Source organism: Pseudoduganella sp. jia 9, assembly GCF_055502615.1.
Genome location: NZ_JBUPWE010000032.1, coordinates 1 through 45,375, shown reverse-complemented (window position 1 = coordinate 45,375; position 45,375 = coordinate 1). Strand labels below are relative to the sequence as shown.

Here is a 45,375-nt window from a genome sequence, read left to right as displayed (position 1 = left end):
GGTTCATCGCACTTTGCCGGGGAACGCATTCTTGATTTTCAAGAAGAAGTAGGATGCGTCCCGGAATCCGTAAGCCATGCGTTTGATCACTTTGATGCGATTGTTGACGCCTTCCAGGATGGATGAGTTCATCGGATAGATGGCCGAAGCCAAGATACCGCGCCGGTATTTGGCCAAGCGTTTAGCGAACTGGATCAGCGGTGCGATCTGGCTTTCCAGGGCGAGCTTGAGCCAGGTTTTCCATCGACGAGCACCTTCCCAGGCCGATGGCGCATACCAGATCTCTTTCAGTTCGGTCTTGAGCAGGTAGACCGTTGCCAAGGGCTGGTTGGCGGCGAGCAGTTCGTCAAGTTTGATCGCCTGGTCGGTTTTGAGATTGTCGCGATTACGCAGCAAAAGCCATCGGCTGCGCTTGATGACCTGACGGGCTTTTGGCTCTGCACGTAGTGCATTGGCTTGATCGACCCGTACCCGGTCAACGACTTCGCGGCCAAAACGGGCCACGACATGAAATAGGTCGTAGACCACCTCGGCATTGGGGCATTGCTGGCGCACTTCGAGATCCATAGCCGTGTTCATGTCCATCGCCACGGCTTCAATCCGCTGGCAGCCTTCCGGTCCCAGCATCTCGAAAAATGGCCGGATCGCTTCCCGGCTATTGCCTTCTCCAACCCACAATACGCGCATCCGTTCAGCATCGAGCGCGACAGTGGCATAGCGGTGTCCCTTGTGCAGGGCGAATTCGTCCATCACCAGGCGCCGTACACCCTCTGCTGAGAAGTCAGCATGCAAGTGCTTCAAGCGCCGATGATCGATCTCTTTGACGGTATGCCAGTGTAGGCCGGTCAGCCGGGCCACATGTGCTATCGGAAGCAGTTGCGCCAGCGCCTCGACCCACAGGCGCACACGATGCGTAATGCGTGAACGCCGGTCAAGCCAGACAATGTGCTCGGCAACCCGTGCATTACAGTGATGGCAGTCCAGTCGCCGCACTGGCACATCAAGCCAGACGCGTTTGTCCAGAATATCGCGGTCGCGCACCTTGCGTCTTCGGCGCTCATGCACCAAGGCGCAAGGCTGGCGGCACGACCCACACAAAGCATCACTTGTCGGACAGGGTTCGAGAACGATCAGCAGGGAACCGTCTTTCTGTTCTTGGACGGAGTCGAGAATATGGCCTTCCCAAAACGGGAGAGACGACATAGCATTGAGCATGGCGGTGGTTTGAAAGATTGACTTGTTTGGCGACTATCAATCTACCAACTTCAGACCCCCGCCACCACTTCCTGCTCAGATCGTCAATCCCGTCTTCCCCCATTCCCCGCGAAGAACCATAAAAAATAGGGACGGACCCTGTTTTTAAGGAAATTTCCTGAAAAACAGGGTCCGTCCCCATTTGTTGGGGGCCGTCCCCATTTTCGAGCAACTATTCGTCCGGATCGGGCTTCAGCTTCGCTTTTGCAATGGCGCGCCTGGCGGCCTGGCGTTCGGCCGATTTGCTGCGCTCGTGCGGGCCGGCCGCGCGCGCTTTCGCCAGCGCGGCGAAGGGATTGCGCGGCTTGGAGAACGATTGCGACGGCTCGATGCGGATGCGCATCTTCTGCCGGGTTGCCAGGGCCTTGTTTGCCATGATGGACGGTGCTTGGGTTACAGGACGTATCGCGACAGGTCTTCGTTGACGGACAGCGCTTCCAGCCGCCGGTTTACATAGTCTGCATCGATGACGATGTGCTTGTCGCCCGCTTCGGTGGCCGAGTACGAGATTTCTTCCAGCAGCTTTTCCATCACCGTGTACAGCCGGCGCGCGCCGATGTTTTCGGTGCGCTCGTTGACCTGGAACGAAATCTCGGCCAGCCGCGTGATGCCATCCGGGGCGAATTCCAGTGTCACGCCTTCGGTGGCCAGCAGCGCCGCATACTGCAGCGTCAGGCAGGCATCGGTACTGGTCAGGATGCGCTCGAAATCGGCGATCGACAGCGATTCCAGTTCCACGCGGATCGGGAAGCGGCCCTGCAGTTCCGGAATCAGGTCCGACGGCTTGGCAAGGTGGAACGCGCCGGAGGCGATGAACAGGATGTGATCGGTTTTGATCATGCCGTACTTGGTGTTCACCGTGGTGCCTTCCACCAGCGGCAGCAGGTCGCGCTGCACACCGGCGCGCGACACGTCGGCGCCACCGGTTTCGGAGCGCGATGCGATCTTGTCGATCTCGTCCAGGAACACGATGCCGTTCTGCTCCACGTTGTGGATCGCCTTCTGCTTCATCTCGTCTTCATTGACGAGCTTGGCGGCCTCCTCGTCGACCAGCAGCTTCAGCGCTTCGCGGATCTTGATCTTGCGCGCCTTCTTGCGGTTGCCGCCCACGCCGGCGAACATCGACTTGATCTGCTCGGTCATTTCTTCCATGCCGGGCGGTGCCATGATTTCCATCTGCGGCGCCTGGTCGGCCAGTTCGATCTCGATTTCCTTGTCGTCCAGTTCGCCCTGGCGCAGGCGCTTGCGGAACGTGTGGCGCGTCGAGTCCTTTTCCGGCGCTTCCACCGCGGCGTTGTCGCGGAAGCCGAAGTCACGCGGCGGCGGCACCAGGATATCGAGCACGCGGTCTTCCGCCGCATCTTCGGCACGGGCACGAACCTTGGCCATTTCCGCCTGGCGCGTCTGCTTGATGCCGATGTCGATCAGGTCGCGGATGATGGTTTCCACATCGCGACCGACATAGCCCACCTCGGTGAACTTGGTGGCTTCCACCTTGATGAATGGCGCATCGGCCAGCTTGGCCAGCCGGCGCGCGATCTCGGTCTTGCCGACACCGGTAGGGCCGATCATCAGGATGTTCTTCGGCGTGATCTCATGGCGCAGCGGCTCTTCGACCTGCTGCCGGCGCCAGCGGTTGCGCAGCGCGATCGCCACGGCCTTCTTTGCCTTGCCCTGGCCGACGACATGCTTGTCCAGTTCGCCGACGATTTCCTGCGGGGTCATGTTCATATGTATTCCTGCTGTTATCCGTAATGGTTATTCCAGCGTTTCGATGATGTGCGACAAGTTCGTGTAAATGCACAGTTCGCCCGCGATCGTCAGCGATTTTTTCACGATCTCGGCCGGCGACAGTTCCGTGTTCTCGAACAGTGCCTTGGCCGCTGATTGCGCGTACACGCCGCCCGAGCCGATCGCGCCGATACCGTCTTCCGGCTCCAGCACGTCGCCGTTGCCGGTGATGATCAGCGTCGATTGCGCATCGGCAACGAGCAGCATGGCTTCCAGCCGGCGCAGCACGCGGTCGGTGCGCCAGTCCTTCGCCATCTCGACCGAGGCGCGCAGCAGGTTGCCCTGGTGTTTCTCCAGTTTTGCTTCGAAGCGGTCGAGCAGCGTGAAGGCATCGGCGGTGCCGCCGGCAAAGCCGCACAGGACCTTGCCCTGATACAGCTTGCGGACCTTGCGGGCCGAGCCCTTCATGACGATATTGCCCAGCGTTACCTGGCCGTCGCCGCCCAGGGCGACCTGGTTGCCGCGCCGGACGGAGAGGATGGTGGTGCCGTGAAATTGTTCCATAATTGCCTCAAGTGATGACGCCAGCCGCGAAAATGGGGTTGGATCAAAAAATTGCAAGGCGGATAAAAAACCGGTCAGTAGTGGTGCGGCATCAGCCTTGCAACGGCGCCGTATCCCAGCAGCCGCGCCAGCGCGGCGACCATGTGGTTCAGCTCGCGAAACTCGATGCGCCGTTCCGTCTCCGTCAATTGCTGCAGCAGCGCCAGCAGGTGCCCGGCCGCGGCGTAGTCGATCCGTGCCAGCCGCGAACAGTCGAACACGAGCGAAGGAGAACGGTCGGCGTGGTCACGAATGGCGGTCCAGATTTCCATGGCGTTGCCCTCGATCGTGCGCGGCAGCAGGTAGCGGTTCGTGGCCGGCGCGGCGGCCTGCCGCGGCGTGCTTGCCACCTTGCCCGGCGGCGTGAACGGCGGTGGCGATACTTCAAAGGTCACGCAGTAATCCATGCTGGCTTCGTCGAATTCCTTCTCGCGGTTCAGCAGGCGCAGCAGTTCCAGCATCAGCAGCCACGGCGCCGTGCCGTCGTCGCGCCGGCCCACGTCGACGATGGCGCGTACCTGCAGCAAGAGTTCTTCCGCGCCGCCCAGTATCAAGTCGCGGCCGCGCTGCACGTCCCGCAGCGTGTCGTACAGCAGTGCGCAGCCCTCCGGTTCGACTGCGGTAACGCGCGAAAAATCCAGCCGCAGCACGGCAGCCCCTTCGGCCGCGGCGCGCAGGTGGGCAATCTGCGCGCTGGTGGCGGCATCGAGCACGCCGGCAAGTGTCGCGGTCGGGGTAACGCCGCTGCAGGGCGCGGCGTTGTCCGCCAACACCGGATTCCATGGGGGCGGCGACGTTTCAAAGGTGCTGGCGTAGTCGATCGACAGGCTGTCGAACGCTTCCCGCTGGCCCAGCACGCCGTACAGGTCGAACAGCATCCACCAGGCGGTACGGTCGCCCGCCGGAAGCGCGTGGACGGCATCGGCCAGCAGGCGGCGAGCTTCGTCCGTTTCGCCGTTGGCATACAGGATGGCCGCTTCCTCGACCGCGGGGGCGCTTTCGGCAGCGGCGGCTTCGAGCGGGATGTCGTCGTCGTCCAGCAATTCCGTGACCGCACCGTCGGGCGAAGGAGCGGAGCTGCCGGCAGGCGCGGCGCGCCGTGGCGGTCGGCGGAAAGCCGGTTCCTCGAACATGTCTGCCGCCATGGCGGCCTCGATTGCATCGATCTTCAGTACGGTGGCGCGGGCGATATCGCGCTGGCGGTCCAATTGCAGCTTCAACTGCAGGTTCGACTCTGATGCGTCGTCGCGGCGCTGCAGTTCGCTGTTGGCGGCCAGGCGGGCATAGGCCTCGTCCTCGTCGACGATCGGCTTGTCTTTGCGGAAGCGGGAAAAGAGTCCCATCGCGCTAGTGTAGCCCAGAGGCAAACATGAGCCCGGCACCGCAGAAAATAAAAAAGCATGCCGCGGCATGCTTTTTCATGGGAGGGTGACGGTTCAGTCGCCGTACAGTTTCTGTTTCAGTTCGCGGCGCTGCTGCGCTTCCAGCGACAGCGTGGCGGTCGGGCGGGCGATCAGGCGCGGAATGCCGATCGGTTCGCCGGTTTCTTCGCACCAGCCGTAGTCGCCGTTGTCGATCGCCACGATCGATTGCTGTACTTTCTTCAGCAGCTTGCGCTCGCGGTCGCGGGTGCGCAATTCCAGCGCATGCTCTTCCTCGATGGTGGCGCGGTCGGCCGGATCGGGCACCAGCACGGTTTCACGCAGGTGTTCGGTGGTTTCGCCGGCGTTTTTCAGCAGTTCTTTTTCCAGGGCCTGCAGCTTGGCCTTGAAGAACGCCTGTTGCGCCGGATTCATATAGTCCTTGTCGCTCATCGCGAGGATTTCTTCTTCGGTGAGGATAGGCGCTTCCGCGGGGGTCTTATTTGTTTTGGTCATGACTTCGCTTACCTTCGATACGACAGAGTTTTCAAATTCCAGCCGGGAGGCCGCATGGCCTGGACCGGACGCGGCCCCACAAAAACCGGGTTAGTTTATACCAGACATTGTTCCAAACCGCGAATAAAGATGTCTTTTGGTAGATTTTTGCCGATAAACACCATCTTGCTGCCGCGCACATCGTTTTCGCCCCATTTTGCCCCCAGATCGCTGCCCATCAACTGGTGCACGCCCTGGAATACGACCTTGCGCTCGGCGCCCTGCATCCACAATACGCCTTTGTAGCGCAACATGCGAGGGCCGTAGACGTTCACGAGCCCGCCCAGGAATTCGTCCAGTTTGGCTGAATCGAACGGCCGGTCGCTCTTGAATGCAAAGGCGGAAATGTCGTCCGTATGGTGCGCGTGATGGTGGCTCGGGTGATCGCAATGCTCGCCATGCTCATGGTCGTGATCGTGATGATGTTCGTGAACGTGCTCTTCGGCCGCCAGGAAGTCGGGGTCGATTTCCAGCTTCTCGTTCAGGTTGAACCCTTTCAGGTCCAGCACCTCGGTAATGGGCGCATTGCCGAAATCCGAGCGGCCGATCGGCGCACGCGGATTGATGCGCTTCAGGCGCGCCGTCAGTTCCTCGATCGCGGCGGCGTCGGCCAGGTCGGTCTTGGACAGCAGGATCTTGTCCGCGAACCCCACCTGGCGCTGTGCTTCCTCGTTGGCGTCGAGCTGTTGCATCGCGTGGCGGGCGTCGACCACGGTCACGATGGCATCGAGCAGGTAGTGGCTGCCCACTTCCTCGTCGATGAAGAAGGTTTGCGCGACGGGGCCGGGATTGGCCAGGCCCGTCGTTTCGATGACGACGCGGTCGAACGCAATTTCGCCGGCGGCGCGTTTCTTCGCCAGGTCTGACAGGCCAATGATCAGGTCGCCCCGCACCGTGCAGCAGATGCAGCCATTGTTCATCTCGACGATCTGTTCGCGGCTTTCCTGCACCAGGATTTCATTGTCGATGTTTTCCTGGCCGAATTCGTTCTCGATCACGGCGATGCGCATGCCATGCTGCTCGCGCAGGATACGGTTCAACAGCGTGGTTTTTCCGGCGCCGAGAAAGCCGGTCAGGATGGTGGTCGGAATCAATGCCATGTCAGTTGAAAGAAAGGGTTGCCAAAATCAGAATCGGTCGATTATGCCGGAATTCCAATTATGCTGTCCAATCGCACAATTGACCTCGTTCAGCCGCTGCCTTTACCGGTTTTTGCGCGCGGATGGGTCTTGTCGTACACCTCGGCCAGGTGCTGGAAATCGAGTGCCGTATAGACCTGGGTGGAGGTGATGCTGGCATGCCCCAGCATTTCCTGTACGGCCCGCAAGTCGCCGGACGACTGCAGCACATGCGATGCAAACGAATGCCGCAGCATGTGCGGATGTACGTGTACCGGTGCGCCGCTGGCGATCGCGTGCCGCTTCAGCCGCATCTGCACGACACGGGGCGACATCCTGCTGCCTCGCTCGCTGACGAACAGCGCGGCGCTGCCATCGGCCGGGGCAGGGCGCACCTGCAGCCAGGCGTCGATCGCGGCCAGCGCGGCCTTGCCGACCGGTACGCGGCGCATCTTGTTGCCCTTGCCGGTGACGACGACTTCGGCATTGTCCCGCTCGAGCCAGCCCGCCGATGCGGTGGTGGTGCCGTCAGCCTTGTGGAAGTGCACATCGAGCCCGCACAGTTCCGATACCCGCAGGCCACTGGAATAGAGCAGTTCGAACATTGCGCTGTTGCACGATTCGGCCGGGGTCGGCGTGGCGGCCGGGCGTGCCGGCGCCGCCACCAATTGCACGGCATGATCGACCGACAGTGCTTTTGGCAGCAATTTCGGCCGCTTCGGCGCGCGTACCCCGTCGACCGGGTTTGCTGCCAGGCTGGTGTGTTCGGCCAGCCAGCCGAAAAAGCTGCGCCAGCCGGACAGCTTGCGCGCGATCGAGCGCGGTTGCTGGCCGCCGGCGTGCAGTTTCGCGGTATAGCGGCGGATGTCGGCGTGGGTGATGGCGGTCCAGTCCTGCCCGCCGGCCAGGTCGGCCAAGGCGGCCAGTTCGGCCAGGTCGCGGCCATACGCATCGACGGTACGCGCCGACAGCTTGCGCTGCGTGGCAAGGTGCCTCAGCCATTCCGCGCTCCAGCCGGCATTGCCGCGCGGATCGCTCATGCTCAGGCCAGCAGCGGTGCCAGCGCGACGCTGGCCGTTTCGCCGATGTGCACCAGGAAATCGGTGGCCATCAGCGACGTGAAACGTTCCGGATCGGGCGAGCCCATGATCAGCAGGCCGAAGGCCGCGCCAGTGGCGCCGGGCTGGCGCAATGCCACGATGACGGCGGATGTGATCGAGCCGGCGTCGTCGAGCCAGCGCACCGCTTCGAAATCGTTGTTGCTGCCGCAATAGGGCGTGCGCAGGCCGTTGGCGAACAGGCGGGCATCGTCGGACACGCCGGCGGCGAACCATTCGTCCGCATATTCCGGCGCCACACCGAACAGGCGCAGCGTGGCTGCCGGCACATTGAATTGCGCCTTCAGGCCTTCGGTGACGGCACGCGGCATGGCGGCGACGTCGCGCTCGCGCAGCAGGGACTGGTTCCAGCCGTGGAAACGGTTGGCGATGGCCTGGTTTTCCTGCGCGTTGCGGTTCAGTTCGGACAGCCGCAGTTCCAGTGTCTTGTAGCGCTCGCGCATCACTTCCATCTGGCGTTCCTGCAGCGACACGGCGCGGCCGGTCAGGGGGCTGGACAGACGTACATCGCCCAGAAGGCTCGCATGTTCTTCAAAGAAATGAGGATGGTCTGCCAGGTATTGCGCGACAGCCGAGGAATCCAGGAGTGCGGTCATTGTTGTCACTTTAAAAAAAGCAAGCAACATTCTACCTGACTGGCCGCCAAAAAAAGAACGCTCCGGCAAACTGCGCCCGGAGCGCTTCTCCCTCGCACAGTGATAACCGATCAGAAGTTGTGATGCACGCCCAGCGCGTAATGCTTGCGGGTGTCGTCGTTGGTGGCGGTGGCGACGAACGGGGCCTTTTTCACCGACAGGTCGACATACAGGTACGTACGCGGCGAGATGCTGTACTCGTACCCGACGGACGCCTGCTTGGTCTTGATCACGCCGTCCGGATTCTTCTGGCCATAGCCGACGATGAACTTGTTCACGCCGACCGTGTAGTTGGCGCCCACCACCCAGGCGCGGATATCGTCGTTGATCCACTGCGTGTGGCTCTGATCCTGGCGCTGGTAGGACGCCATCAGCTTCAGGTCGGGGATCGGCTTGTACGATGCCGCCACCGACCAGAGCTCCGTTTCGATGGCGTTGCGTTCAGCGCCCAGCATTGCCGCGAACGGGCCATTGGTGTACGTGGCACTGACCGAGTAGGGGTTGGCCGATGCCGTCGAGTTGGCCGCGTACTGCGGCGCCGCGGCAGTACCCTTGCCGATCACGGCCGGGCCATTGTTGGCTTCTTTCGTGGCCACCGACACGTTGACCTGGAAGCCGCTCCACACCGGCGTGTTGTAGAACACGGCATTCGAGAAACGGTTCAGCGAGTTGCCCGCAACGCTCAGCGGGTCGCTGGTGTAACCGGCCACGTGCATGTCGGTCTGGTAGCCGGCCACGTTCGGCAGGCCGGACCACGGTTCGAAGGCTACCGACGATTCCTGGTAGGCGGTCAGGCCGCGGCCGATGCGCACGGTACCGAACGCACCCTGCAGGCCCACGCGGCTCTGGCCCTGGAACAATGGGCGCACGTTGTTTTCGAGGGCGCCCGTATCGGGATCGTAGCGGATTTCCAGCTGGAACAAAGCTTTCAGGCCATTGCCGAGGTCTTCGACACCGCGGAAGCCGAGCTTGTTGTTATCGCGCCGGGTCACCAGCGTGGCATCGTTGGCGGTGTGCGTGGTGCGCTGAATGCCCGCGTCGATCGTCCCGTAGATGGTCACGGAAGACTGGGCGGCGGCGCCGCCGAAAGCGGCCGTGAGGGCCAGGGCAACCAAGGATTTCTTCATTTGTCGTTCCCTCTGTTCTGAATTGATGGGTTCAAGAAGCCAGCGGTGAATGCTTGTGAAACTGCACAGGTGCACAGTAAATCGTGTTGCCGTCCAGTTCGGCCGATTGGTCGATTGGCGGCACGAGTCTTGGTTGAAAGAGTAAAAAAACTTGATTCTTGTTGTATTTATAAAACGGTAGTTTTACGGTGTCATTTGTTAACCCACGTCATTCAATCCTTTCATTGGTAAGGTATTCACGAGAAGCGTAGCTGGATCATCGGTAGACCTCGTTTGCGGTAAATCAAGCGAGGTCTACCTTGTATAAGGCGTGCAACAGTTCAAGGTCTAAACTGTTCAGTTGCGCCGCTATTTCTACAACGAAAAAAAGCGCAGCAGGCGGATACCGGTTTTGCCGGCCGCCGGCACAAAGCAGCTTTCTGGAGACCGACATGGCCAATCGTGAAGAGCTGGCAGTGATCCGGGGTGCGCGGTCGGGAGACCCTGGATGCCAACTGAAATTGGGAAAGCTGTACCTTGCCGGCGGTGCCGGCCTGCCGTGCAGCCCGCCAACCGCGCTGCACTGGCTGTCGCGCGCGGCAGCCGCCGGAATCGACGAGGCATGGCTGCTGATCGGCCGCCACATTCCCTGGCAATATGCCAGCCACCACCGCACCGAGTTGCTGGACTGGTATGCCCGTGCCAGCGAAGCCGGCATCGTCCAGGCCGCGCTGACGCTGGGCCAGCTCGTGCTGCAGGAGCCGGTCGTCACCCAGACCGCTTTGTGCCAGTGCGCGCGCCGTGCGCTGGATGGGGCGGCGTGCGCCGGCTCCGTCGAGGCCGGCGAATTGCTGGCGAAGTTGCGCCTTGCCGTCACCGAGCCGGAGGCGCTGCCCGTGGTCGTGCCGGCCCGCGATGCCGTGGAAGCGCCCGGCGAAGCAACCCTTCCCCTTGCCGAAGCACTACCGCTGGCGCGCGCGCTGCTTGCGCAGGCGCCGGCCGATTGCGCAGCATGGGCAGGGTCCGCCGCGGATGCGCGCCTGCTGGCACGCTGCGCGGAAGCATTGGCCCATGACGGCGACTCCGGCGGCGAAGCGCAGCGCATGCGTGAGCTGGCTGCCACCGCGGGCGACCGCCACGCGCAACTGGCGCTGGGTTTGCAACTGGCGCGCATCGATGCGGATGGCATGCGGTTGCCGCATGGCTGCCCCGCCAGCTTCAAGCGGGCGGTACGCTGGCTCACGCGGGCCGGCGAGCAGGGTCTGGCCGAAGCCTGGTTCGCACTGTCGCGCATCTATGTGAAACCGGAATTCTCGCAGCGCTGCGTGGGCGAGGCGCAAGCCTGCCTGGAGCGGGCGGCGGCACTGGGGCATGGCGCTGCGCAGCTGGAATGCGGCTTGCAGGCATGGCGCATGCGGCGCAGCAGCGACCGCAACGATGTGAAGGCCGCATACTGGCTGCAGAAAGCGGCGGCGCAGCACTGCGTTCAGGCTGCCGAAGTGCTGGCGCGGATCGCCCCGGCGCCGGATAGAACCGGATGGGCGGTGCCGCTCCTGCCGTTGTTGACGCGTGAGCTGGCCAGCAGCCAGCCGCTGCTGGCGGCGCGGATCGAACTTGCCGCGCTGTTCGGGCTGACGCGCGCCGAAGCGCTATTGCTCGACGTGAAGGCAGCCGACCAGGGGCACTGCCTGGTCGTCGATATCCGGTCCAGTTATGGCCGTGGGCGCCGCCGGCTGGTGCTGGTGCAAACCGCGCGCCAGCGCCAGGCACTGGACCGCATTGCGCGGCAATTCGAGCGGTTCGACGACAGCCTGGAAGGAAATTACCGGCAGCGCTTGTACCGCTTCAAGACATGGCTGCAACTGGTTGAAGCAGGAGAGGAAGGCGGCCGCGCGCGGCTGGCCGCCTAGTGCCGCTGATACCCATGGGTGCCAGCGGGATCGGTCAGATGGTGATTTCGCCTTCGAACACCGTCACGGCGGGGCCGGTCAGGTACACCGGCTCGCCTTCGCCGGCCCAGGCGATCGACAGCTCGCCGCCGCGCGCATCCACGCGCACCGGCGAATCGAGCAAGCCGCGGCGAATGCCGGCCACGACTGCCGCGCAGGCACCTGTGCCGCAAGCCAGTGTTTCGCCGGCGCCACGTTCGAACACGCGCAGCCGGATGTGCTTGCGGCTCACCAGTTGCATGAACCCGGCGTTGACGCGCTTCGGAAAGTGGGCGTGATGCTCGATCAGCGGGCCGGTCAGCTCGACGGGCGCCGTATCCACCTCCGGCACCACCTGCACCGCATGCGGGTTTCCCATCGACAGCACCGAGACCAGCACGGTTTCCTTTTCACCGGCCAGTTCCAGCACCAGCGGCCACAGCGTATCGCCGCCTTCAGGACGGCCTTCCAGCCCTTCCGTATCGAAGGGCACGAGTGCCGCATCGAATACCGGCGCGCCCATGTCCACCGTCACGCTGCCGTCTTCTTCCAGGCGCGGAGCAATGATGCCGGACATCGTTTCGACAGCGATGCTGCGGCGCTCGGTCAAGCCTTTTTCAGCCACGAATTTTGCAAAGGCACGTGCGCCGTTGCCGCACTGTTCCACTTCGCCGCCGTCGTTGTTGAAGATGCGGTAGCGGAAATCGCAGCTGGGGTTCGTCGATTTCTCCACGACGAGCAACTGGTCGGCACCGACGCCGAAGCGGCGGTCCGCCAGCGCTTTCCACTGTGCGGTGGTGAAGTCGATCTGCTGGTTGATGGCATCGATCACGACGAAGTCGTTGCCGGCGCCATGCATCTTGGTGAATTTGAGTTTCATCGCTTGTTCGAGTAGAAGGACGGTTCGCCGTTCGGGCGGGTCTTGTAGCGCTTGTGGGTCCAGAAATATTCCGCCGGCGCTTCGCGCACGCGCTCCTCGATGAACGCATTCATGCGGCGCGTGGCGGCAACCATGTCGGTACCAGGATAATTGTCCCACACCGGATAGAACTTGACGCGCCAGCCTTGATAATTTGGCAGGAAAGTCGCGATCACCGGCATTACCTGCGCGCCCGTGGTGGCAGCGATGCGGGCAGTGGCCGTCAGCGTGGCCGCCGGCACGCCGAAGAACGGTACGAACTCGGCATCCTTCTCGCCGAAATCCATGTCCGGCAGCATGAAATAGGGCAACCGGTCGCGCAGCGCGCGCAGGATCGGCTTGATACCGTCCTGCCGCGTGAACAGCTTGACCGGCTTGAAGCGGGCGCGTCCGGCACGCAATACCGCGTCGAACGTGGCGTTCTTCTGCGTCACGTACATCGACGACGCGGAAGCTTCCATCGCGATCGCGGCACCGCCGACGTCCAGGCACACGAAGTGCGGACACAGCAGGATCGTCGGCTTTTCCGTCATCGCGGCCACCGGGATCTGGCCCGGCGGCATGCCCTCGCTTGTCTCGATGCGGATCAGCCGGCGCAATCGCCGTTCGGATGCCCACCACAGCACCGCCCGTTCGAACACGCTGCGCGAATAGGCCTGGAAATGGCGGCGCGCCAGGTCGCGGCGCTGGTCTTCCGATAATTCCGGCATCGCCAGGCGCAGGTTGACCAGCGCGATCTCGCGGCGCGGGCCCATGACGATGAACAGCAGGCTGCCCACCGCCGTGCCGAAGCGGCCCAGCACCGGCAGCGGCAGCCAGTGCAGCAGCCACATGAAACCAAGCAGGATCTTCATGCGGCCTCCGCGGTGTTCGGCGCCGCCACGCCGGGCGGTACCTTGTAGCGGTTGTAGCTCCAGTAATACTGGGCCGGGCAGCCAGCGATCAGCTGTTCCATTGCCGCATTGATCGCCCGCGCCTGTTGCGCGTTGTCGCCTTCCAGCGAGCCGGGGAAGGGCACGAAGTGGATCAGGAAACCGCGGCCGCGCGGCAGCCGCTCGGCATAGGTCAGCACCACCGGCGCATCGCCCCCTAACTTGGCCATCTTGGCCGGCAGCGTCATCGTGTACGCCGGCCGGCCGAAGAATTCGGCCCACACGCCTTCGCCTTCCTGCGGCACCTGGTCGGGCAGGATGCCGACTGGCTTGCCGGACTTCAGGAATTTCGCCAGCATGCGCACGCCGGACAGGTTGGCCGGCGCCAGCAGCATCTGGCCGCGGGCACGCGCCACCTCCACCAGCGGTTTCATCGCCGCCTGCTTCGGCGGGCGGTACATCACCATGATCGGACTGTCATGCGACACGCGCTGCGCGGTGATCTCGAAGCAGCCCAGGTGTGGCGTCAGGAACACAATGCCACGGCCGGCGCGCAGGCTTTCTTCCACGAGTTCATAGTTTTTCAGGAAGACGCGGCGTGCGATCCGCTCGTCGGATGCCAGCCAGACGAATGGCAATTCGGCCACTGCCTTGCCGCCCTCGGCGATGGCCGCGCGCAACTGCCCGCCATAGCCGGCACGCACCATGTTCTCGCGCATCCGGCGGCGGTACGATGGTGACAGAAGATACACGGCCCATCCCAGGAAACTGCCCAGCATGTGCAGGACCGGCAAGGGGAGTATTGAAAAGAAACGGAAAATTCGTAACAGCATGAACTCGAAAAAAAGAAGTGTGCCTGCGCAAAAAATTTTGAAGAAGCGTAAAATACCACGGCAGCAGTAACCGCCGAGTTAACAGACAACTTGCGAGGCGGAATAAAAATATCGCTAAAGCGTCGCAAGCCGTATGGGTTGTTGCGACAGTCTCATCAACATAACTTATACAGGAGCTTGCGATGTCTGCCATCGATTACCTCTTCACGTCCGAATCCGTTTCCGAAGGCCACCCCGACAAGGTTGCCGACCAGATTTCCGACGCCATCCTCGACGCCATCCTGGCCCAGGATCCGACCGCCCGCGTGGCCGCCGAAACGCTGTGCAATACCGGCCTCGTCGTGCTGGCCGGTGAAATCACCACCCACGCGAACGTGGATTATATTCAGGTCGCCCGGGAAACCATCAAGAGCATCGGCTACGACAATACCGACTACGGTATCGACTACAAGGGCTGCGCCGTGCTGGTCGCCTACGACAAGCAGTCGCCGGACATCGCCCAGGGCGTCGACGAAGGCGCCGGTATCGACTTGGACCAGGGCGCCGGCGACCAGGGCCTGATGTTCGGCTACGCCTGCGATGAAACGCCGGAACTGATGCCTGCCGCGATCTACTACGCGCACCGCCTGGTCGAGCGCCAGTCCCAGCTGCGCAAGGACGGCCGCCTGCCATGGCTGCGTCCGGATGCGAAGTCGCAGGTCACGCTGCGTTACGTAAACGGCCGGCCGGTGGCCGTCGATACTGTCGTGCTGTCCACCCAGCACGCGCCGGAAATGCAGCACAAGCAGATCGAGGAAGCGGTAATCGAGGAGATCATCCGCCCGGTGCTGCCGAAGGAATGGCTGCAGGACACGAAATACCTCGTCAACCCGACCGGCCGCTTCGTCATCGGCGGCCCGCAGGGCGACTGCGGCCTGACCGGCCGCAAGATCATCGTCGACACGTACGGCGGCGCGGCGCCCCATGGCGGTGGCGCATTCTCCGGCAAGGATCCGTCGAAGGTCGACCGCTCGGCCGCCTACGCTGCCCGCTACGTGGCCAAGAACGTCGTGGCCGCGGGCCTGGCGCGCCAGTGCCAGGTGCAGGTGTCGTACGCGATCGGCATCGCCCGGCCGATCAACATCACGGTCTACACCGAAGGCACCGGCGTGATCCCGGACGAAAAGATCGCCGAACTGGTGCATGAACACTTCGACCTGCGTCCGAAAGGCATCGTGCAGATGCTCGACCTGCTGCGCCCGATCTACCGCAAGACCGCCGCCTATGGCCACTTCGGCCGCGAAGAGCCGGAATTCAGCTGGGAGCGCACCGACAAGGCCGCCGCCCTGCGCGCCGCCGCCGGCCTCTCGTAAAAGTTGCTCGAAAAATGGGGACGTACCCCATTTGTTGAGCAATATTGCCAGAAGAAAGGGGTGCGCCGGCTCGCCGGACCGCCCCTCTTCAGGCAACAAAAACCGGATCGCGTATCCGGTTTTTTGTTATAGAATGCCTGTTCTCCGAGGAGCGTTGCGACGGATCAATCGAATCCGCCAGGCTCGGACACTTCTGCAACCGCGCTCACGTCAACTTTTTTCAACATGAAAGGAGGCGTGATGAACGCCGTACTCAAAGATTCCCAGGATTACATCATTGCCGACATCGGCCTGGCCGCGTGGGGCGAGAAAGAAATCAAGATCGCCGAAACGGAAATGCCCGGCCTGATGGCGATCCAGGATGAATTCGCCGCTGCGCAGCCGCTGAAGGGCGCCCGCATCACCGGCTCGCTGCACATGACGATCCAGACCGCCGTACTGATCCGCACGCTGGAAGCACTGGGCGCGCAGGTGCGCTGGGCGTCGTGCAATATCTACTCGACGCAAGACCACGCGGCCGCCGCGATCGCCGCAGCCGGCACGCCGGTGTTCGCCGTCAAGGGCGAAACGCTGGACGAATACTGGGAATACACCCACCGCATCTTCGAATGGCCGGGCGAAGGCGTGTACTCGAACATGATCCTGGACGATGGCGGCGATGCCACGCTGCTGCTGCACCTGGGCGCGCGCGCCGAAAAGGATGCTTCCGTGCTGGACAATCCGGGCTCGGAAGAAGAAATCTGCCTGTTCAACTCGATCAAGGCCCACCTGGCGAAAGACGCCACGTGGTACTCCAAGCGCCTGCCGCACATCATGGGCGTGACGGAAGAAACCACCACCGGCGTGCACCGCCTGTACCAGATGCACAAGGAAGGCAAGCTGGCCTTCCCGGCAATCAATGTGAATGATTCCGTCACCAAGTCGAAATTCGACAACCTGTATGGTTGCCGCGAATCCCTGGTGGACGGTATCAAGCGCGCTACCGACGTGATGATCGCCGGCAAAATCGCCGTCATCGCCGGCTATGGTGACGTGGGCAAGGGTTCGGCCCAGGCCATGCGTGCGCTGTCGGCCCAGGTGTGGGTCACCGAGATCGACCCGATCTGCGCACTGCAGGCCGCGATGGAAGGCTACCGCGTGGTGACGATGGACTACGCCGCCGAACATGGCGACATCTTCGTCACCTGCACCGGCAATTACCACATCCTCACCGAACAGCACATGCTGAAGATGAAGGACCAGGCGATCGTCTGCAACATCGGCCACTTCGACAACGAAATCGACGTTGCCGCGCTGAAGAAGTATCAGTGGGAAAACATCAAGCCGCAGGTCGATCACGTGATCTTCCCTGATGGCAAGCGCATCATCCTGCTGGCCGAAGGTCGGCTGGTGAACCTGGGTTGCGGCACCGGCCACCCGTCGTACGTGATGAGCTCGTCGTTCGCGAACCAGACCATCGCGCAGATCGAACTGTTCCTGCACAAGGACAAGTACCCGGTCGGCGTCTACACGCTGCCGAAGCACCTGGACGAAAAGGTCGCCCGCCTGCAGCTGAAGAAGCTGAACGCGCAGCTGACCGAGTTGACGGCAGAGCAGGCCGCCTACATCAACGTCAAGGTCGAAGGCCCGTATAAACCGGAACACTACCGCTATTGATGGGTACGAAGGCCGGCGCAACGCCGGCCTTTTTTTGCAACACATTTCCCTTGTTATTTTTTCCGCTTGAGGCTTTCATCCAATGCGTCTGGTCCTGACCTGGTTCATCAATGCCGCGGCGCTGTTCGCAGTGCCTTACCTGATGCATTCCGTCGACGTCACGAGCGTCGGCGCAGCCCTGATCGCGGCGCTCATCCTCGGGCTGGTGAACACGCTGATCCGACCACTGCTGCTGCTGCTTACCTTACCCGTGACCGTGCTGTCGCTGGGCCTGTTCATCTTCATCGTCAACGGTTTTACATTCTGGCTGGTGGCGCAATTCGTGGACGGCTTTACAGTGACGAGTTTCTGGGCGGCGGTCGGCGGCGCACTGCTGTACAGCGTGATCTCCTGGGCCCTCTCTTCCCTGTTGTTGAAAGACGCCGATGGCTGACCATAATTTTAGTATCGAATTTTTCCCGCCGAAGACGGTGGAAGGTGCGGAAAAGCTGCGCGCCACGCGTGCCAAGCTGTCCGAACTGCATCCCAAGTATTTTTCCGTCACGTTCGGCGCCGGCGGCAGCACCCAGCGCGGTACGCTGGAAACCGTGCTCGACATCATGTCCGCCGGCGAGGACGCCGCACCGCACCTGTCGTGCGTCGGCGGCACGCGTGAATCGATCCGCGCCATCCTGAACGAATACAAGTCGCACGGCATCAAGCGCGTGGTCGCGCTGCGCGGCGACCTGCCCAGCGGCTACGGCGGGGCGGGAGAATTCCGCTATGCCAACGAACTGGTGGAATTCATCCGCGCCGAAACGGGCGACTGGTTCCACATCGAAGTCGCCGCCTATCCGGAAGTCCATCCGCAGGCAAAATCGCCGCAGTCCGACCTCGACGCCTTCGTGCGCAAGGTGAACGCGGGCGCCGATGCCGCGATCACGCAGTATTTCTACAATGCCGACGCGTATTTCCAGTTCGTCGATGCGGCGCAGAAGGCCGGCGTTACCGTGCCGATCGTGGCCGGCATCATGCCGATCCTGAACACCACGCAGCTGATGCGGTTTTCCGACATGTGCGGCGCCGAGATTCCCCGCTGGGTGCGCCTGAAACTGGCCAGTTTCGGCGACGATACGGCCTCGATCAAGGCCTTCGGCCTGGACGTGGTGACGGCACTGTGCGAGCGCCTGCTCGCCGGCGGCGCCCCCGGCCTGCACTTCTACAGCATGAACCAGGCAGCCGCGACCACGGCGCTGTGGCAGCGGCTGGTCAAATAAAAAATGGGGTCCGTCCCCAATTTTTATGCTTTCTCGGTGATGATCCGGTCCAGCGCGATGTCGTGGCCATCGCTGCCGAACTCGGCGGCCAGGCACGCGTAGGCGATGCCCACCGTCGCCGGGCGCGGCGCCTTCTCCAGCGTGCGGTCGTAGAAGCCGCCGCCATAGCCAAGCCGGTAGCCTGCGGCATTGAAACCCAGGCATGGCACCAGCAGTGCCGGCGGAGTCGGTTCGATCCGCAACTCGGCCGGTACCGCGATCCCCATCGCATCCTTCACCAGCGCTTCGCCGATCTGCCAGGACGCAAACTCCAGCGGTGCATCGCGCTTCAGCACGACCGGCAACAGCAGCCGCACGCCGAGGCGCGCCAGCTCGGCGTAGGCGGCATGCAGGTCGGGCTCGTCGCGCAGCGGCCAGTAGACGCCGAGTGCATCTACTCTTGCCTCATGCCACCATTGCACGATATGCCGGCAAATGTCCGCATCCCACTGCGCGCGGGTTTCCGACGGCAAGTTGCGCCGTTCAGCCAGCAATTGCTTGCGCAACGCAGCCTTTTCCGCCGCAGCGGTCTGTGCGCTCGCGGGTGGTAGCCCTTCAGGCAGGCGTGTTATTCTAGGGTCGCTGGTCATATCACTTTTTGAGAGTCGTATCTTGATTTCCCCGTCGAAATGGATAGCCGGCGCACTGCTCGCGATTTCCTGCGCCATCCCGCCCCTCGCGGTTCCGCAAGACCTGGGCGACAGCCGCAAGGAGGACGATGCGTTCCTGCTGCTGCGCGACTCGGTGCGCCGCAACGATGCGACAAAGGCCGAGTTCTATGCGGCACGGCTCGCCGACTATGCCATTCCATCCTACGTCGACTATTATCGGCTGAAATCCCATTTCACTGCCGCCACCTCGACCGAGATCCTGGCCTTCCTGCAGCGCTACCAGGGCACGGCGATTGCCGACCGCCTGCGCAATGACTGGCTGCTGGAACTGGGCCGCAAGCGCGAGTGGGCGATGTTCGACCAGCAGTTCCCACTGTTCGTGCTGAAGGACGATACCCAGGTCAAGTGCTACGCCTTGCTGTCGCGCCTGTCGAAAGGCGAGAACGTGGCCGCCGACGCCCGTGCGCAACTGATCTACCCGCCGTATTACGGCGATGGCTGCAGCGCGCTGATCGCGTCGCTGGCACAAACCGGCCAGTTCACCCAGGAAGACCTGTGGGCGCAGGTGCGCCTGGCCGGCGAAACGAAAGCCACCGCCCAGGCGCGCCGCGCGATCATGCTGCTGAACGGGTCGGACAAGAAAATCGCCCAGGCCATCGACGTGCCCGCCGTGGTGTTGGCAAAAGGTGTCGGCAGCACGAAGGCCGACCGCGAGGTCTTCCTCGTCGCGCTGGGCCGCGCCGCCCGCACCAGCGTCAAGCTGTCCGTGCTGGCGCTGAGGAAGGCATTGCCGAAGCTGACCCCGCAGGAGCAGGCGATCGGCTGGGCCAATATCGCGCTGCCGGCGTCGTACGTGGTCGATCCGGAAACTTCCGACTACTGGCGCAGTGCCGCCGGGGCACCGCTGTCGATCGACCAGCACCAGTGGCGCACCCGCTACGCACTGCGCGACGGTAACTGGCAGCTGGTGCGCGACTACCTCGCGGCGATGCCGCCGCAGTTGCGGCAGGATCCCACCTGGGTGTACTGGCAGGCCCGCACTTCCGTCGCGCTGGCCGGCGGCCACATGACGCCCGAGGCGCAGTTCCTGTACCAGAGCATCGCCGACCGCGAGGATTACTATGGCTTGCTGGCCGCCGAGGAGCTGGGCCGCACGGTCAGCATTCCCGCGCCGGGAGCGCCGGTAACGGCGCAAGAGATCGCCGCGATCGCCGCCAACCCGGGCATCCGCCGCGCGCTGAAGTTCTTCGACATGCGGCTGCGCTTCGAAGGCATGCGCGAATGGAACTGGGAAGTGCGGCACCTGTCCGACCGCGAGTTGATCGCCGTGGCCGAGTATGCGCGCCAGCACCATATCCTCGACCGGATGGTGTACACGTCCGAGCGCACCCGCGCGCTGGCCGACTACACCCACCGCTACCCGGCGCCGCACGATGAAATCATGCGGCCCACCACCAACACGCTCGGCCTCGACCGTGCCTGGGTATACGGTCTGATCCGGCAGGAATCGCGCTTCGTGATGAATGCGCAGTCGAGTGCGGGCGCATCGGGCCTGATGCAGGTGATGCCTTCCACGGGGCGCTGGGTGGCCAACAAGATCGGCCTGACGAATTTCGTGCAGGACATGCTGACGGACGTACGCACCAATATCCTGCTGGGTGCCAACTACATGAACATGGTGCTGGGCAGCATGGATGGCTCGCAGGTGCTGGCCACCGCCGCGTACAATGCCGGCCCGGGCCGGCTGCGCTCCTGGCGCTCGAAGCTGGACAAGCCGATGGATGCCACCATTTTCATCGAATCGATTCCCTACTCGGAAACGCGCGGCTATGTAAAGAACGTGATGACCAATGCGACCTACTACGCGGCCCTGTTCGAAGGCCGGCCGCAATCGATGAAGGCGCGGCTGGGCGTCGTCACGCCGAAGGGCTATGGCGAGAATGAGCTGCGCGAGCCCGATCCGCGCGGCCAGGACCCGCAAGAGAACAGCCTCTCGAGCCGCTGAGCCGGCGCGCTCCCTTACTTTCCCGCATTTTCCACCTCCATGCAAACGATCGAACTCGACCCTACTTTGAACCAGACGCTGGCTGCCGCGCGCCAGCCCGGCCTCACGCTCGTCATCGGCAACAAGAACCTGTCTTCCTGGTCGATGCGGCCCTGGGTGGCGATGACCGCCTTCGGCATCCCGTTTACCGAGGTGCGGGTAAAGCTGGACCGCCCCGACACATCCGGCAACATTGCCCGTTACTCGCACAGCGGACGCGTGCCCGTGCTGCTGGCCGGCGACATCACGATCTGGGACAGTCTGGCGATCTGCGAATACCTGGCCGAGCAATTCCCCGACAAGCACCTGTGGCCGCAGGACGTGGCAGCGCGCGCCACGGCGCGCTCGATCTGCGCCGAGATGCACTCCAGCTTCACCGGACTGCGCAGCACGATGCCGATGAACATCTGCGCCAGCCTGCGCGGCCAGGGCCGCACGCCGGAAACGCAGGCCGACATCGGCCGCGTCAGCGAAATATGGGAAGAATGCCTGTGCCGCTTCGGCCACAACGAATTCCTGTTCGGTGATTTTTCGCTGGCGGACGCCTTCTTCGCCCCGGTGGTCACCCGCTTCAACACCTATGGCGTGGCATTGCCGCCGGCACTGTCGGCCTACTGCGAGCGGGTAACCCGGCACCCGGCCGTGGCGCGCTGGATCGAGGGTGCCCAGGCCGAGGGAGCCGGAGGCGCGGCAGACGAATGAAGACCTACGTCGTTGGCGGTGCCGTCCGCGATGAACTGCTGGGACTGCCCGTCAAGGACCACGACCATGTCGTCGTCGGCGCCACGCCGGAGCAGATGGTGCAGCAGGGCTTTCGCGCCGTCGGCAAGGATTTTCCCGTGTTCCTGCACCCGGACACGCACGAGGAATACGCGCTGGCCCGTACCGAACGCAAGACCGCGCCCGGCTACAAGGGCTTCGTGTTCCACACGGCGCCGGATGTCACGCTGGAACAGGACCTGGTACGCCGCGACCTGACCATCAATGCGATTGCCCGTGCCGAGGATGGCACGCTGACCGACCCGTTCGACGGCCGCGGCGACATCGGCCGGCGCGTGTTCCGCCATGTGTCGGACGCGTTTGCCGAAGATCCCGTGCGCATCCTGCGCGTGGCCCGCTTTGCCGCCCGCTATGCCGATTTCACGGTGGCGCCGGAAACCAATGCCTTGATGCGCCGCATGGTCGACGAAGGCGAAGTCGATGCGCTGGTGCCCGAACGCGTATGGCAGGAATTGTCGCGCGGCTTGATGGAGCAACGCCCGTCGCGCATGCTCCAGGTGCTGCGCGACTGCGGCGCGCTGGCGCGCATCGTGCCGGAACTGGACCGCTTGTGGGGCGTGCCGCAGCCCGAGCAATGGCATCCGGAAGTCGATACCGGCATTCACCTGGAACAGGTGGTCGACCATGCGGCGCAACAGGGCCATGAACTGCCGGTGCGCTTCGCGGCACTGCTGCACGACCTGGGCAAAGGCGCCACGCCGGCCGACAAATGGCCGGCCCATCACGGCCACGAGGGCCTGGGCACTGCCCTGGTGAAGGAGGTATGCGCGCGGCTGAAGGTGCCGACCGAGTGCCGCGACCTGGCGGTGCTGGCCGCGCGCGAGCACGGCAACGTGGCGCGTGCGCTGGAATTGCGCTGCAATACGATCGTCAAGCTGTTCGAACGCAGCGACGCGTTTCGCAAGCCGGCCCGTTTCCTCCAGCTGCTGCAAGTGACGGAATGCGATGCGCGTGGCCGGGAAGGGGCGAAAGCTTCATTCCGCGAGGCGCCATTCCCGCAGCGCGAATACCTTGAGCGGGCGCTGGCTGCCGCGCGCGGCGTCAACGCCGGCGAGATCGCCCAGGGATGCGCCGACCGGCCCGAGCGCATTCCGGAACTGGTGCGCGAGGCGCGTGTGCGTGCGGTGCGCGAGGCGCTGGCCCGGCCCGACGAACCGGACGACGTGGATGAACGCAGCGGCGCGGGAGAAGGGTGATGCCCCGCCTGAACCTGTTCCGCAACCCGCTGCACAAGTGGCTGGGCCGCCCCGAGCCGCGGCCGACGATTCCCGTGAAGGAATTGCGCGAACGGGACCGGCGCCGCATGCTGAAGCATTTCCTGCAGATCGAGGGCCGCGACCGGCTGCTGCGCTTCGGTTCGCCCATCACGGACGAGCAGGTGACGAAATACGTCGACGGCATCGACTTCGACCGCGACATCGTGTTCGGCGTGTACAACCGCGTGTTCCGCCTCGTCGCGGTCGGCCATCTGGGGTTCGCGGAGCGCCAGCCGGAGAAGGACAGCGCCACCGACAAGGAACAGGTGGCCGAATTCGGCGTATCGGTACTGAAATCGGCGCGCGGGCTGGGCATCGGTTCGAAGCTGTTCGAGCGCGCCGCGATCGTCTGCCGCAACCACGATGTCGACACGCTCACCATGCATTGCCTGTCGTCGAACCAGATCATGATCCACATCGCCAAGAAGGCGGGCATGGAAATCCACCGCGACTATGGCGAGGCGGACGCCTATCTCAAGCTGGGCCCGGCCGATCCGTCGAGCGTGATGCAGGAAGCCATGCAGGAACAGCTGGCCACCATCGATTACGCGCTGAAGGCCAATGTGCGGCGTGCCGCCAAGCTGTGGGACATGCTGCCGGGGCGCGGCAAGAAGGAATAAGGCCGCACCCGGGCGGCATCACACCAGCGGCAGCGCCGTCGTATCCTTGATGCGCTGCAGCGCAAAGCTGGACTTCACATCCAGCACGGCCGGATGCCGCAACAGGGTGGCCATCATGAAGCGCGAGAAGTGGTCCATGTCTTCCACGTGCACGCGCAGCAGGTAATCCATTTCACCGGTCATGGCGTAGCACGCCACCACTTCCGGCCATCCTTCCACGGCCACGGCGAAATCCTCGCGCGGCGATACGGTGCCCGGCAGCGCCCCCAGCGCCCTGGCCGTGCTGTGCGCCACCGCGGCGGCGTCGCTGTGCTTTTCCAGCCGCACGTTGACATAGGCCAGCAGCCCCAGGCCGATCTTGTCCGGATCGAGCAGCGCCACATACTGGCGGATCACGCCTTCCTCTTCCAGCCGCTTGATGCGGCGCAGGCAGGGCGACGGCGACAGGCTGACCTGCTCGGCCACGTCCTGGTTCGACAGGCGTCCATCTTCCTGGAGAATGGAAAGGATTTTACGGTCTGTCTTGTCCAGCGCGATCTTGGTCATAATCTCCTCTTGGTGTGCCTGATAACGCAATATTATTGCTCAGAACAAGCTTGTCTGGGAAATCTTTGCAATTTAATTCTCCAGGGCGAAGCCTATACTTTTGGCTATTCGATAAAAGGAGACACACATGCAGTTCACGCCCTGGGACAATCCGATGGGAACCGATGGATTCGAATTCGTCGAGTTCGCCGCACCCGACCCGAAAGCACTCGGCAAGCTGTTCGAGAACATGGGATTCACCGCAATCGCGCGCCACCGCACCAAGGATGTCACGCTGTACCGCCAGGGCGAGATCAACTTCATCATCAACGCCGAAGAGCATTCGTTCGCCCAGCGCTTCGCCCGCCAGCACGGCCCTTCCGTGTGCGCCATCGCGATCCGCGTCGACGATGCGGCCTACGTCTACAACAAGGCGCTCGAGATGGGCGCCTGGGGCTTCGACAACAAGACCGGCCCGATGGAGCTGAACATTCCGGCGATCAAGGGCGTCGGGGATTCGCTGCTGTACCTGGTCGACCGCTGGCGCGGCAAGAATACCGCCAGGGGCCAGGCGCCCGGCAGCATCGGCGACATCAGCATCTATGACGCCGATTTCGTGGCGATCCCCGGCGTGGACCCGAATCCGGTCGGCAACGGCCTCACCTATATCGATCACCTCACCCATAACGTCTACCGCGGCCGCATGGCCGAATGGGCCGGCTTCTACGAGCGGCTGTTCAATTTCCGCGAGATCCGCTACTTCGACATCGCCGGCAAGCACACGGGCCTGAAGTCGAAGGCGATGACTTCGCCGTGCGGCAAGATCCGCATCCCGATCAACGAATCGTCTGACGACAAGTCGCAGATTGCCGAGTACCTCAACGAATACCACGGCGAGGGCATCCAGCACATCGCCCTCGGGACCGACGATATCTACCGGTCCATCCAGGGAATGCGCGACAGCGGAATCGCGTTCCAGGATACGATCGAAACGTACTACGAACTTGTCGACCGGCGGCTGCCGAACCACGGCGAAAACCTGGAAGAGCTGCGCCGCCTGCGCATCCTGATCGACGGGCAGGCCACTAGTGAACAGCAGCGCGAGCTGCTGCTGCAGATCTTCACGCAGAACGTGATCGGCCCGATTTTCTTCGAGATCATCCAGCGCAAGGGCGACCAGGGCTTTGGCGAAGGCAATTTCCGTGCGCTGTTCGAATCGATCGAGCTCGACCAGATTCGCCGGGGCGTGCTGGAGGACAAGCCGACCATGGCATAGCGCAGTAACGCTACCACCGCAAAGCCGGCAGCACCCCATCAGAGGGCGCGCCGGCTTGAAGCTTTTGCAGAAAATACTGGAGACAACCCATGAACGCACCTCACAAGGGTACGGAGCTAGGCAAAGAGGACATCACCCTCGACGACAAATGGACGCTGGAGCGCGGCCGCGCGTTCCTCACCGGCACCCAGGCGCTGATCCGCCTGCCGATGCTGCAGCGCGAGCGCGACCTGAAAGCGGGCCTGAATACCGCCGGCTACATCACCGGCTACCGCGGTTCGCCCGTCACGTCGATCGACCAGACGGCGATCAAGGCGAAAAAATACCTGGAAGCGCATCACGTCAAGTTCCACCCGGGCATGAACGAAGACCTCGCAGCCACGGCTGTCTGGGGCACGCAGCAAACCAATCTGTTCGCCGACGCGAAATACGATGGCGTGTTCTCCATGTGGTACGGCAAGGGTCCCGGCGTGGACCGCTGCGGCGACGTCTTCAAGCATGCCAACAATGCCGGCTCGTCCCGGCACGGCGGCGTGCTGGTGCTGGCGGGCGATGACCACGCGGCGAAATCCTCGTCCACTGCGCACCAGTCGGACCATATCCTGGCCGCCTGCGGCATCCCGGTGCTGTACCCGTCGTCGGTGCAGGAATACCTCGACTATGGCCTGCATGGCTGGGCGATGAGCCGCTACACGGGGCTGTGGGTGGCGATGAAATGCGTGACCGACATCATCGAATCGGGCGCCGTGATCGACTTCGACCCGGACCGCGTGCAGATCGCCATGCCGGACGACTTCGAGCTGCCGCCGGGCGGCCTGAACATCCGCTGGCCCGACGCGGTGCTGGACCAGGAAGTGCGGATGAACAGCTACAAGTGGTACGCCGCCCTGGCGTACTGCCGTGCCAACAAGCTGAACAGAATCATCTGGGACAGCCCGCGGCCGAAGATCGGCATCATCACGGCCGGCAAGTCGTATCTCGACACGCGGCAGGCGCTGGCCGACCTCGGCATCGACGAACAGGCCGCCGCCGACATCGGCATCCGCCTGTACAAGGTGGGCATGACGTGGCCGCTGGAGGCAGACGGCGTGCATGAATTCGCCCGCGGGCTGGACGAGATCCTGGTGGTGGAGGAAAAGCGCCAGATCCTCGAGTACGCATTGAAGGAAGAGCTGTACAACCTGCCGGACGGCCAGCGCCCGCGCGTGGTCGGCAAGTTCGACGACACCGGCGAATGGTCGAACCAGCACCGCAGCGGCCATGGCGACTGGCTGCTGCCCGCCACGTATGAACTGAACCCGGCGCAGATCGCCCGCGCCATCGCCAGCCGCATTTCGCACTATTGCGCGGGCCATCCGGTTGCCAGGCGCGTGCAGGAACGCATTGCCTTCCTGGAAGCGAAGGAACTGGTGCTGAAGAACGTGCCCGCCAAGGCCAATCCCGAAACGGACCGCACGCCTTACTTCTGTTCCGGCTGCCCGCACAACACGTCGACCAAGGTGCCGGAAGGTTCGCGCGCGCTGGCCGGCATCGGCTGCCACTACATGGTGCTGTGGATGGACCGCGAAACATCCACCTTCACGCACATGGGCGCGGAAGGCGTTACGTGGGTGGGGCAGGCACCGTTCACGAACGAGCGGCACGTGTTCACCAACCTGGGCGACGGCACCTATTTCCACTCCGGCATCCTGGCGATCCGGGCGGCGGTGGCCGCCAAGGTCAACATCACCTATAAAATCCTGTACAACGACGCGGTGGCCATGACGGGCGGCCAGAACGTCGACGGCCCGCTCGACCCGGGCATGATCTCGCGCCAGATCGCCGCCGAAGGCGTCACGCCGATCATCGTCGTCACCGACGATCCCGACAAATACCCGGACGACTACGCGTGGGCGCCCGGCGTCACGGTGCGCCACCGTTCGGAGCTGATGGACGTGCAGAAGGAATTGCGCGACAAGCCCGGCGTGTCGGCAATGATCTACGACCAGACCTGCGCATCCGAAAAGCGGCGCCGCCGCAAGCGCAACGAATACCCCGATCCGGCCAAGCGCGTGGTCATCAACGAAGCCGTCTGCGAAGGCTGCGGCGACTGCTCGGTGCAGTCGAACTGCCTGTCCGTGGAGCCGCTGGAAACGGAGCTGGGACGCAAGCGCCAGATCAACCAGTCTTCCTGCAACAAGGATTACTCGTGCGTGTCCGGTTTCTGCCCGTCGTTCGTGACGGTGGAAGGCGGCCAGCTGAAAAAGCCGAAGAAGGCCGCGGCCGGCGGCGAAGTGCCGGCCTTGCCGGCGCCGGTGCTGCCCTCCACCGCGCAGCCTTACGGCATCCTCGTCACCGGCATCGGCGGAACCGGTGTCGTCACCGTCGGCCAGATCCTGGCCGTGGCGGCGCACGTGGAGAACAAGGGCGCCGTGGTGCTGGACATGAGCGGCCTGGCGCAAAAGGGCGGGCCGGTGATGTCGCACGTGCGGCTGGCCGACCGCCAGGCGGACCTGCATTCGACGCGCGTGGGCACCGGCAGCGCCGATCTGGTGATCGGCTGCGACCAGATCGTCACCGCCAGCCGCGATGCCTTGAGCCGGATGGGCGAGGGCCGCACCTGGGCCGCGATCAATTCCACTGGCGCCACCACCGCCGCGTTCGTGAAGAACCCGGACTGGCAATTCCCCGGCAACAGCTCGCAATCGGAAATTTTGCTGGCCTGCGGCGAAGACCGCGTGGACTTCATCGATGCCGGCCGCATCGCCACGGCACTGATGGGAGATGCGATCGCCACGAATATGTTCATGCTGGGCTACTGCTTCCAGAAGGGGCACGTGCCGCTGTCGGAAGCGGCGCTGATGAAGGCGATCGAATTGAACGCCGTCTCGGTGGCATTCAACAAGGCCGCCTTCAACTGGGGCCGCTATGCCGCGCACGACCTGGCCGCTGTCACGAAGATGGCGGCACCCGCACAAGTGATCGAGTTCAAGCGCTCGCAGACGCTCGACGAGCTGGTCGCGCGCCGCGTGGAATTGCTGACGGCGTACCAGAACGCGGCGTATGCCCGCCAGTACACCGATTTCCTCGACCAGGTAAGGCGTGCCGAAGAACCGCTGGGCACGAAGAAGCTGACCGAAGCGGTAGCGCGCTACCTGTACAAGCTGATGGCCTACAAGGACGAGTACGAAGTCGCGCGGCTGCACACGGACCCTGCCTTCCGCCGCAAGATCGAAGGCATGTTCGATGGCGATTACGCGGTGAAGTACCACCTGGCACCGCCGCTGCTGGCGAAGAAGGACAAGGATGGCCACCTCGTCAAGCAGCAGTTCGGCCCATGGATGCGGCAGGCGTTCGGCGTGCTGGCGAAGCTGAAGGGCCTGCGCGGCACGCCGCTCGACGTGTTCGGCTACACGGCGGAACGGAAGATGGAGCGTGCGCTGATCGGCGGCTACCGCGACACCGTGCTTGCGCTGCTGCCGAAGCTGGCGAAGGACAACCTGGATACGGCGGTGGCGATCGCCCGCATACCGGAAGAGATCCGTGGCTACGGGCATGTGAAGGAGCGGCACCTGAAGGCGGCGAAACAGAAGGAAGCTTCGCTGCTGGCGCTGTATCACTCCGGGCCTCGCGTTGCGCCCCACTCTGCACCGGCGGCGGCACCACACGCGGCCTGAGGCTTGATGCAGCGACCGCGAGGATGCCACGGCATCCTCGCGGCGTATTGCCGGTGTCTTGCCATCGCCCTGCAAGGCGTATTCGCCAGCGGCCCGCAACCGTTGAGCAACGCATAAGCAATCACGAAAGGCTTCGTTCAAAAAAGACAAGCCCGTTCGTATGATTCGGTTCCCACAAGGACCAATCATGCCGACACTGAAGACCAAAAATCCGATTCTCGCCGCAGCAGTCAGGACCTTATCCTGCGTTCCGTTCTGCGGCATGCCCCTGCTGGCGCAGGCGCAGGCTGAACCGCCGCCCGAAGGGGCGGCGCCCACCGTCGTCGTCACCGGCTCGCGCATTCCGCGCGCTACCCTCGAAGGCCCATCGGCCGTCACCGTGATCACGGCCGAGGACATCACCCGCCAGGGTTACAAGAACGTGTTCGATGCCCTGAACAACCAGGTGCAGAACAGCGGTTTCGTGCAGGGGGCCGACTTCGGCAATACTTTCACGCCGTCCGCCAACACGATCAGCCTGCGCGGGCTGGGGCCGAACCATACGCTGGTGCTGCTGAACGGCCGGCGCCTCGCCGATTTTCCCATCGCGTACGAAGGCACCGTCAACTTCACCAACCTGGCCAACATTCCCTCGACCGTCGTCGAGCGGATCGAAATCCTGTCCGGCGGCGCTTCCGCGATCTACGGGTCGGATGCGATCGCCGGCGTCGTCAACATCATCCTGAAGAAACAGCACAGCGGCTTCGACGTCAACGTCAAGGCCGGCGGTACCACGCGTGGTGGCGGCGCGGACCGGCGCGTGCAGTTCACGGGCGGCAGGCAGTTCGGCAAGCTCGATACCGTGTTCGCCCTGGAGGTGAGCGAGCGCCAACCCTTGGCGGCTTACCAGCGCGACTTCATGGACACGCGGGACGGCACGCCGACCAATGTGCTGTCGCGGCGCAATGTCACCGCCGGCCGCTACGTGGACCTGGGCGGCACCTGCGAGGCGATCGGCGGCCTGTTCGGCGGCAGCGTCGCCAGCTATGCCTCCCGCACCGGTGCCTACTGCGCCAGCCCGAAGGTAGGGCCCACCTACTGGACCGTGCAGACGAAGAACCTGAGCAAGAACGCATACGCCAGCGCCACCTATGACCTGGACGAGGACACCGAATTCTTCGCCGACGTGCTGGCCGGACATAACGGCACGCAGAACAATACGCGCGGCCTGACGTGGACGTCGCAGTCGACGTCCAACAGCTATTTCCTGAACCGGAACACCGGCAACTACGAAGCGTGGACCCGCTATTTCTCGCCGGAGGAAATGGGCGGCGTGGAGCAGTTCAACCGGGCCTGGAGCGACCGGGCGCTGGCCGCGTCGCTTGGCGCGCGCGGCCGCATTCCGGGCACGGGCTGGAAGTATGAAGCGGGCTACAGCGCCTCATGGTACAAGAGCGAGAACCACGTACCGCGTGCGCTGGCGGGCATCGACAGCTTCTTCCTCGGCCCGCGTCTGGGTATCGACGAGGATGGCGTGGGCATCTATGCCCCCGATCCGAACCGCCTGGCCACGCCGCTCACGCCGGCCGAATTCGGCGTCATCAAGGGCCTGTCGCACAGCGAGGATGAATCCTGGACCAATACGCTGTCGGCCTCCGTGAACGGCACGCTGGTCGAATTGCCGGCCGGCCCGCTGCAACTGGCCGCCGTGCTCGAGGCCGGGCGCCAGGGTTTTTCCAATATACCCGACCCGCGCATCAACGCAGGCTACTTCAACGTGGCCACGCGCAGCGACGTCACGGCGGGCACGCGCACGCGCTACGCGGCCGGCGCCGAAGTGAATATTCCCGTGCTGAAGACGGTCAATGCCACGCTGGCGGGGCGCTACGACCGCTACAAGTTCGCCGAGCGCACCAGCGGCAAGTTCACCTATGCGGGCGGGCTCGAATGGCGACCCGCGAAGGAGCTGCTGCTGCGCGCCAACCGCGCCACCAGCTTCCGCGCACCGGACATGAACTACATCTACAAGGCGCGCGGCACGGGTTATTACTCGTCCACCACCGATTACTACCGCTGTGGCCTGGCGGGCCAGCCGCTCGACAGCTGCGATTACGCCAACGTGTCACCGGGAGCCGACTACGTGCAGAACGGCAGCCGCGACCTGAAGCCGGAGCGGGGCCGTTCGTATGGCGCCGGCATCGTCTGGTCGCCGAGCAGCACGTTCGATGCTTCAGTTGATTACTGGAACATCCGCATCGACGACCTGGTGACAAACCTTTCCGCCGACCAGTTGCTGCGCGACGAAGCCGCATGCCGGCTGGGTACGCAGGACATCGATTCGCCTACCTGTATCGACGCGCTGGCCCGCATTACCCGCTACGCGGCCGATTCGCTCGTGCGGCCCGGAGAGATCCGCGAGATCCGCGTGAACCCCATCAACGCGGCGCAGCAGGGCAGCAGCGGCTTCGACGTGAGCGCGAAATACGCGTTGCGCACGGCCGACTACGGCGTGTTCACGGTGCGCGGCAATTACGCGAAGACCGTCACGCGCCGCTCGAAGCAGTTCGCCGGCGACGAAGTCTCCGACGACCTGCACTCGTACGAAAGCTCGGACTGGCCGGACAAGCTGACGGCCAGCGTGAACTGGAACGTGGGCCGCTGGTCGACCACACTGTTCGCGACCCGCTACGGCAAGATCCCGAACGCCGCATGGACCGGGTACCTGACACCGACCACGCTCGTCAACGCCAGCGCCGTGTACCAGGTCACGGATCGCCTCACCGTGTCGCTGATCGTCAACAACGTGGCCAACAAGATCAAGCACGATACCACCGGTGGCTGGCCGAACTACCCGGTCGGCAGCTACAGCCCGGCGGGCCGCGCCGGCTGGGTCGAGCTGAATTATCACTTCGGTTCCTGATGTACTCTGGTTGACCGGCATGACGGGCATGTTGTAAGTCTATAATGTTTCGGCCGTGGCGGAACCGGCATGCGATCCATGCCGCGTTCCGCCTTTTTTTATCGGTCGACCCGACCCTTACCGGAGCCTTTTTAGATGATTCGCACCGCATTGTCGCTTGCCTTGCTCGCCGCTGTCCCGCTGGCCCAGGCCGCCCCCGATCTCACCACCGTGTCGGAACGCTCCGGCTTCCAGGCCACCGGGCGCTATGACGAGGTGATCAGGCTGTGTGCGGACTTCCAGAAAGCCTATCCGAAGTCGGTGCGCTGCCTTGAATTCGGCCGCACGCCGGAAGGGCGGCCGATGCTGGCGCTGGCCGTGTCGAAGAGCGGTGCGTTGACGGCGGCCGAGGCGAAGGCGAAGAACGTGCCGGTGCTGCTGGTGCAGGGCGGCATCCACGCCGGCGAGATCGATGGCAAGGATGCCGGCTTCCTGGCACTGCGCCACGCGCTCGACGGCAAGCTCGCCGGCGGTGCGCTGGACAAGCAGGTACTGCTGTTCGTCCCCGTGTTCAATGTGGATGGCCATGAGCGCTTCGGTCCGAACAATCGCCCGAACCAGCGCGGACCGGTGGAGATGGGCTGGCGCGTGACCGCGCAGAACTACAACCTGAACCGCGATTACCTGAAGGCCGACGCGCCCGAGATGCAGGCGATGCTGGCGCTGGTGAACCAGTGGGATCCGCTGGCCTACATCGACCTGCACGTGACCGACGGTGCCAAGTTCGAGCCGGACGTGTCGATCCAGGTCGAACCCGTGCATGGCGGCGACGCGGCGTTGCGCGAAGCCGGCACCGCCCTGCGCGACAATGTGATCGCCGATCTGCGCAAGCAGGGTTCCGATCCGAAGCACTTCTATATCTCGTTTGCCAAGACGGATGAACCGCAATCGGGCTTCGTCGATGAAATGTCGGGTGCGCGTTTTTCGACCGGCTATTTCTACCTGCGCAACCGCTTCGGCATGCTTGTCGAAACGCACTCGTGGAAGGATTACCCGACGCGCGTGAAGATCACGTACAACACCATCGTGTCGCTGATGGACCAGGTGAGCAAGCATGGCGCGGCGTGGCGCCGGGCGGCGCTGGCGGCCGATGCGCGCGCGGCCGCGCTGGCGGGGCAGGACTTCCCGCTCAGCTACAAGACCACCGACAAGGTACAGACGATCGACTTCCGCGGCTATGAATACAAGCGGGTACCGTCCGATGTCTCCGGCGGCACCTGGACGCAGTACGACGAAACCAGGCCGCAACTGTGGAAGGTGCCGCTGCGCGACGAGATCGTGCCGGACTTCACGATCAAGGCACCAGCCGGCGGCTACCTCGTGCCGGCGGCGCAGGCCGCCGCCGTGGGCGCCAAGCTGAAGCAGCATGGTGTGTCATTCAAGGTGCTGGCAGCGGCGCCGGGCAAGGTGGATGTGGAAGCGTTCCGCGCAACGAAGACGAAGCTGACGCCGCAATCGTTCGAGGGCCACCAGATGCTGGCGGTGGAAGGTGCGTGGGAGGCCGAAGCGCGCGAGGTAGGCGGAGGTGCCTTGTTCGTGCCGATCGCTCAGCCCAAGGCACGCCTGGTGATGACGATGCTGGAACCGCAGGGCGCCGATTCGCTGCTTGCCTGGGGCATGTTCAACACCGCGTTCGAGCGCAAGGAATACATGGAGGAGTACGTCGCCGAGGAAGTGGCGCGCGAACAGCTGAAGGATCCGGCCGTGGCTGCCGCGTTCAAGGAACAGCTGGACAACGATCCAGCCTTTGCCAAGAGCTCGCGCGCGCGGCTGGAATTCTTTGCGAAGCGGCATGCTTCGTGGGATGAGCGGTTCAACCTGTATCCGGTGTACCGCACGGATCGGACATTCTGAACCAAAAATAGGGACGGACCCTGTTTTTGAAGAAATTTCTTGGGGGTAACGGCCTGGCCAATGTACCGGTCCCCCGGGAGTCGCGAAATCGTTTCCTGAAAAACAGGGTCCGTCCCTGTTTTTCAGGAAATTTTATTTCGGCTGCAATGGGATGATGCCCGGTACCGCGGCCGGCGTCGAACACGGTTCCTCGTCGAACGCGATGTCGCCCAGCGGGTTGGCCACGCCATCCGTTTTCAGGTCGGTGAAGCCGAACAGGTTGCGGTCCATCAGGTGCGAGGGCACCACGGTCGACAGCGCCGAGAACACGCTTTCCACCCGGCCCGGGGTTTTCTTTTCCCAGTCGCGCAGCATCGCCTTGATCTGCTTGCGCTGCAGGTTTTCCTGCGAGCCGCACAGGTCGCACGGAATGATCGGGAAACCTTTCACCGCGGCATAGCGTTCCGTGTCTTCTTCCTTCACGTAAGCCAGCGGGCGGATCACCATGTGCTTGCCGTCGTCAGACACCAGCTTGGCCGGCATGCCCTTGAGCTTCCCGCCGAAGAACATGTTGAGGAAGAAGGTTTCCAGGATGTCGTCGCGGTGGTGGCCCAGCGCGATCTTGTTGCAGCCCAGTTCATCGGCCACGCGGTACAGGATGCCGCGGCGCAGCCGCGAGCACAGCGAGCAGGTGGTCTTGCCTTCGGGGATCAGGCGCGTGACGATCGAGTACGTGTCCTGGTTTTCGATGTGGAACGGCACGCCCAGGTCCGTCAAGTAGCGGGGCAGCACGTCGGCCGGGAAGTTCGGCTGCTTCTGGTCGAGGTTCACGGCCACGATGTCGAAGTGGATCGGCGCACGCTCGCGCAGGGTCAGCAGGATGTCGAGCAGGGCGTAGCTGTCCTTGCCGCCGGACAGGCACACCATCACCTTGTCGCCTTCCTCGATCATGTTGAAGTCGCCGATCGCCTGGCCCACCAGGCGGCACAGGCGCTTGTGCAGCTTGTTGTTTTCGTAGGCGATCTTGTCGGCGCTTTTATCGATCACGGCATTCATGCTTCATCCTTGATACGGAACACTTCGACACCGACGCCTTCGCAATCCGGGTACACGTCCGGCTTCATCGTCGACAGGCGCACGGCGCGCACGCGCGGGTGGGCCAGCAGTGCCTGCACCAGGTCGTCGCACAGCGTTTCCTGCAGGTGTACGTGGCCCTTGGCCATGCGCGCGGCGATCGTGTCGCGCATGAAGTCGTAGTCGACCACTTCGTGCAGCTCGTCCGCTTGCGGCGTCGACACGGCCAGCGGGATGTACAGGTCGACATTGAACAGCACGCGCTGTTCGCCCTTCTTCTCGAACTCGTGCACGCCGATATTGATCAGCACTTCGTAATTGCGCAGGAACAGCCGGCGGCAGTCTTGCAGACGGGGGTGGGTGAGGGCGGACAGCATGATGGAAATATGGAGAATATAAAAAGGTTATTGGGCGAGGAACATCACGTCGCGCGGCAGCGGCAGCAGGTGCTGGCCGCCATCGACCAGCAGCGTGGTGCCGGTGACCGCGCGCGCGGTGGCAGCGTACAGCACGGCCGCGGCGATATCTTCAGGGGTACTGGAGCGGCCCAGCGGCGTTTGCGTATGGGCTTTGGCGAAACCTTCCTCGCTCTGGTCGCCGGACACCATCGTGATGCCCGGCGCGACGCCGACCACGCGGACCTTCGGCGCCAGCGCCTGGGCCAGCATCGTGGTCGCTGTGTGCAGCGCCGCTTTCGACAGCGTATACGACAGAAAATCGGGATTGAGATTGTACAGCTTCTGGTCCAGCAGGTTGACGACAACGCCCTGGCAGCCTTCGGCAAGCTGTGCATGCAACGCCTGGGCCAGCAGTATCGGGGCAGCCACGTTGGCGCGCATGTGTGCATCCAGTTTCTCACTGGTGAAGTCGGTGGCGCTGTCGTAATCGAACAGGGAGGCGTTGTTGACCACGCACGTGACGGGCCCCAGCGCGTCGGCAGCCGCGGGCAGCAGCCGGCGCACCGCCGCCTCGTCGGACAGTTCGCCGTGCAGCAGTGTCGCGCGGCGGCCCAGCGCGGCGATCGCGCGCGCCACTTCCTCGGCCTCGGTGCGCGAAGCACGGTAATGCACGGCGACATCCCAGCCGGCGCGCGCCAGTGCCAGGGCGATGGCGCGGCCGAGCCGGCGCCCGGCGCCGGTGACGAGCGCCACGGGGGTGTCATGATGGCCTGTCGTGGCCTGGCCGGTGGTTGCCTGGTGTGTCGTAATCATGTCCGATCGTCAAGTTGGGGCGCCGCGCCCGATTCGCTACAATGCGGGGATGTCTCTTCCCGCACCTTCTCCGGACGCGCTGGCCGCGTCGCAAGCCCTGCAACAGCAGATCGCCGCCGATGTGGCGCGGCACGATGGCGTGCTGTCTTTTGCCGCGTTCATGGAAACGGCGCTGTATGCGCCCCGCCTCGGCTATTACACCGGGGGCGCAGCCAAGCTGGGCAAGGATGGCGATTTTACAACCGCGCCGGAAATGTCGGCGCTGTTCGGTGCCGCGCTGGCACGCGTTGCAGCCGACATTATCGCCCAAAGCGCACCCAACATCCTCGAATTCGGTGCCGGCACCGGCAAACTGGCGCGCGATGTGCTGACCGAGCTGGCCGTCATGGGCGTGACCGTCGAGCGCTATGCGATCGTCGAACTGTCCGGCGAGCTGCGCGCGCGGCAGCAGGAGGCGCTGCGCGATTTTCCGCAGGTCGTCTGGCTGGACGGGTTCCCCGACGCGTTCGATGGCGTGGTGCTCGGCAACGAAGTGCTGGATGCGATGCCCGTGCACCTGGTGACGAAAACCGCGGCCGGCTGGCGCGAGCAATGCGTGACGGTGGCGGAAGGCCGCTTCGACTACGTTGCCGCCGACGCGGCGCCCGGCCTGCTGGAACAGGTGGCCCGGCAGATACCGGATCACGACACGCTGCCGGAAGGCTACGTGACGGAGCTGCACGGCACCGCTTGCGGGTTCATGGGAACGCTGGGCGCCTTGCTGGCCAAGGGCCGCGGCGCCGCCATCCTGCTCGATTACGGTTTCCCGGCGCACGAGTTCTATCATCCGGACCGGTCGGCCGGCACGCTGATGTGCCACTACCGCCACCATGCCCATCCCGATCCATTCTTCCTGCCCGGCTTGCAGGACATTACCGCGCACGTGGATTTCACCGCGATGGCGCTGGCGGCGCAGGATGCCGGCGCCGAGGTGCTGGCGTACATGAACCAGGCGGCATTCCTGCTCGGTGCCGGCATCGGCGATCTGCTGCTGCGCACTGATCCGGCCGACACGAAAGCCTATCTGCCGCAGTCGAACGCCGTGCACAAGCTGCTGTCGCCGGCGGAAATGGGCGAGCTGTTCAAGGTGCTGGTGGTGGGCAAGGGCGTCACGCTGTCACCGGTGCTGATGGCCAGCGACCGCGCCTACCGCCTGTAGCCGGTGCGCCGCGGCCGCGTCTTTCATTCCCCTGTTACTGTGTAAAAATTGTTATAAGTTCGGCTATTATGGTTGACCCGGCGCGAAACCCGTCGTGACGCGCGGCTGAGAATACTGGAACGATGGGAAAGATCCATACACATTATGACAACCTGAAAGTGGCCCGCGGTGCGCCACCGGAAGTCGTACGTGCCGCCTACAAGGCGTTAAGCCAGAAATACCACCCCGACAAGAACCCCGGCGACGAGCGCGCAGCCCGCATCATGGCGATCGTCAACACCGCCTATGGCGCGCTGGCCGATCCGCAGCGGCGCAGGGAACACGACGAGTGGATTGCCCAGGAAGAATACGAGATCGAACTGGTGGAAAGTACCCGCCAGGACGATGCGCCGCGCGGCGGCGATGCGCCGATCGGCGCATGGTCCGACGGGGTACGGCCGGTGCGCCGCCGCCAGCGCCTGCTGACCAGCTGGCGCTGGTGGGTAACCGCCGCGACCTGCCTGGGCGCGGGCTGGGTCGGCGGTGTGCTGACGGTGACGGAACCCCGTGAAGTGTCGACCGTGCTGGCGGCCGCCTGGGGCGGCAAGCCGGCGGGCGAAGTGACCGCCACGGCCAGCCCGTATCCCCGCGCCACGCCCGGCCCGGCAGTGAACGATGGCTGGGAAACGGCGCCGCGCCCGTATTCGCCGGACAGCGACATGCAACCGCCACCGATCAAGGTGGTGGCGCTGTCGCAGGTGATCCTGCCCGGCTATACGGGCGATTGCGAGAACGAAACGCCGGCACTGGTGGCACCCAACGGCGAGCCATGGCCCACCCAGTCGGGATACGTGGAAGGGTTCCCGCTGATGAACAAGGGACAGGACATGCAGCTGACGCTGGACAACGGCGACAATGCCTTCCCGGTATTCATCAGGGTGTTCGACCTGGACCGCCGCTCGAACGTGCGCTATGTGTTCCTGCAGGCCCAGGACAAGTTCGTCGTCGACCAGCTGGCCACCGGCAAGTACGAAATCCGCTACCAGAACATCGACCTGGCCGGCAAGAACGGCTGCACGCGCCGGCAGCGCGGCTAGCGGCCGTGCGATGGAAGGGCGCGCGTTGGTGCCGAACCTCGTTCCGCCGCGCAAGGCTCCTGCCGGGCATTTGGCAACGGTCCTCCCCGGAACGCATCGTTGCGCGCGACGCGCGACCGGGCTGACGCATACCATGGAAACTGGGACAATCACCATGCGGATATCCTTCCGCATGGCCAGCATCGCTTGAACACCGGAGCTTTCATCACATCATGGCGCAACTGAACGGCCTCGCCGCACTGCTCATCGAGCCGCATTCGGGTATGCGGGCGAACCTGCAGAACATGCTGACCACGCTGGGCCTCGCCCGCGTGGACGTGGCGACCAATGCGCAAGGAGCGTTGCGCGTGCTGGCGGCGCGGCAGTTCGACCTGATCCTGTGCGAATACGAGCTCGAAGGCGGCCAGGATGGCCAGCAGTTGCTGGAAGACCTGCGCCAGCAGGAACTGATCGCACCGGCCACGCTGTTCTTCATGGTCACGGCGGAAGGGCAAAGCAGCAAGGTCACCAGCGTGGCCGAACTGATGCCGGACGATTACATCCTGAAACCCTTCAAGGCCGATACGCTGCTGGCCCGTATCGAACGGGCGCTGGACCGGCGCGCCGCCCTGTTGCCGGTGCAGGGCTTGCTGGAAGCGGGCGACTACCGCGCGGCGATCGCCGCCTGTGCCGAACAGGAGAATGGAGAGCGGGCTCAGCCGCGCTACAAGGCCGATTTCATGCGGCTGCGCGCGGAAACGCACCTGCTGCTGGGCGAGCCGGAGCAGGCCGAACATGTGTATGCGATGGTGTGGCAGGAGCGCCAGGCCCCCTGGGCGCGGCTGGGGCAGGCCAAGACGCTGGCGCTGCGTGGCCGCATCGACGAAGCACGCGACATGCTGGCTGAACTGCTGGGCCATAACGAGCGCTATCTTGCCGCCTACGACTGGCTGGCCCGGGTGCATGAAGATGCCGGCCAGCTGGCGGAGGCGCAGGCCGTGCTGGCCGATGCCGCCACATTGTCGCCGCACGCGATAGGGCGCCTGCGCCGGCTGGGCGAGGTGGCGCTGGAAGCGGGCGACGCCGATTCGGCCGAGCGGGCATTGAAGCAGGTGCTGCAGCGCGCCCGGTTTTCCGAGTTTCGCGATCCGGAAGACCACGCCAGGCTGGTTCAGTCGTTGCTGAAAAAGGGCGACATGGCCCAGGCCGAACTGGTGATCCGCGACATGGAGCGCTCGCTGGCGAACCGCGAGAACACGCCGGCATGTGCCGCGATCGCCACGGCGATGCTGCTGGAAGCCACTGGCGATACGGCGCGCCTCGGTGCCGCACTCGACAGTGCGCTGGCCGGCGCGCGGCTGGCGCCCCACCTGTCGGCCGGCATGAAGCTGGAACTGGCACGCACCTGCCTGGCGGCCGGGCGCGAGCAGCAGGCGGCGGAAGTGATGCGCGACGTGATGGCCAGCGCCGGTGGCGGTGCGCCGATGGCAAAGGCGATGCGCCTGCTGGAACAGTCGGGCAAGGGCGACATGGCGAACCGGCTGGCCCGCGAAAGCCGTCACGCGGTGGCCGAAATGGTGGCGCAGGGCGCGGCACAGGCCAAGGCGGGCGATTTGCGGGGCGCCGTCGACACCATGCTCGACGCCGTGCAGAAGCTGCCGGACAATCCGCAGGTCGTGTTCAACGCCGCGGTTGCCGTGCTGAAGTACCTGGAGCGCACGGGATGGGACGAGAAGCTGGGCACCAAGGGCATCGAGCTGGTGGCGCATCTGCGCCGCCTGGATCCCGCCAACGCCCGGCTCGCTGCGCTTGGCGGCCTGCAGGAAGAATTGCTGAAGAAATATAACGTGCGCCCGGGCCGCCGCACCGTCACCGTGCGGCAGCGCGCGTAGCACGGGCCGCGCAGTGCGTAGAGCGCTGTTGCGGTCCTAGGCAGTGGCCCGCACCGGCCCGTCGAGCGTGGCGCCGGTGTCGCGCTCGAAGTCGGCTGCCGGCATCGGCCGCGCGAACAGGTAGCCCTGCGCTTCGTCGCAGCCGTGGGCGCGCAGGAACTCGGCCTGTGCCATCGTCTCCACGCCTTCGGCGATCACCTCCAGCCCCAGCGCATGCGCCAGGCCGATCGTGGCGCTGACGATCGCCGCATCGTTCGGGTCGGACTCGATATCCTTGACGAAACCACGGTCGATCTTGATGCGGTCCAGTTCAAACAGCTTCAGGTATGACAGCGACGAATAGCCGGTGCCGAAATCGTCGATCGCCACGCGAATGCCGCGCGTCCGCAAGGCTTGCAGCAGAGCGCGGCTGCGCTCCGGGTCCTGCATTGCCGCCGACTCCGTGATCTCCAGTTCGAGCAGCGCGGGATCGACGCCTGCCTCCGCCAGCATCCGGTCGAGCTGCGCCAGCAGGCCATGGCCCTGGCACTGCCGGGCCGAGAGGTTGACCGCCAGCCGCAGGTGGCCCAGCCCGATCGTTTGCCAGTGGCCCAGCAGCCCGATGGCGCGTTGCAGCACCCATTCTCCCAGCGGCAGGATCAGGCCGGATTCCTCGGCGATGGGGATGAACCGGTCCGGACCCACGGTACCCAGTTCGGGATGGTGCCAGCGCAGCAATGCCTCGGCACCAATCACCGCGCCGCTCGCCAGGTCGATCTGCGGCTGAAGGTACAGTTCGAATTCCTGCTGTTCCAGGGCCTGCCACAGGCGGCTCTCCAGCAGCAGCCGTTCGTGGGTGGCAGCATTCATGTCGCGCGAGAAGAACTGGAAATTGCCGCGGCCACGGCTTTTCGCCGCATACATCGCGGTGTCGGCGTGCTGCAGCAGCGTGCTGGCATCCTCGCCATCGACCGGGTACATCGCGATGCCGACGCTGGTGCCGCTATGGACGGCCTGGCCCTGCAGCGGATACGGCCGCGCCAGCGCGTCGACGATGCGTGCCGCCATGTGGCCAGCGTCATCCGGCGTGACGTGGCCGGTCACCACGATGAACTCGTCGCCGCCGAGCCGGGCGATCGTGTCGACTTCGCCCGGCAGTTCGCGCAGCCGTTGCGCCACCGCCAGCAGCAGTTGGTCGCCGGTCTGGTGGCCGTGCGTATCGTTGATTTTCTTGAAATGGTCCAGGTCGAGGAACATCACGGCGACCGTGCGCTGCTGCCGGCGCGCGCGCCCGAGCGCCGCCTCCAGGCGCAGGTTCAGCGACAGCCGGTTTTCCAGACCCGTCAGCGGATCGTGGTGGGCCAGCCGGTGGATGCGCTCCTGGGCGCGGCGCTGCTCCGTCAGGTCGTGCAGGATCGCCACGAACAGCTGTCCGCCCGGTACCTCCACGTCGCTGACCGACACCGCCAGCGGAAAGGCGGCGCCGTCGCTGCGCCAGCCGGTCGCTTCGTGCTCGCGCGTGTTGCCGGCCGCAATCCGGCGCAGCAGGGCCGCCGGCGTGTCACTTTCGCCGATCGGCAGCAGCTGCGCCAGCGGCAACCCGGCCATCAGGTCCGGCGCATAACCGAACAGCCGGCCGGCGGCCACGTTGGCGCTGGTCAGCATGCCGTCGGCGGAGATCGTCAGGATCGCGTCCGCGGCCTTTTCAAGGATCGCCTGCAGCCGTGCCTCGCGCTCCTGCAGCCGGGCGGTGCTGGCTTCGACCTGGGCGCGAACTGACGCCTGTTCGCCACTTGTCAGCAGCAGCAGCCCGCCCAGCAGGCTGGTCAGGATCAGGCCCGCGGCCAGCACGGACCAGCTCTGCCAGCCGCGCTGGCTGGCGATGTAGTCGGCCGTGGGTGTCAGCGTCAGCCGGTACTGCCGGCCGCCAAAGCTCAGCGATTGTTCGAACGCGGGTTCGTCCGCGGCGCCAACGAGGGCCGCCGACAATGCCGCGCCGGTAGCCTCGTCGCGCAGGCTGGCCAGCAGGTGAGGGAAGCCGACCTGCCGCATCACGCTGTCCAGGTAGGTACTGGGCTCGAGCGCAATCAGCATGGCGGCGCCTGGTGGCGCGCTGCTGCCAGACGGCACCGCCTGTACCAGCGCAACACCCTGGCCCCGGCCGGGCTGTACCAGCGTCATCGGGGCGCTGGCGGTCGGCTCGCCGCTCGCCAGGGCTTGCAGCACGGCAGCGGCACGCACCGGCTCCGATAGCATGTCCAGCCCCAGGTAGATGCGATTGCCGCGCGGCTCGGCGTAGCTGGCAACCACGTACCGGTCGCGCTGCGGGGCCGGATGCAGCGCACCTTCGCTATCCCACGCGCGGATCGCAAAGGTGGGATCGACCGTTTCACGGGCCCATGCTTCAAAGACAGGCCGGTCGGTTCCGGCCACGGGCATCAGCCAGCCCATCGTCAGTATTTCGGGATGGCGGGCCTGGTAGCCCCGGGCGATATTGCGGAAAATATCGGGGCCGATATGCTCGCTTTTGTCGCTGATGGCATTGGCTATCGCGAACAGGTACCGCTCGTGCTCCGAGAGCTTGGCCTGCAGCAGATCCGACGCCTGCTGGGCCTTCAGCTGTACCTGCTGCATCTGCTGGTGCGATTCCCAGCGGCGCACCTGCAGGAAGATCACCAGGAACAGCGCCACCAGCACCAGTATCGGTACGCCGACGGTCCAGCGCCGCCGCGACCACAGCGTGCGCGGCTGGCCGAACGCAGTCCAGGCCAGCGGTGCGCCCAGCAGGATACCCAGTACATCGCCCATCCACCAGGTGAACCAGTTGGCAAGCAGGTCACCGCCCGGCATGACCCCCAGCAGCGCAAGCGCGCACAGCGACAACGTGCTGCTGATCAGTGCCACTGCCGGCGGCAGGGCCAGGAAGCGCAGTACATCGCGGCCGGCACCGATGGCCGGGTCCACCCAGCGGGCAAACGCATGCATGCCGGCATAAGCCTGCAGCGTGGCGGCCGCGGCAGCGGCAATGGCGGCGGCGGCCAGCGTGCCGGGCGACACAACGGTGGCATTCGGCAATGAATACAGATTCAGCAACAATACGCCCAGCGCGATGCCGGGCAGCAGGCGTGAGCCGCCGCTGACGAGTGCCGCCAGCGCCAGGCCGGCGGGAAGGAACAAGGGCGTGGCGAAGCCCGGCAACATGGCAAGCTCGAGACCGACGGCACCGACGGCGGCATAGGCAGCTGCCAGCAGCAGGTTGGCCGGCAGGCGGTGCTGAAGGGGATTCAAAGCAAGGGGCTCCAGGGGGCGCCGGCATACGGCTGACTTGCAGATTCTATAGCAAAGCATGCAACGTAAAAACAACACTTGCATTTCCTGCGGGGTAGCCGCTACAATCTCGCCCCGAAGCAGGCAGTTAGCTGCTCGATACGAAATGTTTGTGTCGAGGCGTTGACAGTTTTGATTTTATGCTTCATACTCTGCGGTTCCTCGCGGAGGGGTGGCCGAGTGGTTAAAGGCAGCAGACTGTAAATCTGCCCTCTTATGAGTACACTGGTTCGAATCCAGTCCCCTCCACCAAGTTTTCGCAAGGAAGCTGAGTGACAATGTAGTGAAACGGAACCTCGCGGGTGTAGCTCAATGGTAGAGCTGAAGCCTTCCAAGCTTAAGACGAGGGTTCGATTCCCTTCACCCGCTCCAGTCTTCGTTGCAATGTAGTACAAAAAAGCCCTTTTAGCTCAGTGGTAGAGCACTCCCTTGGTAAGGGAGAGGCCACGTGTTCAATCCACGTAAAGGGCACCAGAATTCGCTGCAGGGCCGAAGTGACTTCGGCCCTGCGGTAGTATCAGACAGCAGTATCGGTACCCAATCTGACAGTCGGGCGCGTGCCCAGCAATATCTTAAAAATTGTTAGGAGTCTAAAATGGCAAAAGGTAAGTTTGAGCGGACTAAGCCGCACGTGAACGTTGGCACCATCGGTCACGTCGACCATGGCAAGACCACCCTGACCGCTGCAATCGCAACCGTACTGTCGAAGAAATTCGGCGGCGAAGCCAAGGCCTACGACCAGATCGACGCTGCTCCGGAAGAAAAAGCACGCGGCATCACGATCAATACCGCACACGTCGAGTACGAAACCGCTGCCCGTCACTACGCGCACGTTGACTGCCCAGGCCACGCCGACTACATCAAGAACATGATCACCGGCGCTGCCCAGATGGACGGCGCGATCCTGGTGTGCTCCGCAGCTGACGGCCCGATGCCGCAGACCCGCGAACACATCCTGCTGGCCCGTCAGGTTGGCGTGCCTTACATCATCGTGTTCCTGAACAAGTGCGACCTGGTCGACGACGCAGAACTGCTGGAACTGGTGGAAATGGAAGTGCGCGAGCTGCTGTCCAAGTACGAGTTCCCTGGCGACGACCTGCCAATCATCAAAGGTTCGGCACGTATGGCACTGGAAGGTGCGGCTGGCGAAATGGGCGAAGAGTGCATCATCCGCCTGGCCGACGCACTGGACACCTACATCCCGACGCCTGAGCGCGCTGTGGACGGCGCCTTCCTGATGCCTGTGGAAGACGTGTTCTCGATCTCCGGCCGCGGTACCGTGGTGACCGGCCGTGTCGAACGCGGTATCATCAAGGTCGGCGAAGAAATCGAAATCGTCGGCATCATCGACACCGTGAAGACGACCTGCACCGGCGTGGAAATGTTCCGCAAGCTGCTGGACCAGGGTCAAGCTGGCGACAACGTCGGCCTGCTGCTGCGCGGCACCAAGCGTGAAGACGTGCAGCGTGGCCAGGTTCTGGCCAAGCCGGGTTCGATCAAGCCGCACAACCACTTCACCGGCGAGATCTATGTTCTGTCGAAGGATGAAGGCGGCCGTCACACCCCGTTCTTCAACAACTACCGTCCTCAGTTCTACTTCCGTACGACGGACGTGACCGGCTCGATCGAGCTGCCAGCGGACAAAGAGATGGTCATGCCGGGCGACAACGTGTCGATCACCGTCAAGCTGATCTCCCCGATCGCCATGGAAGAAGGCCTGCGCTTTGCAATCCGTGAAGGCGGCCGTACCGTCGGCGCGGGTGT

36 protein-coding genes, 3 tRNA genes and 1 riboswitch are annotated in these 45,375 nt (G+C 64.1%); of the genes, 20 read left to right on the top strand and 19 right to left on the bottom strand.

The window, feature by feature from the left end:
• Window positions 1-3 precede the first annotated feature (3 nt).
• The 10 genes from ACY34H_RS29345 to ACY34H_RS29300 form a co-directional block, all read right to left on the bottom strand.
• Window positions 4-1,215: an ISL3 family transposase gene (locus ACY34H_RS29345; protein ID WP_464975433.1), complete on the bottom strand. Its 1,212-nt coding sequence runs from the start codon at window positions 1,213-1,215 to the stop codon at window positions 4-6.
• Window positions 1,216-1,426: 211 nt separating this feature from the next.
• Window positions 1,427-1,630, bottom strand: a complete 204-nt coding sequence (locus tag ACY34H_RS29340) for a hypothetical protein (RefSeq protein ID WP_464980944.1) — start codon at window positions 1,628-1,630, stop codon at window positions 1,427-1,429.
• A 17-nt stretch (window positions 1,631-1,647) separates the two neighbouring features.
• Complete coding sequence (gene hslU, locus ACY34H_RS29335) at window positions 1,648-2,985, bottom strand: ATP-dependent protease ATPase subunit HslU (RefSeq protein ID WP_464980943.1); 1,338 nt, start codon at window positions 2,983-2,985, stop codon at window positions 1,648-1,650.
• 27 nt (window positions 2,986-3,012) lie between these two features.
• Complete coding sequence (hslV, locus tag ACY34H_RS29330; protein WP_464980942.1) at window positions 3,013-3,549, bottom strand: ATP-dependent protease subunit HslV; 537 nt, start codon at window positions 3,547-3,549, stop codon at window positions 3,013-3,015.
• A gap of 74 nt (window positions 3,550-3,623) precedes the next feature.
• Window positions 3,624-4,931, bottom strand: coding sequence for an STAS domain-containing protein (locus ACY34H_RS29325; protein WP_464980941.1), 1,308 nt, complete (start codon window positions 4,929-4,931; stop codon window positions 3,624-3,626).
• A gap of 93 nt (window positions 4,932-5,024) precedes the next feature.
• Window positions 5,025-5,465: an RNA polymerase-binding protein DksA gene (dksA, locus tag ACY34H_RS29320; RefSeq protein ID WP_464980940.1), complete on the bottom strand. Its 441-nt coding sequence runs from the start codon at window positions 5,463-5,465 to the stop codon at window positions 5,025-5,027.
• A gap of 95 nt (window positions 5,466-5,560) precedes the next feature.
• Window positions 5,561-6,604: a CobW family GTP-binding protein gene (locus ACY34H_RS29315; protein ID WP_464980939.1), complete on the bottom strand. Its 1,044-nt coding sequence runs from the start codon at window positions 6,602-6,604 to the stop codon at window positions 5,561-5,563.
• A gap of 89 nt (window positions 6,605-6,693) precedes the next feature.
• On the bottom strand, window positions 6,694-7,662 hold the full coding sequence (gene xerC, locus ACY34H_RS29310) for a tyrosine recombinase XerC (RefSeq protein WP_464980938.1): 969 nt from the start codon (window positions 7,660-7,662) through the stop codon (window positions 6,694-6,696).
• Between the two features lie 2 nt (window positions 7,663-7,664).
• On the bottom strand, window positions 7,665-8,336 hold the full coding sequence (locus ACY34H_RS29305) for a DUF484 family protein (RefSeq protein ID WP_464980937.1): 672 nt from the start codon (window positions 8,334-8,336) through the stop codon (window positions 7,665-7,667).
• 110 nt (window positions 8,337-8,446) lie between these two features.
• Entirely contained in the window at window positions 8,447-9,502 is a 1,056-nt protein-coding gene (locus ACY34H_RS29300; protein WP_464980936.1) for a porin, read from the bottom strand.
• 500 nt (window positions 9,503-10,002) lie between these two features.
• On the opposite strand from ACY34H_RS29300, the gene ACY34H_RS29295 reads away from it, so the two are divergent.
• Complete coding sequence (locus tag ACY34H_RS29295) at window positions 10,003-11,391, top strand: hypothetical protein (RefSeq protein ID WP_464980935.1); 1,389 nt, start codon at window positions 10,003-10,005, stop codon at window positions 11,389-11,391.
• Window positions 11,392-11,425: 34 nt separating this feature from the next.
• Here the strand turns inward: ACY34H_RS29295 and dapF are convergent, their stop codons facing one another.
• From dapF to ACY34H_RS29280, 3 genes are read right to left on the bottom strand one after another with little or no spacing between them, the layout of a single operon-like run.
• Window positions 11,426-12,289, bottom strand: a complete 864-nt coding sequence (dapF, locus tag ACY34H_RS29290; protein ID WP_464980934.1) for a diaminopimelate epimerase — start codon at window positions 12,287-12,289, stop codon at window positions 11,426-11,428.
• Window positions 12,286-13,182, bottom strand: coding sequence for an LpxL/LpxP family acyltransferase (locus ACY34H_RS29285; protein WP_464980933.1), 897 nt, complete (start codon window positions 13,180-13,182; stop codon window positions 12,286-12,288). The genes dapF and ACY34H_RS29285 overlap by 4 nt, the downstream gene beginning before the upstream one ends.
• Window positions 13,179-14,033 carry a lysophospholipid acyltransferase family protein gene (locus ACY34H_RS29280; protein ID WP_464980932.1) on the bottom strand — a complete coding sequence of 285 codons (855 nt, stop codon included), beginning with the start codon at window positions 14,031-14,033 and terminating at the stop codon, window positions 13,179-13,181. The genes ACY34H_RS29285 and ACY34H_RS29280 overlap by 4 nt, the downstream gene beginning before the upstream one ends.
• 182 nt (window positions 14,034-14,215) lie before the next feature.
• Between ACY34H_RS29280 and metK the strand changes: the two genes are divergently transcribed.
• The 4 genes from metK to metF all read left to right on the top strand — a co-directional run bounded on the left by metK (window position 14,216) and on the right by metF (window position 18,297).
• The gene (metK, locus tag ACY34H_RS29275) at window positions 14,216-15,385 is read left to right on the top strand and encodes a methionine adenosyltransferase (protein ID WP_464980931.1); all 1,170 of its coding nucleotides are present in this window, start codon (window positions 14,216-14,218) and stop codon (window positions 15,383-15,385) included.
• A 140-nt stretch (window positions 15,386-15,525) separates the two neighbouring features.
• Window positions 15,526-15,599, top strand: a riboswitch (S-adenosyl-L-homocysteine riboswitch).
• 26 nt (window positions 15,600-15,625) lie between these two features.
• Window positions 15,626-17,041 carry an adenosylhomocysteinase gene (gene ahcY / locus ACY34H_RS29270; protein WP_464980930.1) on the top strand — a complete coding sequence of 472 codons (1,416 nt, stop codon included), beginning with the start codon at window positions 15,626-15,628 and terminating at the stop codon, window positions 17,039-17,041.
• An 82-nt stretch (window positions 17,042-17,123) separates the two neighbouring features.
• Complete coding sequence (locus ACY34H_RS29265) at window positions 17,124-17,474, top strand: phage holin family protein (protein ID WP_464980929.1); 351 nt, start codon at window positions 17,124-17,126, stop codon at window positions 17,472-17,474.
• Window positions 17,467-18,297 (top strand): methylenetetrahydrofolate reductase [NAD(P)H], encoded by an 831-nt coding sequence (metF, locus tag ACY34H_RS29260; RefSeq protein ID WP_464980928.1) that lies wholly within the window; start codon window positions 17,467-17,469, stop codon window positions 18,295-18,297. The genes ACY34H_RS29265 and metF overlap by 8 nt, the downstream gene beginning before the upstream one ends.
• Window positions 18,298-18,320: 23 nt before the next feature.
• Here metF and ACY34H_RS29255 read toward each other — a convergent pair whose 3' ends face one another.
• Complete coding sequence (locus ACY34H_RS29255; protein ID WP_464980927.1) at window positions 18,321-18,842, bottom strand: 5-formyltetrahydrofolate cyclo-ligase; 522 nt, start codon at window positions 18,840-18,842, stop codon at window positions 18,321-18,323.
• 106 nt (window positions 18,843-18,948) lie between these two features.
• On the opposite strand from ACY34H_RS29255, the gene ACY34H_RS29250 reads away from it, so the two are divergent.
• Genes ACY34H_RS29250 through ACY34H_RS29235 form a run of 4 tightly spaced genes read left to right on the top strand, consistent with a single transcriptional unit; the run spans window position 18,949 to window position 23,647 of the window.
• Entirely contained in the window at window positions 18,949-20,952 is a 2,004-nt protein-coding gene (locus ACY34H_RS29250; RefSeq protein ID WP_464980926.1) for a lytic transglycosylase domain-containing protein, read from the top strand.
• A 39-nt stretch (window positions 20,953-20,991) separates the two neighbouring features.
• A complete protein-coding gene (locus ACY34H_RS29245; RefSeq protein ID WP_464980925.1) occupies window positions 20,992-21,693 on the top strand; it encodes a glutathione S-transferase family protein in 702 nt (233 codons plus the stop codon).
• The gene (locus tag ACY34H_RS29240; RefSeq protein ID WP_464980924.1) at window positions 21,690-22,967 is read left to right on the top strand and encodes a multifunctional CCA addition/repair protein; all 1,278 of its coding nucleotides are present in this window, start codon (window positions 21,690-21,692) and stop codon (window positions 22,965-22,967) included. Before ACY34H_RS29245 ends, ACY34H_RS29240 begins: the two co-directional genes overlap by 4 nt.
• Window positions 22,967-23,647: an N-acetyltransferase family protein gene (locus tag ACY34H_RS29235; RefSeq protein WP_464980923.1), complete on the top strand. Its 681-nt coding sequence runs from the start codon at window positions 22,967-22,969 to the stop codon at window positions 23,645-23,647. Before ACY34H_RS29240 ends, ACY34H_RS29235 begins: the two co-directional genes overlap by 1 nt.
• Window positions 23,648-23,665: 18 nt before the next feature.
• Here ACY34H_RS29235 and ACY34H_RS29230 read toward each other — a convergent pair whose 3' ends face one another.
• Window positions 23,666-24,193, bottom strand: coding sequence for an Lrp/AsnC family transcriptional regulator (locus ACY34H_RS29230; protein ID WP_137315692.1), 528 nt, complete (start codon window positions 24,191-24,193; stop codon window positions 23,666-23,668).
• A 127-nt stretch (window positions 24,194-24,320) separates the two neighbouring features.
• On the opposite strand from ACY34H_RS29230, the gene hppD reads away from it, so the two are divergent.
• The 4 genes from hppD (at window position 24,321) to ACY34H_RS29210 (ending at window position 33,896) form a co-directional block, all read left to right on the top strand.
• Window positions 24,321-25,448, top strand: a complete 1,128-nt coding sequence (gene hppD / locus ACY34H_RS29225; protein WP_464980922.1) for a 4-hydroxyphenylpyruvate dioxygenase — start codon at window positions 24,321-24,323, stop codon at window positions 25,446-25,448.
• 89 nt (window positions 25,449-25,537) lie between these two features.
• Window positions 25,538-29,104: an indolepyruvate ferredoxin oxidoreductase family protein gene (locus tag ACY34H_RS29220; RefSeq protein WP_464980921.1), complete on the top strand. Its 3,567-nt coding sequence runs from the start codon at window positions 25,538-25,540 to the stop codon at window positions 29,102-29,104.
• 187 nt (window positions 29,105-29,291) lie between these two features.
• Window positions 29,292-32,003, top strand: coding sequence for a TonB-dependent receptor plug domain-containing protein (locus ACY34H_RS29215; protein WP_464980920.1), 2,712 nt, complete (start codon window positions 29,292-29,294; stop codon window positions 32,001-32,003).
• Between the two features lie 135 nt (window positions 32,004-32,138).
• Window positions 32,139-33,896 (top strand): M14 family metallopeptidase, encoded by a 1,758-nt coding sequence (locus ACY34H_RS29210; protein WP_464980919.1) that lies wholly within the window; start codon window positions 32,139-32,141, stop codon window positions 33,894-33,896.
• Between the two features lie 132 nt (window positions 33,897-34,028).
• Here the strand turns inward: ACY34H_RS29210 and ttcA are convergent, their stop codons facing one another.
• Genes ttcA through ACY34H_RS29195 form a run of 3 tightly spaced genes read right to left on the bottom strand, consistent with a single transcriptional unit; the run spans window position 34,029 to window position 36,160 of the window.
• A complete protein-coding gene (ttcA, locus tag ACY34H_RS29205; protein ID WP_464980918.1) occupies window positions 34,029-34,931 on the bottom strand; it encodes a tRNA 2-thiocytidine(32) synthetase TtcA in 903 nt (300 codons plus the stop codon).
• Window positions 34,928-35,326 carry a dihydroneopterin aldolase gene (locus ACY34H_RS29200; RefSeq protein ID WP_464980917.1) on the bottom strand — a complete coding sequence of 133 codons (399 nt, stop codon included), beginning with the start codon at window positions 35,324-35,326 and terminating at the stop codon, window positions 34,928-34,930. Before ACY34H_RS29200 ends, ttcA begins: the two co-directional genes overlap by 4 nt.
• A 27-nt stretch (window positions 35,327-35,353) precedes the next feature.
• Window positions 35,354-36,160, bottom strand: a complete 807-nt coding sequence (locus ACY34H_RS29195; protein ID WP_464980916.1) for an SDR family oxidoreductase — start codon at window positions 36,158-36,160, stop codon at window positions 35,354-35,356.
• Window positions 36,161-36,209: 49 nt separating this feature from the next.
• On the opposite strand from ACY34H_RS29195, the gene ACY34H_RS29190 reads away from it, so the two are divergent.
• The 3 genes from ACY34H_RS29190 to ACY34H_RS29180 all read left to right on the top strand — a co-directional run bounded on the left by ACY34H_RS29190 (window position 36,210) and on the right by ACY34H_RS29180 (window position 40,305).
• Window positions 36,210-37,358 (top strand): class I SAM-dependent methyltransferase, encoded by a 1,149-nt coding sequence (locus ACY34H_RS29190; protein WP_464980915.1) that lies wholly within the window; start codon window positions 36,210-36,212, stop codon window positions 37,356-37,358.
• Between the two features lie 122 nt (window positions 37,359-37,480).
• Complete coding sequence (locus ACY34H_RS29185) at window positions 37,481-38,434, top strand: J domain-containing protein (protein WP_464980914.1); 954 nt, start codon at window positions 37,481-37,483, stop codon at window positions 38,432-38,434.
• A gap of 212 nt (window positions 38,435-38,646) precedes the next feature.
• Window positions 38,647-40,305, top strand: a complete 1,659-nt coding sequence (locus tag ACY34H_RS29180; protein WP_464980913.1) for a response regulator — start codon at window positions 38,647-38,649, stop codon at window positions 40,303-40,305.
• Window positions 40,306-40,341: 36 nt separating this feature from the next.
• Here the strand turns inward: ACY34H_RS29180 and ACY34H_RS29175 are convergent, their stop codons facing one another.
• Window positions 40,342-43,572 carry a bifunctional diguanylate cyclase/phosphodiesterase gene (locus tag ACY34H_RS29175; protein WP_464980912.1) on the bottom strand — a complete coding sequence of 1,077 codons (3,231 nt, stop codon included), beginning with the start codon at window positions 43,570-43,572 and terminating at the stop codon, window positions 40,342-40,344.
• A 205-nt stretch (window positions 43,573-43,777) separates the two neighbouring features.
• On the opposite strand from ACY34H_RS29175, the gene ACY34H_RS29170 reads away from it, so the two are divergent.
• From ACY34H_RS29170 to tuf, 4 genes are all read left to right on the top strand, one after another.
• Window positions 43,778-43,863 (top strand) — tRNA-Tyr (locus ACY34H_RS29170).
• Between the two features lie 46 nt (window positions 43,864-43,909).
• Window positions 43,910-43,983: transfer RNA gene (locus ACY34H_RS29165), tRNA-Gly, on the top strand.
• Between the two features lie 27 nt (window positions 43,984-44,010).
• Window positions 44,011-44,085: transfer RNA gene (locus ACY34H_RS29160), tRNA-Thr, on the top strand.
• Window positions 44,086-44,206: 121 nt separating this feature from the next.
• The coding region (tuf, locus tag ACY34H_RS29155; RefSeq protein ID WP_464980911.1) for an elongation factor Tu at window positions 44,207-45,375 on the top strand (1,169 nt) is incomplete at its 3' end.

Coding starts and splice junctions, on each gene's coding strand:
- ACY34H_RS29300 (WP_464980936.1), bottom strand. CDS start 9,502: ATGAAGAAATCCTTGGTTGCCCTGGCCCTCACGGCCGCTTTCGGCGGC.
- ACY34H_RS29240 (WP_464980924.1), top strand. CDS start 21,690: ATGAAGACCTACGTCGTTGGCGGTGCCGTCCGCGATGAACTGCTGGGA.
- dksA (WP_464980940.1), bottom strand. CDS start 5,465: ATGACCAAAACAAATAAGACCCCCGCGGAAGCGCCTATCCTCACCGAA.
- ACY34H_RS29230 (WP_137315692.1), bottom strand. CDS start 24,193: ATGACCAAGATCGCGCTGGACAAGACAGACCGTAAAATCCTTTCCATT.
- ahcY (WP_464980930.1), top strand. CDS start 15,626: ATGAACGCCGTACTCAAAGATTCCCAGGATTACATCATTGCCGACATC.
- hppD (WP_464980922.1), top strand. CDS start 24,321: ATGCAGTTCACGCCCTGGGACAATCCGATGGGAACCGATGGATTCGAA.
- ACY34H_RS29215 (WP_464980920.1), top strand. CDS start 29,292: ATGCCGACACTGAAGACCAAAAATCCGATTCTCGCCGCAGCAGTCAGG.
- xerC (WP_464980938.1), bottom strand. CDS start 7,662: ATGAGCGATCCGCGCGGCAATGCCGGCTGGAGCGCGGAATGGCTGAGG.
- ACY34H_RS29325 (WP_464980941.1), bottom strand. CDS start 4,931: ATGGGACTCTTTTCCCGCTTCCGCAAAGACAAGCCGATCGTCGACGAG.
- ACY34H_RS29200 (WP_464980917.1), bottom strand. CDS start 35,326: ATGCTGTCCGCCCTCACCCACCCCCGTCTGCAAGACTGCCGCCGGCTG.
- ACY34H_RS29345 (WP_464975433.1), bottom strand. CDS start 1,215: ATGCTCAATGCTATGTCGTCTCTCCCGTTTTGGGAAGGCCATATTCTC.
- ttcA (WP_464980918.1), bottom strand. CDS start 34,931: ATGAATGCCGTGATCGATAAAAGCGCCGACAAGATCGCCTACGAAAAC.
- ACY34H_RS29195 (WP_464980916.1), bottom strand. CDS start 36,160: ATGATTACGACACACCAGGCAACCACCGGCCAGGCCACGACAGGCCAT.
- metF (WP_464980928.1), top strand. CDS start 17,467: ATGGCTGACCATAATTTTAGTATCGAATTTTTCCCGCCGAAGACGGTG.
- ACY34H_RS29220 (WP_464980921.1), top strand. CDS start 25,538: ATGAACGCACCTCACAAGGGTACGGAGCTAGGCAAAGAGGACATCACC.
- ACY34H_RS29265 (WP_464980929.1), top strand. CDS start 17,124: ATGCGTCTGGTCCTGACCTGGTTCATCAATGCCGCGGCGCTGTTCGCA.
- ACY34H_RS29340 (WP_464980944.1), bottom strand. CDS start 1,630: ATGGCAAACAAGGCCCTGGCAACCCGGCAGAAGATGCGCATCCGCATC.
- metK (WP_464980931.1), top strand. CDS start 14,216: ATGTCTGCCATCGATTACCTCTTCACGTCCGAATCCGTTTCCGAAGGC.
- ACY34H_RS29280 (WP_464980932.1), bottom strand. CDS start 14,033: ATGCTGTTACGAATTTTCCGTTTCTTTTCAATACTCCCCTTGCCGGTC.
- ACY34H_RS29185 (WP_464980914.1), top strand. CDS start 37,481: ATGGGAAAGATCCATACACATTATGACAACCTGAAAGTGGCCCGCGGT.
- ACY34H_RS29235 (WP_464980923.1), top strand. CDS start 22,967: ATGCCCCGCCTGAACCTGTTCCGCAACCCGCTGCACAAGTGGCTGGGC.
- ACY34H_RS29180 (WP_464980913.1), top strand. CDS start 38,647: ATGGCGCAACTGAACGGCCTCGCCGCACTGCTCATCGAGCCGCATTCG.
- ACY34H_RS29305 (WP_464980937.1), bottom strand. CDS start 8,336: ATGACCGCACTCCTGGATTCCTCGGCTGTCGCGCAATACCTGGCAGAC.
- ACY34H_RS29210 (WP_464980919.1), top strand. CDS start 32,139: ATGATTCGCACCGCATTGTCGCTTGCCTTGCTCGCCGCTGTCCCGCTG.
- hslV (WP_464980942.1), bottom strand. CDS start 3,549: ATGGAACAATTTCACGGCACCACCATCCTCTCCGTCCGGCGCGGCAAC.
- ACY34H_RS29190 (WP_464980915.1), top strand. CDS start 36,210: ATGTCTCTTCCCGCACCTTCTCCGGACGCGCTGGCCGCGTCGCAAGCC.
- ACY34H_RS29245 (WP_464980925.1), top strand. CDS start 20,992: ATGCAAACGATCGAACTCGACCCTACTTTGAACCAGACGCTGGCTGCC.
- dapF (WP_464980934.1), bottom strand. CDS start 12,289: ATGAAACTCAAATTCACCAAGATGCATGGCGCCGGCAACGACTTCGTC.
- hslU (WP_464980943.1), bottom strand. CDS start 2,985: ATGAACATGACCCCGCAGGAAATCGTCGGCGAACTGGACAAGCATGTC.
- ACY34H_RS29285 (WP_464980933.1), bottom strand. CDS start 13,182: ATGAAGATCCTGCTTGGTTTCATGTGGCTGCTGCACTGGCTGCCGCTG.
- ACY34H_RS29315 (WP_464980939.1), bottom strand. CDS start 6,604: ATGGCATTGATTCCGACCACCATCCTGACCGGCTTTCTCGGCGCCGGA.